The organism is Alloyangia mangrovi, assembly GCF_002300555.2.
GTDB classification, from domain to species: Bacteria; Pseudomonadota; Alphaproteobacteria; order Rhodobacterales; family Rhodobacteraceae; genus Salipiger; species Salipiger mangrovi.
Genome location: NZ_NTHN02000052.1, coordinates 1 through 40529 on the forward strand (window position 1 = coordinate 1; position 40529 = coordinate 40529).

The 40529-nt window shown below is 67.1% G+C and carries 34 protein-coding genes and 2 pseudogenes; 28 read left to right on the top strand and 8 right to left on the bottom strand.

Annotated elements, in window-relative coordinates:
• The 3 genes from CLG85_RS21395 to CLG85_RS21405 form a co-directional block, all read left to right on the top strand.
• Positions 1-523: FadR/GntR family transcriptional regulator (locus CLG85_RS21395; protein ID WP_260349975.1), on the top strand; the 523-nt coding region annotated here is incomplete at its 5' end.
• A gap of 262 nt (positions 524-785) precedes the next feature.
• The gene (locus tag CLG85_RS21400; protein ID WP_095882273.1) at positions 786-977 is read left to right on the top strand and encodes a hypothetical protein; all 192 of its coding nucleotides are present in this window, start codon (positions 786-788) and stop codon (positions 975-977) included.
• Positions 978-1786: 809 nt separating this feature from the next.
• The gene (locus CLG85_RS21405; RefSeq protein WP_260349976.1) at positions 1787-5308 is read left to right on the top strand and encodes a hypothetical protein; all 3522 of its coding nucleotides are present in this window, start codon (positions 1787-1789) and stop codon (positions 5306-5308) included.
• Between the two features lie 323 nt (positions 5309-5631).
• Here the strand turns inward: CLG85_RS21405 and CLG85_RS21410 are convergent, their stop codons facing one another.
• From CLG85_RS21410 to CLG85_RS21420, 3 genes are read right to left on the bottom strand one after another with little or no spacing between them, the layout of a single operon-like run.
• Positions 5632-6099 (bottom strand): universal stress protein, encoded by a 468-nt coding sequence (locus CLG85_RS21410; RefSeq protein WP_176476589.1) that lies wholly within the window; start codon positions 6097-6099, stop codon positions 5632-5634.
• Positions 6099-7148: a permease gene (locus CLG85_RS21415; protein WP_095882270.1), complete on the bottom strand. Its 1050-nt coding sequence runs from the start codon at positions 7146-7148 to the stop codon at positions 6099-6101. The genes CLG85_RS21410 and CLG85_RS21415 overlap by 1 nt, the downstream gene beginning before the upstream one ends.
• 52 nt (positions 7149-7200) lie before the next feature.
• Positions 7201-7443 (bottom strand): ArsR/SmtB family transcription factor, encoded by a 243-nt coding sequence (locus CLG85_RS21420; protein ID WP_311735025.1) that lies wholly within the window; start codon positions 7441-7443, stop codon positions 7201-7203.
• Here CLG85_RS21420 and CLG85_RS27510 point away from each other — a divergent pair.
• Positions 7360-7755, top strand: a complete 396-nt coding sequence (locus CLG85_RS27510) for a hypothetical protein (protein WP_311735026.1) — start codon at positions 7360-7362, stop codon at positions 7753-7755. The two genes, CLG85_RS21420 and CLG85_RS27510, sit on opposite strands and share 84 nt — an antisense overlap.
• 202 nt (positions 7756-7957) lie before the next feature.
• Here CLG85_RS27510 and CLG85_RS21425 read toward each other — a convergent pair whose 3' ends face one another.
• The gene (locus CLG85_RS21425) at positions 7958-9982 is read right to left on the bottom strand and encodes an NADH:flavin oxidoreductase (protein ID WP_235865391.1); all 2025 of its coding nucleotides are present in this window, start codon (positions 9980-9982) and stop codon (positions 7958-7960) included.
• A 102-nt stretch (positions 9983-10084) separates the two neighbouring features.
• On the opposite strand from CLG85_RS21425, the gene CLG85_RS21430 reads away from it, so the two are divergent.
• On the top strand, positions 10085-11053 hold the full coding sequence (locus CLG85_RS21430) for a LysR substrate-binding domain-containing protein (RefSeq protein WP_260349977.1): 969 nt from the start codon (positions 10085-10087) through the stop codon (positions 11051-11053).
• Positions 11054-11630: 577 nt separating this feature from the next.
• On the top strand, positions 11631-12617 hold the full coding sequence (locus tag CLG85_RS21435) for a GNAT family N-acetyltransferase (protein ID WP_095882266.1): 987 nt from the start codon (positions 11631-11633) through the stop codon (positions 12615-12617).
• 46 nt (positions 12618-12663) lie between these two features.
• Here CLG85_RS21435 and CLG85_RS21440 read toward each other — a convergent pair whose 3' ends face one another.
• The gene (locus tag CLG85_RS21440) at positions 12664-13953 is read right to left on the bottom strand and encodes an NAD(P)/FAD-dependent oxidoreductase (protein ID WP_095882265.1); all 1290 of its coding nucleotides are present in this window, start codon (positions 13951-13953) and stop codon (positions 12664-12666) included.
• A gap of 25 nt (positions 13954-13978) precedes the next feature.
• Entirely contained in the window at positions 13979-14644 is a 666-nt protein-coding gene (locus CLG85_RS21445) for a haloacid dehalogenase type II (protein WP_095882264.1), read from the bottom strand.
• A 207-nt stretch (positions 14645-14851) separates the two neighbouring features.
• Between CLG85_RS21445 and CLG85_RS21450 the strand changes: the two genes are divergently transcribed.
• The 11 genes from CLG85_RS21450 (at position 14852) to CLG85_RS21500 (ending at position 25875) form a co-directional block, all read left to right on the top strand.
• A complete protein-coding gene (locus CLG85_RS21450) occupies positions 14852-15220 on the top strand; it encodes a cupin domain-containing protein (protein WP_260349978.1) in 369 nt (122 codons plus the stop codon).
• Positions 15220-16317, top strand: coding sequence for an acetylornithine deacetylase (gene argE / locus CLG85_RS21455; RefSeq protein WP_260349979.1), 1098 nt, complete (start codon positions 15220-15222; stop codon positions 16315-16317). Before CLG85_RS21450 ends, argE begins: the two co-directional genes overlap by 1 nt.
• Positions 16318-16580: 263 nt before the next feature.
• On the top strand, positions 16581-17285 hold the full coding sequence (locus CLG85_RS21460; protein ID WP_375796944.1) for a GNAT family N-acetyltransferase: 705 nt from the start codon (positions 16581-16583) through the stop codon (positions 17283-17285).
• Between the two features lie 16 nt (positions 17286-17301).
• A complete protein-coding gene (locus CLG85_RS21465; protein WP_095881720.1) occupies positions 17302-18672 on the top strand; it encodes an aspartate aminotransferase family protein in 1371 nt (456 codons plus the stop codon).
• Positions 18672-19583 carry a 2-hydroxyacid dehydrogenase gene (locus tag CLG85_RS21470; protein ID WP_095881721.1) on the top strand — a complete coding sequence of 304 codons (912 nt, stop codon included), beginning with the start codon at positions 18672-18674 and terminating at the stop codon, positions 19581-19583. The genes CLG85_RS21465 and CLG85_RS21470 overlap by 1 nt, the downstream gene beginning before the upstream one ends.
• A 303-nt stretch (positions 19584-19886) precedes the next feature.
• Positions 19887-20618 carry an HAD-IA family hydrolase gene (locus tag CLG85_RS21475; protein ID WP_260349981.1) on the top strand — a complete coding sequence of 244 codons (732 nt, stop codon included), beginning with the start codon at positions 19887-19889 and terminating at the stop codon, positions 20616-20618.
• Between the two features lie 76 nt (positions 20619-20694).
• Positions 20695-21912 carry an ABC transporter substrate-binding protein gene (locus tag CLG85_RS21480; RefSeq protein ID WP_260349982.1) on the top strand — a complete coding sequence of 406 codons (1218 nt, stop codon included), beginning with the start codon at positions 20695-20697 and terminating at the stop codon, positions 21910-21912.
• The gene (locus CLG85_RS21485) at positions 21909-22304 is read left to right on the top strand and encodes a periplasmic substrate-binding domain-containing protein (RefSeq protein ID WP_260349983.1); all 396 of its coding nucleotides are present in this window, start codon (positions 21909-21911) and stop codon (positions 22302-22304) included. The genes CLG85_RS21480 and CLG85_RS21485 overlap by 4 nt, the downstream gene beginning before the upstream one ends.
• Positions 22305-22379: 75 nt before the next feature.
• On the top strand, positions 22380-23348 hold the full coding sequence (locus CLG85_RS21490) for an ABC transporter permease (RefSeq protein ID WP_260349984.1): 969 nt from the start codon (positions 22380-22382) through the stop codon (positions 23346-23348).
• Positions 23345-24211 carry an ABC transporter permease gene (locus tag CLG85_RS21495; RefSeq protein WP_217989764.1) on the top strand — a complete coding sequence of 289 codons (867 nt, stop codon included), beginning with the start codon at positions 23345-23347 and terminating at the stop codon, positions 24209-24211. The genes CLG85_RS21490 and CLG85_RS21495 overlap by 4 nt, the downstream gene beginning before the upstream one ends.
• Positions 24211-25875: an ABC transporter ATP-binding protein gene (locus CLG85_RS21500; protein WP_095882642.1), complete on the top strand. Its 1665-nt coding sequence runs from the start codon at positions 24211-24213 to the stop codon at positions 25873-25875. The genes CLG85_RS21495 and CLG85_RS21500 overlap by 1 nt, the downstream gene beginning before the upstream one ends.
• Before the next feature lie 63 nt (positions 25876-25938).
• Here CLG85_RS21500 and CLG85_RS21505 read toward each other — a convergent pair whose 3' ends face one another.
• Positions 25939-26433 carry an Lrp/AsnC family transcriptional regulator gene (locus CLG85_RS21505; protein WP_095882641.1) on the bottom strand — a complete coding sequence of 165 codons (495 nt, stop codon included), beginning with the start codon at positions 26431-26433 and terminating at the stop codon, positions 25939-25941.
• Between the two features lie 162 nt (positions 26434-26595).
• Here CLG85_RS21505 and CLG85_RS21510 point away from each other — a divergent pair, with 162 nt between their 5' ends.
• Positions 26596-27921, top strand: coding sequence for an NAD(P)/FAD-dependent oxidoreductase (locus CLG85_RS21510; RefSeq protein ID WP_095882640.1), 1326 nt, complete (start codon positions 26596-26598; stop codon positions 27919-27921).
• A 2-nt stretch (positions 27922-27923) separates the two neighbouring features.
• Here the strand turns inward: CLG85_RS21510 and CLG85_RS21515 are convergent, their stop codons facing one another.
• Positions 27924-29027 carry an NAD(P)/FAD-dependent oxidoreductase gene (locus CLG85_RS21515; protein ID WP_095882639.1) on the bottom strand — a complete coding sequence of 368 codons (1104 nt, stop codon included), beginning with the start codon at positions 29025-29027 and terminating at the stop codon, positions 27924-27926.
• A gap of 169 nt (positions 29028-29196) precedes the next feature.
• Here CLG85_RS21515 and CLG85_RS27875 point away from each other — a divergent pair.
• The 10 genes and pseudogenes from CLG85_RS27875 to CLG85_RS21560 all read left to right on the top strand — a co-directional run.
• Positions 29197-29694 (top strand): annotated as a pseudogene (locus CLG85_RS27875) (LysR family transcriptional regulator); the annotation flags it as partial.
• Positions 29695-29815: 121 nt separating this feature from the next.
• Positions 29816-30019: a hypothetical protein gene (locus tag CLG85_RS28105; RefSeq protein ID WP_512699383.1), complete on the top strand. Its 204-nt coding sequence runs from the start codon at positions 29816-29818 to the stop codon at positions 30017-30019.
• Between the two features lie 90 nt (positions 30020-30109).
• Complete coding sequence (locus CLG85_RS21530; protein ID WP_260349987.1) at positions 30110-32152, top strand: hydantoinase/oxoprolinase family protein; 2043 nt, start codon at positions 30110-30112, stop codon at positions 32150-32152.
• Positions 32153-32155: 3 nt separating this feature from the next.
• Positions 32156-34144 (top strand): hydantoinase B/oxoprolinase family protein, encoded by a 1989-nt coding sequence (locus CLG85_RS21535; RefSeq protein ID WP_260349988.1) that lies wholly within the window; start codon positions 32156-32158, stop codon positions 34142-34144.
• Positions 34141-34464, top strand: a complete 324-nt coding sequence (locus tag CLG85_RS21540; RefSeq protein ID WP_260349989.1) for a (2Fe-2S)-binding protein — start codon at positions 34141-34143, stop codon at positions 34462-34464. The genes CLG85_RS21535 and CLG85_RS21540 overlap by 4 nt, the downstream gene beginning before the upstream one ends.
• Positions 34461-34529, top strand: a pseudogene (locus CLG85_RS28110) (hypothetical protein); the annotation flags it as partial. The gene CLG85_RS21540 and the pseudogene CLG85_RS28110, both read left to right, overlap by 4 nt.
• 193 nt (positions 34530-34722) lie before the next feature.
• Positions 34723-35832, top strand: coding sequence for an FAD-dependent oxidoreductase (locus tag CLG85_RS21545; protein ID WP_512699382.1), 1110 nt, complete (start codon positions 34723-34725; stop codon positions 35830-35832).
• Positions 35833-35940: 108 nt separating this feature from the next.
• Positions 35941-37392 (top strand): aldehyde dehydrogenase family protein, encoded by a 1452-nt coding sequence (locus tag CLG85_RS21550; RefSeq protein WP_260349991.1) that lies wholly within the window; start codon positions 35941-35943, stop codon positions 37390-37392.
• Between the two features lie 15 nt (positions 37393-37407).
• Positions 37408-38451, top strand: a complete 1044-nt coding sequence (locus CLG85_RS21555; RefSeq protein ID WP_260349992.1) for a tartrate dehydrogenase — start codon at positions 37408-37410, stop codon at positions 38449-38451.
• A gap of 3 nt (positions 38452-38454) precedes the next feature.
• Positions 38455-39927 carry an NAD-dependent succinate-semialdehyde dehydrogenase gene (locus CLG85_RS21560; RefSeq protein WP_311735024.1) on the top strand — a complete coding sequence of 491 codons (1473 nt, stop codon included), beginning with the start codon at positions 38455-38457 and terminating at the stop codon, positions 39925-39927.
• Positions 39928-40529 lie beyond the last annotated feature (602 nt).

The window sequence follows — 40529 nt, forward strand, 5'->3', positions numbered from 1 at the left end:
CAGGGCTACCTTCTGCGGCCCGCGGCCGCTCGGCCATCCGATCCGCGAGCAGATCCTCGTGCAGGGCGCCGCGCCGATGCAGCTTATGCAGGCGCGCCTGACCATCGAGCCCTCGGTGGCCGCCGAGGCGGCGCGGCTCGCCACCGCGGAGCAGGCGGCCTACCTTGCGGCGCTGGCGCGGCACGGCCGCAGGGCGCGTACGCGGCCCGAGAGCGAGCAGCTCGACGCCGCCTTTCACCGCGGTATCGCCGAGGTGACGGGCAACCCGATCCTGCTGGGACTGCTGGATTATCTTGCGGGGGTGCGGCGCCACGCGGCCTGGCAGCGCGAGTGGGAGCTAACCTATCGCCGGCTCGGCGTCAGCGCGTTCACCGAGCGCCACAGCGCCCAGCACGAGGCCATTGCGGCGGCGATCTCGGAGCGTGACCCGGACCGCGCAGCAGCGGCGATGCGGGCGCATCTCGAGACCATCTCGGAGGCGATGCGTGGGGCCGGGCTGCCGGGCCTCGGAGCGCAAGTCTAGGCGCAGCGCGCATGACCGGCAAGGCGGCGCCGGTCCGCAGAAACGATCAGACACGAGTTCACCAGCCCCTTGAGCCGTGTCGCCCCGTGCCGCAGGGTGGCCGCGATTGCCATGAGAGGAGGACACCTTGATGGTCGATTTCGCGGAGTGTCGTGCTGCTCGCCGCGCTTGCCCGCGTCGCCGCCTGTGCCGAGGGCCCGCAGATTCAACCGCTGACCAAGGGCTTCGTCGAGGGCCGTTTTTTTTTGCCGGCGATGCGGCCGTGGCGGCATGCCGGGCCAAGCTGGCGGCGGAAACCTCGGGCAGGCTGAAGGTCGTCGGACCGCAGGCCTCGGGCGCGAGAAGCTCGCTCTACATGCGGATCGGTCCGCGCGGCGCTCCCTGGCGCTGCAAGGTGGGTTCCGATGGCAGCAACCCGACCGTTGGCTTCATGGGCTATGGCGGGATGGGTTGAATTCGAAGGCAAACCTCAATCGAGTGGCGCTTATGCGGCTTCGAGGCAGGGTAGGGCGACATTCAGTCGGTGGTGGCGCCTGACCTTACGTCTGCTCAGCGCAGTAACCGGACTTTGCCCCGCTCGGTACGCGCCCCGAAAGCTGCCGTTCAGACGAAGCGCAGCGATCGGCCTCCTTGTTGATTGCCACCCAGAACTGACCCAGGTCTTCCATCGAGAAATGACCCACCTTGGAATATGTTGAGCGGGTCATGTTTGGGTGGAAATCAACAACAGTGTTGGCAAAAACGTGCTGGTCTTGGGGTGCCACAAATTGACGGTTCCGCAGAATCTTTTCCGGTGAGCAATATCACATACTGATTGTTGAATTTATTGATGCGGTTCAGACTCATCAATTTCATTGGAAGGCCGGGCACCATGGCGACAACTCCCCCAGTAGTCTCGCGTTTCGTTCCGCCGAGCTTAGTTTTTTTTTTCGGAAATCCTGCCAGGGAGGACCGAGATCGAATGGCTCGGAGGTTTGCAGGGCTTCGACTATACCACCAATCCGCACGCCTCCGGGGGCGCCTACGCCCAAGCGTCGTATGACGTTTCTTCCGCTGGCGGTGTCTTCGAGGGGCCAGCAGGGCTCTATGACCTGACACTTGGTTATATGGATGAGACCGACGGGGTTTCCTACATGGAAGTCCTCGTCAACGGCAGAGTGGTCACTGCCTTTGACTGGGACAAGCCGGAGGGCACCGCGATCGTGACGGCCGCGACCAGGGCGGAACATCTGGTGGCCGGTATTGTGCTGGCCCGGGGGGGACGTGATCGAGGTGCGTGGCGCACAGGACGGCGGCGAGCCGCTGCGAACCGACTATCTCGACATCGCTGCCAGCGCGAGCCCGGCACAGGGCGAGAGCTTCGTGATCGAGGCCGAGGCCCTGGAAATTCTCTCAGGCTTCAGCGTGGTGGGCAACGGCGCGGCATCTGCTGACCAGGTGCTGCAGCACACGGAGGGCCTCGAGGCGCGGGCGGTCTACGAGGTGCAGCAGCGCGGCAGATTCGATTTGACCCTCGGCTATTTCGACGAGACCGACGGTGTGTCCTTCTTGCAAGTGCTTCTGAACGGCGAGCAGATCGCCGCCTTCGACTGGGACACGGATCAGGGCGCCGCGATTGCCAGCACCGCGAGCCGCACTGAGAGGCTTCTGGCGGGGCTCGATCTCGAGGTGGGGGATCGTCTCGAGTTTGTCGGTCATGGTGATAGAGGCGAGCCGCTGCGCCTCGACACGTTGACCTTCACGCGTGCTCTGGAGACGGTGGATTACGACCCGTTCCTGTCGGAACTGCCGAACGTCGAGATGGTGGTACGGCGGGGCGATCACGTGGCGCTGTTGACGCCGCTCGAGGACGAGAGCCGCTATGACGACGAGGTGCTCTATCGCATCGTCGACGCGACCGACAGGGGATGGGAGTTCTACGCGCTGTTGACTGCGCAGGAGCCGGGGCTGCACCCGATCTATTCCATCGATGGGCTAGGCACCTTTGCGGTGGTCGAGCGGACGATCGGTGCGGGCGGGGGATACTTGGGGCAGACCGGCATCGAGATGTGGGCCGACCCCTATTTCGATGTTTACATGCATGATCGGCTGCGGGACACGGGTCTCTATGACCATGTGCCCTTCTATGAGCTGGGCCGCAATTTCTGGTTCTACGGGGCCGGGCTCGGGGCAATACCGGTCGACGTGGCGACCAGCTACGCGGTGACGATGCAGTATTACGCCATGGACTTTGCGGGTGTGGAGGGGGCGCCGTTCGGCACGCTCACCTGGCCGGAGATCCGGGCGGAAATCCTCGACGACCTAAGTCAATACTACCTGCAGGACCCGACGCTGGACTGGGGCAATACCATCGAGATCAACGCGGCACCGGACTGGCCCGAGGCCTATGCCGACTGGAAGGGCAGCGATCTTCTTGCTTCGCTGTTCGCTCGGATGATGGAAGATTTCGGTATCGAGGCCTACGCCCGGATGTGGCAGCTCATCGGGCAGGCGTCCTACACCTTCAATGCTGATGTGGCGGCCGAGAACTTCTTCAGCGCCGCGATGGAGGCGACGGGTATCGACTACCACTTCCTGCGCAAGCAGGGCGGAGAAGACTTTGTCATCGGAAATGACGGGCAGAACGCTCTTCAGGGCCCGGAAGCGCCGAGTGCCCCGCTCGTGATGCACGGCTTTGCAGGCGATGACCACCTCGAGAGCCGCACGGCGTGGAACAGCCCCGGCGCATTGCTTTTCGGTGGCGGTGGAAACGATAGTCTTGTCGCGGGCCTTGCTGGCGATACCCTCGTCGGAGGTATGGGGAACGATGTTCTGGAGGGCCTCGATCGCAGGGCCTTCCTCTACGGCGGTGATGGTGATGATTGGCTGTCGTCGGCTGGGCATCTCTACGGGGGCGCCGGCGCCGACACCTTTGCGTTGGACGGCCTTGTCAACGGGGTTGCCAGTAGCAACACGTATATCCACGATTACCAGCCTTGGCTGGATGTGGTCGATCTCGGAGGGCACCCGATCGAATACGCCACCGAGACGGAAGGCGGTGTGCTGCTCCGCATCGATCTCGATGCATTGGACGGCGACAACGTCTACGTGATGGGCGTTGATGATCTCGAGGAGATCGCCTTCGCCAACCTGTCTGGCGGTCCGATCCCTCTGCGCTATGAGACGGAGGACATGGAGATCGTCTCGGGCTTCGAGGTGGTCCGCAACAGCGTCGCGTCCGGAGAATATTACCTGGAGCATAGGTCCTTGGGAGAGGCGCATGCGCGCCTGCAGGTGGCGCAGAACGGGGCCTTCGACATCACCGTCGGTTATTTCGACGAGAGCGATGGCCTGTCGTCGCTGGCGATCTTGCTGAACGGAGAAGAGATCGCGGCCTTTGACTGGGATGACGACACGGGCAGCACGCTCGCGAGCCGCGCGAGCAAGACGGAATTCACCTTGGAAGGGTTGGTCCTCTCGGGTGATGACGTCTTCGAGTTGGTCGGCCATGGCGACGGTGATGAGCCGCTGAGGGTAGACTATCTCGAGTTGACCCCGACGAGCCTGCCGGGTGCGACTGATATCTGGTTTGAGGAGGTCAGCCCAGACGGTGTCGGAAATCGTGTGATGATCGGGCGCAACGACGGGACCGGCGCCTTCACGGAGATCGATCCCGGGGTCCGTTCGGATGGTCGATCGGTGCTGGCTGCCGATGTGGATGGAGATGGTGACGACGATTTCGTCGAATTGGGCGGCCCGCAGTCGCTCGACGGCATCGTCGAGATCCCTCCTCGGGACGTCGACGCAGTTCCTGTCGAACTCGACTTCTCCTTCACGATCCACGAAAACATCGGCGGCGGGCAGTTCGTCATCTCCGAAAGCTACGACCTGCGGATCGAGTTGCCGCTCCAGAGGTTCATCCTTGAAAACGGCTTCCTTACCCTCCCGGAGGAACTGTTAGATATTCAGGACGCGGCGGATGCGGATGGGGATGGGGACATCGATCTGCTCGCGACGAGCTACATCTCCGAGTCGCTCCTCATTTTCGAGAACGACGGCGCGGGGCATTTTCAGGTCATGGCGCGCAGTGACGCCACTCCTCTTGGCGCGGACGGCAATGAGGCCTTGTTCATCGAATTCACCGGGGACGAGGCGCTGGACGCGATCGTGGCAACCGATGGCAACGACTCTCCCGGTCTGTGGCTCTGGATCAACGATGGCAGCGGGCATCTCGTCTATGGCGGCGTCTTCGGAGGAGCAGAAGATTCCGCGGGTGACCCGCAGGTCGTCGACCTCGACAGTGACGGCGATCTGGACGCGATTTTCATCGGTGGAGGAGAGGGGCACGGCATCAACACGATGCTCAACGACAGCCCCCTCTCATCGCCTTCCATAGTGATGGGCGACTTCGCATCTGTCGGCTCGGCGCGCGCAGCCGATTTCGACGGGGACGGTAAGGCTGAGATGGTCGCTGCAGGCCTCTCGCAAGGAGACGAGATACCACCGGGGCTGCGTCTCTTCGAAGTCGTCATCTCGGAGGACAGCGTTGACTTCGTTGAGGCCAGCTACGACCCGCGCTCTAGCGGCGACGTGAAAGCGCCGGCCGACTACGACCTCGATGGCGATATCGATCTTCTTCTCACCCGAGGCGGCCCGGATGGTTTTCTTGTCACCTTGTTGCTGAACGACGGATCCGGGCACTTCGAGGATGGTGGGGAGATCGTCGCGCCCTTTTCTCCGGCCGAATACTCCTGGGGGCCGCAGATCCACCAGGGCCATTTCGAAAGTCAGGACTCGTTGCTCTGAGGCTGAAGGAACTGGTGTTCCAGGTGGTGACGTCCGAAAGGTGTGGAACTCGCATATGCGCCAGCATCCAGCTGGCCCGCCGTGACGACGGCCTTCGGCTTCGTGTTCCCTTTGCCGGTGGTGCGCTATGCTTGGCTTGGTCGTCCGATGATCTCATGCTGAAGGTCCGCTTCACCGGCCTCGGCAACCCAAGGCGAACGGCGAGTCTGGGCTGGCACCGGTAATGTAGAGCGCCTCGCCCGACCGGCGGCAAGGCGGACTTTGCTGCCGTTCGACAACTGAAGCTGAAGTTCCGCTTTTGCCCCGAGTTTTAGATGGGCATATCAAGGGATCAGCAGTAGCGGCGTGTCAGCAACCTCCCCCACTGTTTTGGCAACTGACCCCATAACGAGAGTTCGCACGGCCCCACGGGGGCTGCTCCCAAGGACGATGCAGTCGACTCCGTGCGTACGCGAGACAAGCGCGATCGTCTGTGCAACCTCTCCGGTCTGAATGACGCGTTCCGTCGCCGTCAGGCCCAACTCACGCGCCGATATCACCGCCGCAGCGAGACAGAATTCGGCTTCCTTTCGCAGCAGCGGCAGGCAGGGCGCATCGATACCCTCCAGCTTTGCGTAGTCTTCGATCTCCTTGGAGGCCCGGACCTCCCGCGCAACGGCAAGAAAGGTCAGCTTCGCATTGAGCGCCAGTGCAAGCCTCGCCGCCGCAACCGCCGCTCGGCAGGCCGGTCCGGACCCATCCACGCCGACGAGGATGTGCTCGAACGACCCTGTGGGGGACGCAGCCTCCATCACGCGAGCCAAAGCTGAAACAGTAGTCCAGCCGTCATGGACCCTGTGAGCGCGAAGGCGATGTAGAGCGCGAAGACCGCGCGGCGGGCCAACGCCCATACGGCGATGGCAGCCGGAAGCGATGTTACGCCCCCTGCGACGAGGAACGCCAGTCCTGCACCGGGAGCCATGCCTTGATCGACCAGGCCGGAGACGAGAGGCAATGCAGCGTAGCCATTAAGATAGGCTGGAACACCGACCAGCGTGGCGATCAGGATCGAGACGAAGTCTTCGCCGCCAACGGCCTGAGCGACCCATTCGGCGGGAACGAAGGCGATCATCAGGCTTTCGAGGACGAAAGCGAGGGAGAGCCACTTTAACAGGAACAGCAAGGTCTTCATTGCTTCGCGTCCAAACTTGGTGCGTCGGGCTTCGTCCTGCCAGAATGCCCAAACAGGCGGTTTGGGATTGCGGATACCCGACGCTCCGCAGCCGCCGTTACCCACACCCTCGCGCAGCGGATTGGCGAAAGCGCCCGACCGGGTGAAGATGAGCGTAACATAGCCACCGAACAGCCCCAGCCCGATAGCCGCCAGTGTCTTGGCGATGGCAAACTCCAGCCCGAGGACCCCTGCGGTCAGCGCAAACATCGACGGGTCGATGACTGGCGAGGCCAGCCAGAACGCCATGACAGCAGAGAGTGGCACACCCATGGCGAGAAGTGCTGCGATCAGCGGGATCACCCCGCAGGAGCAGAAGGGCGACAGACCGCCAAAAGCGGCGGCGACGAGGATCATAACGACTGGCGCGCCGGTGAAGGCGCGCGCGATGAGATTGTCGGCACCCGTCGCACCTGCGTAGGCGGCGAGGCCAATGGAGAGCAACAGGTAGGGCGCCGTCTGGAGGAGGTTCGCGGCGACGAAGGACAGGCTTTCTTGGCCTTGGGCTGGGTCGACGACCCAGACGAGAGCCAGGATCGCGACGGTGGCGAGCCAGACACGTTGGCCCGACCAAACGCGACGGGCAATTACGACCCCTTGTTCTGTGTGGCGGATAGCAGTTTCAATCATGTTATATATCCGGTTATGTGGTTATTTTTTGCACAAGAAAGCCGGGTGCATCTCACGCGGTGTCCTCCCTCACAAGAGCCACGCCTTGGCAGCACTCGTCGGTCAGGAAGGCAAGCGCCGCGTTCATGACGCCAAAGTCTGCTCGGTTCACGACCTCGCGCCCACGTCGCTCCTGTAGGACGAGACGGGCTCCGACGAGAGTTCGCAAGTGATGGGCGAGCGTCGAGAGCGGCAACTTCGTATGGCCCGCGATGTCCCCGACGACCAGACCCTCCTCACCCGCACGGACGAGCAGGCGATAGACATCGAGCCGAGCTTCGTGGCCAAGGGCGGCGAGGGCGCGGGCGGTGGTGGCGGATTGGGATGCATTATTCATATGGAGAAACAAAACCACACAACTAGTTATGTCAAGATAAAATCAGTTAAGCTGAAGAGAGCTATCGTGAAATGCCTGACAGGCAAACCTATGACCAATTGGAACTCCGAGGCGCGGAAGCAGCTTTGGGTCAAAGACGCCATTCGTGCGGAGCGCAGCATCGGTATAAGAGGGGCTCGGAGCGGGCTTGCGGCGGCGCGGCGTGCTGGTCGCCCAGGTGAGTGGGGCTGACCGGCAGAGACGGCCCATTTCGGGCAATCGCCCGACTGACTGATGCCGCGACGCAGCTTCGCCGGTTCGCAGCGGCTGCGAAAAATGCGTCCTGCCATATGCGTTAGCGACCAAGCTGCCCCGCTCACTGCGGGAAGCTCAGGCCGGGCGATGAGGCACGACAGCCAGCGCGATGACCATTGCTGTCCTCCACTTTGAGCGATCAGTTCAGGCGCGCGAGCCGGTAGGCATCGAGAATGGCCGAATGCAGATCGCGCGAGGCCACCGCGTCGCCGATGCGGTGCAGGGCGAACCCCTGCCGTGCTGCGAGTGGGGCGGAGCCATCGGCGCGCTGTGCCAAGGCGTCAATATTGGTGACGCCATGATTGGCCGAGGCATCGCGAAGCTCTTCATAGACATCATCCAGCGGCGTCGTGCCATGTTCGACCACCACCGAGGCGGCACCGTGGACGAATTCCGCTCCGGAGTATGTGTTGCGAAAGACCGCCTCGACCCTGCCGCCCGTCCTGCGCACAGCAACGAGCCGTGCATCGGTCACCTGGGTGATGCCGAGCTCTGCAAAGCGTTTCCGGAAGCCGCTGCGGTCCTGGTAGGGCATCTCGATTGCCACCGCATCGTCGGGCGTCGCGAAGATGACCTGTTTTCCCTCGCGGCTCAATGCGAGGGCGCAGGAAGCGGCGGCCTGGCGTCCGCTCCCGTCATAGACGATCGTCGTGCGACCGGAGGGCATCTGGCCGCTGAGGACATCCCAGACCGAGAGGCAATGCTCCGCCCCCTCCAGCCAGTCGAGGTCGGGGATGCCCCCGGTCGCGACGATGACGGTGTCGGGGCTCTCGGCGAGGATGTCGGAGGCATCCGCGTAGGTGTTCAGGCGGATATCGACACCGAGACGCTTCAGCGCGCTTTCGCGCCAGTCGAGGATGCCCACGAGATCGGCGCGCTCCTTGACCCTCGTCGCGATCCGTAGCTGCCCGCCAAGCTGGGCCGCCGCCTCGAACAGCGTGACGCTGTGTCCGCGCAGGGCGGAGACGCGGGCGGCTTCCATCCCGGCGGGGCCGCCGCCGATCACAACGACGCGTCCGGGGGTCGCGACCTTGGGGATGTCGTGACCGAGAGTCAGTTCGCGCGTCGTTGCCGGGTTGTGGATGCAGTGTGCCTTGCGGAACAGGCAATAGGAGGCACCGACACAGGGTCGGATCTCTTCCTCAAGCCCCGCCTCAAGCTTGCGGACGATCTGAGGATCGGCGAGATGGGCGCGGGTCATGCCGACGAGATCCACGAGATTCTCGCGGATGGCATGGCGCGCCGTGGCGACGTCCCGGATCCCGCCGGCGTGCAGCAGTGGAAGCCGGACCTCCTTGCGGAAACCCGCGACCGAGGCGAGGTAGGGTGCGCTTTTCTGGAACATCCCCGGCATGTTGTCCTCGGAAAGGGTCAGGTCACTGTCCATCAGGCCATAGATGCAGTTGAAGAAATCCACGGTGCCTTCGCGCTCGAAGATCTGCGCGATGGTGATCGCATCCTCGAGCGTGAGACCGCCCTCGACACCCTCGTCGACGACCAGCCTGATGCCGACGGGAAGCGCGTCGCCCACCGCCCTGCGGATGGTCTCATGGGTCATCAGGGCAAAGCGGATGCGGTTCTGGAGACTGCCTCCGAAGCCGTCCGTGCGGTGGTTCGTCAGCGGTGAGAGAAACTGGCCGATCAGATGTCCGCCCGTCAGGGTTTCGAGCCCGTCGAGGCCGGCCTCGGCAGCGCGCCGCGCTGCCTGTCCATATTCGGCAACAACCCTGTCGATATCGTCCCGGCTCATCTCGCGCGGGAAGGAGCGGTTGCGCGGCTCCCGCACGCGCGACGGCGCGAGTACCGGAAGCCAGTCGCCGGTCGCGAACTGCGCCCGGCGGCCAAGATGCGAGATCTGGGTCATGACCGCTGCCCCGGCCTCGTGCACCTCCTCAGTGAGCTTCTGCAGGTCCGGGATCACCGCATCCGTTGAGAGGTTCAGCTGACCACCGCCCCAACTTGAGTCGCGCGAGACCATCGCGCTGCCGCCGATCATGGTCATCGCAATGCCGCCACGCGCTTTCTCGACGTGGTAGGCGCGATACTTTTCGGCGGGCATGCCCTTGTCGTCGAGCGCGGAGGCATGCGAGGTGCTGATCACGCGATTGCGCAGTGTCAGCCCTTTCAGCAGGAAAGGTTCGAGCAGCGGGTCCTTCGTGGTCATCGCGACAGCAGTGTCCGGCATTCGTTTGTTACTCTCGAGCGGGGGAGGTCGCCAAACAGGCGGTATTCGTTCTCCTCGATGATGCGGGGGCGAAAGCTCATCGTGAAGGTTGAAAAAAAAGCCGTCACGCTATACGATGAGCGTATGGAAGAATTCAGCCAGAGGTTCTCCTCCCTCAAGCCATTCCTGGTCTTCGAATGCGCGGCTCGAAGCGGCAGTTTCTCGGCCGCCGCCAAGGCGTTCAACATCTCGCAGCCCTCCGTCAGCCGCAACGTTGCGCAGCTCGAACGGGAGATTGGCGTGGCGCTGTTTGAGCGGCGGTCGACAGGCGCGGAACTCACGGACGCGGGCCGCGAGCTCTTTCACGCGATCACCCAGGGAATGAGCACCATCCTGCGCACGATCAAGCAGATCGAACGCCGACGGCACGAGGAAGCCGGGGTCGTCAGCCTTTCGGTGTCAGGCTCCTTCGTGGCGCATTGGATGGCACCCCGCCTCGCCGCCTTCACCCAGGCCTTTCCCGATGTGCGCCTGCGCTTTCACCTGATTTCCGGCATGGTGCGGGGCTTGCCGGACGATGTCAATCTCGCGGTGCGCACCATGGACGCCTCGGACCAGGACGTCCGGAGCTGGGATTTCGTGCCGGAAATCGTTCTTCCGGTCTGCAGCCCCGGATATGCAGCGGCCCGCAAAAGCACGGGAAATGAAACGTTCCTGCACTTTTCCGACCATGCGCACGACATCTGGAATGACATGTCCGACCTTGGCTTGCCGGGGCACCTGAAGGGCGACGTCTGCCACGAATTCGATGATTACTCGGTGCTCTTGCAGGCCGCGCTGGACGGGAGCGGGGTGGCGCTCGGCTGGCTCAGCGTGACGTCGAAACTGTTGCTTGACCGAAGGCTGGTCCCTGTCGGAGGCCGAGCGCATCGCACCGGGCGTGTCCATCGCCTTATAGACTGCGGCGCGGGCCCTTCGCGTGACATCGTGGCCGATATCGCGCAGTGGCTCGTGGAGCGGATGAAGGAGGATCTTGCGGCATTGGAGCCGATCCTGCCCTCAACAACTTGATCGTGAGCGCGGGGCGGCGAGCTCCGCTTGCGGGTGATGCTGTGGCGGGCATATCGACCCCCGGTCGTGCGGCTTGGATGTCCTACGGATTTGGCTATTGCCGGGCGCGGTCGGGTCTGCCGCTTGCGATGCGGTGAGCGTATTGCCCTTGGCAGGGAGAGGCTGCGCAGTCCCGCTGCGGGGTCAGGCCTGCCGAGGTCGACATTCAAGTGTGCGGATGTGTGGTATTGGACGGTTTCCCGATCATCGCCGCTGCGGGTCCGGGACCGGCTCGCGCATTGGCGTCATGTCTCGCGCCGCGCGACGGCCCCCGGGCGAGTGCCAGATGCCGATGACCGTGCGTGACATGCCTCGGCGACGCCGGAAATCCGGGGGCAGGGGTGCCGGGGCGTGTATTCCACTGATATCGAGTTCGCTCGCGAAGGGGTTGCCGCCGAGCATCGAGAACGGCAGAAACTTCGGGCAGCGGGCGCGATACGGCAGATCTTTTCACGCGATCCGTTAGATAAACAGAATTAAGCGATCCGTCTGGGAGACACCCTGTCGGGCTGCCGGCCAGCAACGGAAAGAAGTGAGCATGAGCGTCCAAGACCAGTCCGACCTCGCGCTGCCACCGGGCAGCGCCGAACTGATGCCGCCGGAGGCTCTTGCCCGCCACCGCGCCTTCATGCGCCGAGAGGCGCCGAAGGTGGAAAGCGACTGGATGCAGGTCGACACCTACAAGGCGCGTATCGAGCCGGTGGATGCCTCGATGATCGACCGGCTGCACGAGCTGACGGTCAGCGTCTTCTGGCCGCATCGCGCCTCGGACATCGAGCTGGTCCTGTCGCTCGGCACCGGCTATCTCGCGCTGGACGAGATCGGGCGGCCGCTGAGCTCGGTCATGGGCTTTCCAAGCGACGATGACTTCACGATGCTGGGGATGATGGTCACCACGCCGCGGTTGCAGTCGCAGGGCACCGGCGGGCGGCTGCTGCGCCGGGTGATGACCGAACAGGCCGGCCGCGACCTGCGGCTTTCGGCGACACGTCAGGGCTACCGGCTCTACGAGAGCGCGGGCTTCACGCCGGTGCGGCTGGTCTATCAGCATCAGGGCATGGCGCGGGCGATCCGCCCGCCCGAGCCGGTGCAGGGCGTGTCGGTGCGGCCGATGCAGCCCGGCGACATGGAGGCGATCCGCGCGCTCGACGCCCATGCCTTCGGTGCGACGCGGACCGCGATCCTCGATGCGCTGCTAGGTGTCTCCGACGTCGTCGTGGCCGAGCGCGGCGGCGTGGTCGAGGGCTACGCGATGATGCGGAACTTCGGCAAGGGTCGGGTCATCGGCCCACTGGTGGCCGAGCAGGACGGCATCGCCATGCAACTGGCAGCGGAGTTCATCATGGCGCATGAGGGCGAGTTCCTGCGCCTCGACACGATCATCGAGAGCGAGCGCTTCGAGGCCTTCGTCTCGGCCGCTGGGCTCGGTGTCTACGACACGGTCACCGACATGCGTTACGGTCGCCTGCGCCGCGCGCAGAGCGGGCCGATGACCTACGGTCTGGCGATGCAGTCGCTGGGCTGAGCATCCAAGCAGACGAAAAAGGGGGCCCGGGGCCCCCTTCGCGTTTTCAGGAAATACGGTCCTTTAGGCCGAAGTACATGCCGACCAGCGGCAGGAACCACGGCTTTCCGGAATGCAGCGGCACCTTCGGCCAGTCGAGTCCCTGCAGCGGGTTGGTGTCGGTCCGGCCCATCGCCATGTCGGCAAGGACCTGCCCCATCAGCGTCGAGAGCTGCGCGCCGTGGCCGGAGTAGCCCATGCCGTAGATCATGCCGTCGGCCTCTCCCGCCCGCGGGAAGCGGTCCTTGGTCATGCCGACCATGCCGCCCCAGCAATAGTCCAGCTCGACCTTGGCCATCTGCGGGAACATCTGCGCCAGTGCGGCGCGCAATACCTTGCCCGACTTGGCGTCCGAGCTCTGGTCCGAGGTCGCCGAAAAGCGCGCCCGCCCGCCGAAGATCATCCGCTTGTCCGGCGACAGGCGGAAGTAGTTGCCGATGTTCATCGAGGTGACATAGGTGCGGTTGCCCGGCAGCGTCGCGGCGATCTCTGCATCGCTGAGCGGGCGGGTCGCCACGATGAAGGAGCCGACGGAGATGATCCGCTTCTTGAAGAACCCCAGAGGGGCCGTCTCGACGCTGTTCGAATAGGCGTTGGTCGCAGCGATCACCCGCTCGGCGCGGATCGTGCCCTTGGGTGTCTCGATCAGCCAGCCGGTGCCCTCGCGTCTGCGTCCGGTGACCGGGGCGTCTTCCCAGATCTTCGCGCCGTGGCGGTGGGCGGCCTCGGCCAGTCCGGTGACGTAGCGGCCCATGTGCATCATCGCCGACTTGCCGTAGAGCATCCCGCCGTGGAACTGGTCCGAGCCGATCTCGCCCTCCAGCTCGTGCCTTTCAAGGAACCGCGTGTCGGAATCCACCTCGCGGTGGATCGTCTCGAAATTGGCACGCAGCCCCGCGACGTGGCTGGCCTTCGAGGCGAGCTTGAGCTTGCCCGAGCGGCGGAAGTCGCAGGCGATGCCTTCCTCGGCGATGACCTCCTCGATCATGTCGATCGACCGGTCGTAGGCCTGCCAGAGTGTCTTGGCCCGCTCCGCGCCGAGATGCGCCTTGGCCTCGCCGTAGCCATGGGCCATGCCGTTGTTGAGATGGCCGCCGTTGCGGCCCGAACCGCCGAAGCCGACGTGACGAGCCTCGAGCACCGCGACGCTCACACCCTCGCGGGCCAGCTTGCGGGCGGCGTTGAGGCCGGTGAACCCGGCCCCGATGACGACCACGTCGACCTTGCCCTCGACCGGTCCCGGATGGGCCGAGGCAAAGGGGGTCGACGTGGCGTGCCAGTAGGACTGATATTGCATCGCGGTGCTTTCGATTCAGCGGTGATTACAGGCCGACGACGCCGGGAAGCCCGGAGATGTCCTTGATCTCGGTATAGCCGTAGAAGGGGTTCGCTGGCTCGTGGCCGCGGTTGACCCAGACCTTGTTTTTGATCCCCAGATCATGCGCGGTCATCAGGTCGTAGCGGAAGGAGGAGGAGACGTGCAGCACGTCTTCCGGCCCGCAGCCCAGCTCGTCGAACATGTACTCGAAGGCGCGCATCTGCGGCTTGTAGGCCTGCGCGCTCTCGGCGGTGAACACATGCGCGATCGGCGCGCCGAGCTTGGCGATATTGTGCGGGATCTGGCTGTTCATCGAGTTGGTGAGCGCCACCAGCGGGATGTGCGGGGCGATCTTGGCAAGGCCGGCGGGGACGTCGGGGTTGGGACCCCAGGTCGGCACGCGGTCATAGATCTTCGCCGCGATCTCGGGGTCGAAGGCCACGCCGTTGCGCTTGCAGGTGCGCTCCAGAGCGTTGTGCAACACCTCGGCATAGGGTTTCCATGCGCCCAGCACCTCGTCGAGCCGGTAGGCCGAGAAGTCACGGATGAAGACCTCGATCTTGTCTGCCCCAAGCTGCTCGCCGTAGAAGTCGCGCGCGGCGCCTGCCATGTCGAAGTAGATCATCGTGCCGTGACAGTCGAAGGTGATGAATTTGGGGCGGAAGGTCATGTCAGTCTCCGGGGTGCGTGATACCGGCATCTTGACCCGGCCGCCGCGACAGCGCCTGCCGCGTTTCGCGCTCTCAGCGCAGGAAATTGCGTTTGTCGCGCGGGTCGCGGCACGGTCTGCCGCGCCGCGCGCGCTTTTGGTGACCGGCGCGCGGCGCGGCGGGGCATGCTGCGACCAATGTTCTCGAGACCAATACCGGAGACTCCCATGGCCCTGCTCGTACCCGTTGAAACCGCACCCACTTTTGCCCCCAAGGAGGGCACCGCCGCGCCCGACCGCCTGATCGAGGGCGCGCCCGCCTACAAGACATGGGAGCTCGACACCGCGCTGGCCGAAGCCGCCAACTGGGGCAAGATCCGCACCGGCGTCTGGGAGGCGACCGAAGGCAAGACCATCTCGATCAAGGGCGAGACCTTCGAGTTCTGCCAAATCCTCTCGGGACGCTGCGAGATCGCCGAGGACGGCGGCGAGAGCCATGTCTTCGGCCCCGGCGACAGCTTCGTGATGAAGCCCGGCTTCACCGGCACCTGGAACACGCTCGAGACGGTGCGCAAGATCTTCGTGATCGCCTCCTGATGCGGGCGGCGGAGATCCTCGAAAGGCTCGTCGCCTTCCCCAGCGTTGTGGGCACCTCGAACACGGCGCTGATGGATTACGTCGCGCACTACCTTTCGGAGCACGGCGCGCGGGTCACCCGCGTGATCGGCCCCGAGGGCGACCGCGAGAACCTCTTCGCCACGATCGGGGATCCCTCGCTGCCGGGCTACGTCCTGTCGGGCCACGTCGATGTGGTCCCGGCGCAGGAGCCAGGCTGGCTCGGGGATCCTTTCGTGCTGCGGCGGGACGGCGCGCGGCTGATCGGCCGCGGGGCCTGCGAAATGAAAGGCTTCGATGCCGCCGTGCTCGCCGCCGTTCCTGAACTGGCGGCAATGCCGCTGCGGGCGCCGGTCCACATCGCGCTCTCCTACGACGAGGAGGCGGGCTGCCGCGGCGTGCGGCACCTGCTGGCGAAACTGCCGGAGCTTTGTGCCGCGCCGCTTGGCTGCATCGTCGGCGAACCCTCGGGGCTGGTGCCCGTGCTCGCGCACAAGGGCAAGGCGGCGCTGCGGCTGGTGGCGACGGGCGTCTCGGGCCATTCATCGCGTCCCGACCTGGGGCAGAATGCGATCCATGCACTTGCGCCGGCGCTTTCTGCCGCCGTCGCGCTGGCCGAGAGCCTGAAATCCGCGCCGCGGGACGCGCGCTTCACACCGGCCCATTCGACGGTGCAGATCGGCACCGTCGCGGGGGGACAGGCGCTCAACATCATCCCGGACCGCGCCGAGGCCTGCATCGAGGCGCGCGCCATCTGCGGTGTCGATCCTCGGCAGATTCTCGCGCCGCTGGCCGGGATCGGCGGCCTCGATGCCGAATGGCTGTCTGACTACCCGGCGCTGGCGCTCGACGCGGACCATCCGCTTGCGGCCCTCGCCACCGAGATCTCGGGCCATGCGTCGCTTCAGGCCGTGTCCTACGGCACCGAGGCCGGGCTCTTCCAGCAGGCGGGCGTGCCCGCGATCGTCTGCGGCCCGGGCGACATCGCCCGGGCGCACAAGCCCGAGGAATACCTCACGGAGCCAGAACTGGCCGGCGCGACCGAGATGATCCTGTCGCTCGGCCGGCGGCTCTGCTGAGCGCGGCATATCCTGCGGCGGCCCGTGGTCGCCGCAGGGAAAACTGCCGTGCGCGCAGCGGATCAGAGCGAACCTGCCGTCTGCCGTGCGCTAGCCTGACCCCGACAAGACAAGACACATGAGACCCACGATGACCGCTGCCTCCCCCCCTCGCGGCCGATGCGCCCGAGATCATCCTCGCCCCGTTTTCGCCCGCCCACCTGACCGGTGCCCTGCGCCTCTCGCGCGAGGCAGGCTGGCCGCACCGTGCCGCCGACTGGGAGCTGACGCTCTCGGTCTCGCAGGGTGTCGTGGCCTTGCAGGGGGACGAGGTTGTGGGCACCGCGCTCTGCTCGCTCTTCGGCGAGGTGGCGACGATCAACATGATCATCGTCGATGCGCGGATGCGGGGCAGGGGGCTTGGCCGCAGGCTCATGCAGGCGGTGCTCGAGATCGGCGGCACCCGCGAATTGCGCCTTACCGCCACCGCCGACGGGCTGCCGCTTTACGAGAAGCTGGGGTTCGAGGCCACGGGCGAGGTCTTCCAGCATCAGGGCATCGCCAAGGCCGCCGCGCCCGAGTTGCCGGTTCAGCTGGTTGCCGGGGCGGACGCATCGGACCTTGCTGCGATGGACCGCGCCGCCAGCGGCATGGACCGCACTGCCCTGATCGCGGCGATCACGGAGCGCGGCGAGCTACTTCGCGCCGAGCGCGGTTTCGCCATTCTGCGCGAGTTCGGACGCGGCAGGGTGCTGGGGCCGGTCGTGGCGCAGGACGCCGAGACCGCCCGCGCGCTGATCGCCGCCGGGGCCACGCGCTGCGCCGGGCAGTTCCTGCGCATCGACCTGACCGATGCCGCGCTGGCGCCCCATGCCGAAGCTCTCGGCCTTGCCCATGCGGGCGGCGGCACCGCGATGAAGAAGGCGGCCCGCGCCGCCGCCGAGACCGATTTTACAACCTACGCCCTTGCCTCGCAGGCCCTGGGCTGACCTTCCGGAGAGCGTCATGCTGACCAATTCCCTCATCGAGCTGGACCGCCAGCACCTTGTCCACCCGGTCTCGTCCTTCCGTGGCCACGAGGCGCGCGGCGTGCGCGTGCTGCGCTCGGCCAAGGGCGCGACCGTCACCGATGCAGAGGGCCGCGAGCTGATCGACGGTTTCGCCGGCCTGTGGTGCGTCAACGCCGGTTACGGCCATGAGAGTGTCGTCGAGGCCGCCGCCGAGCAGATGCGCAGGCTGCCCTATGCCACCGGCTATTTCGACCTCGGGGCCGAGGCACCGATCCGGCTTGCCGCCGAGCTGGCCGAGCGCAGCCCCGGCGATCTCAACCACATCTACTTCAGCCTCGGCGGGTCTGACGCGGTGGACAGCACGATCCGCTTCATCCGCTACTACTGGCACGCCAAGGGCCAGCCGCAGCGCGACCAGTTCATCTCGGTCGAGCAGGGCTACCACGGCTCCACCACCATGGGCGCCGGGCTGACCGCGCTGCCCGGCTTCCACGATGGCTTCGGCGTGCCCTACCGGTGGCAGCACAAGATCTCGTCGCACTACATCTACCGGAACCCGCTCAAGACCGAGCAGGAGATCGTCGATGCCTCGGTCGCCGAGCTGAAGGCCAAAGTCGCGGCCATCGGCGAGGACAAGGTCGCCGCCTTCTACGTCGAGCCGATCCAGGGATCGGGCGGTGTGCTTGTGCCGCCGAAGGGCTGGATCAAGGCGATGCGCGACGCCTGCGCCGAGATGGACATCCTGTTTGTCGCCGACGAGGTCATCACCGGCTTCGGCCGCACCGGCCCGCTCTTTGCCTGCGAGGAAGAGGGCATCGTGCCCGACCTCATGACCACCGCCAAGGGGCTCACCTCGGGCTACGTGCCGATGGGCGCGGTCTTCATGCGTGACCATGTCTACGAGACCATCGCCGAGGGCGCGGGCGCCAAGGCCGTGGGCCACGGTTTCACCTACTCGGCACATCCCGTGTCCGCCGCCGTGGCGCTGGAGGTGCTGCGTCTCTACGAAGGCGGACTGCTGGAGAATGGCCGCAAGGCGGGGGCGCGGCTGATGGCCGGGCTCGAGACGCTGCGCGATCACCCGCTGGTCGGCGACGTGCGTGGCCGGGGGATGCTGGCCGCCGTCGAGTTGGTCACCGACAAGGAGAAGAAGACGCCGCTGCCCGCCGCCGTGCAGCCCGCCACCCGGCTCTTCGATCGGGCCTGGGAGCAGGGGCTCATCGTGCGCAGCTTTGCGCAGGGCATCTTCGGTTACGCGCCGCCGCTCTGCTGCGCCGAGGCCGAGATCGACGCCATCGTCGAGCGCACCCGCACCGTGCTCGACCTGACGCTGGAAGACCCGGAAATCCGCGCGGCCCTCGCCTGATGGCGCTGCTCTACCTCTCCACGGCGGATCGCGCCGAGGTCTGGAAGCCGCTCTTCGCGGCGGCGGGCGAGGAGATGATCGTGGGCGAGGCGGCGGTGACCGACCCAGCCGCGATCACCCATCTCGTCTGCTGGGTGCCGCCGCGGGATCTGCGGCGCTACCCGAACCTGCGGGTGGTGATCTCGACCGGAGCGGGCGTCGACCAGATGCCCGCCATGCCCGAGGGCGTGAGCCTCGTGCGCACGCTGGCCCCGGGCATCGAGGAGATGGTGCGCGACTGGGTGGTGATGGCCACGCTGATGCTGCACCGCGAGATGCCCGTCTACCTCGGCCAGCAGCGCGCGGCGGAGTGGAAGACCCGCCCGGTCCCGCTCACCCGCGGCACGCGGGTCGGCATCATGGGCCTGGGGCGGATCGGCCTTCTGGCCGCGGACACCCTGCGCGGCATGGGCTTCGACGTGGCCGGCTGGTCGCGCTCGGGCCGTCCTGCGGAGGGGATCGAGGTCCATGGCGCCGGGGCGATGGAGGCCTTTCTCGCGCGGAGCGACATCCTGATCTGCCTGCTGCCGCTCACCGCGGAAACGCGCGGACTGATGGATGCCGCCTTTTTCGCGAAGCTGCCAAGGGGCGCGATGCTGGTCCATGCGGGCCGTGGCGCGCAGCTCGACATGGCGGCGCTGAAGGGCGCGCTCGACGCCGGGCAGCTGGCCTCGGCCATGCTTGACGTCACCGACCCCGAGCCGCTGCCCGCGGATCACTGGGTCTGGGTCGATCCGCGGGTGATCCTCACCCCGCATGTGGCGGCCAATACCGACGCCCGCGAGGGCGCGCGCCACGTGCTCGACGTGCTGCGTGCCAGCCGGGCCGGCGCGCCGCTTCCGGGGCTCGTCGACCAGGAACGAGGGTATTGAAACGCCCCTCCGGGGCGCGGAGCGAAAATGCCGCGTGCCGGGGGAATACAGAAGAATATGCCGCCCCTCTGGCCGCTTTCGGAGTTTCCGCAGCGCCATTTCGGGGGAAGCTCAATGCAACAGGGACGTGACGCCCGGACGGGACTACGCAGGATTTCCCCCGAAATCAGGGGAAAGTCGACGAAAACCAACCGGGATCGGCGAGACCCGCAGGCCAGGCAGAAAATTCTGCGAAAGGCCCGCGTCCCGGCACGGATCAAGGCGCACCTCCCGCGCCGGCGCATCGCAGAAAGGACTGCCGAGATGGCAACGACGACCGCCGTGAAACCGCTGACCGCCTTCAGCTACGTCACCTTCGACGTGGTCGGCACGCTCATCGACTTCGAAGGAGCGATCAAGGAAGGCCTCGCCACCATCGCCGCAAAGGAAGGCGTAGACATCGACGGGGAGGCAGCGCTGTCGGTCTACCGCGACGCCCGCTACGAGCCCGGCGCGGGCCTCTTCCCCGACGACCTGGGCCGCTGCTATTCGCGTATCGCCGCAGCCTTCGGCCTGCCCGATACCGAGGAGTACCGCCAGCTGATGATCGACACCGTGGGTGAGGCGAAGCCGTTCCACGACAGTGCCGAGGCGATGGCGAAGCTCAAGGCGCGCTACAAGCTGATCGCCATGACCAATGCCCGTCGCTGGGCCTTCGAGAAATATGCCGAGAAGCTGGGGCAGCCGTTCTGGGCGGGCTTCACCACCGATGACACCGGCTGCGAGAAGCCGAACCCCGACTACTTCCACCAGGTCTTTGCCTATGTGGAGACGGACGGCGGCTCGAAGGACGACATCCTGCACACCGCGCAGAGCCAGTACCACGACATCGGCATCTCGCGCGAGCTCGGCATGACCAACGCCTGGATCCAGCGCCGCCACGCGCAGAAGGGTTACGGCGGGACCATCGAACCGAAGGAATTCACCGAGCCCGACTACCACTTCCACGCGCTGATCGAACTGGCCCTCGCGGCTGACGAGGCCTTCGGCGCGTAACCCCGCGAAGCATCTGGTCCGAGGCGGCACGAAGACCGTCCGGGCCCGTACAACCACCACAACAGGGAAGACTGACATGACCAAGACCCCTACCAACTGGACCGGCCGCGATGACGCGATGGTCGAGCATATGATCCGCCGCGGTGCCTCGCGCCGGGATCTGCTGAAGATGCTTATGTCGTCGGGCGTCGCTGCCGCCGCGGGCGGCTCGCTGCTGCTGCGCGCCTCGGCCGCCGTCGCCGCGACCCCGGTCTCGGGTGGCTCGCTCAAGGCCGCCGGTTGGTCGTCCTCGACCGCCGACACGCTCGACCCGGCCAAGGCGTCGCTCTCCACCGACTACGTGCGCTGCTGCGCCTTCTACAACCGCCTGACCTTCCTCGACGAGGCCGGGCAGGTGCAGATGGAACTGGCCGACGCGGTCTCCTCGGATGATGCGCAGAGCTGGGAAGTGAAGCTGAAGTCGGGCGTCACCTTCCACGATGGCAAGGCGCTCTCGGCCGATGACGTGGTCTACTCGCTCAAGCGCCACCTCGACGAGGCCGTCGGCTCCAAGGTGAACTCGATCGCCAAGCAGATGACCGAGATCTCCAAGGTCGACGACCTGACCGTGAAGATCGTGCTCTCGGCGCCCAACGCCGACCTGCCGACCATCCTCGCGCTGCACCACTTCATGATCATTGCCGACGGCACCACGGATTTCTCCAAGGCCAACGGCACCGGCGCCTTCATCTGCGAAGCCTTCGAGCCCGGCGTGCGCTCTGTCGCGGTGAAGAACCCCAACTACTTCAAGGCCGAGGGCCCGTATCTCGACAGCTTCGAGTTCTTCGCGATCCCCGACAACAACGCCCGCGTCAACGCACTGCTGTCGGGTGACATCCAGCTCGCCGCCTCGGTGAACCCGCGCTCGATGCGGATGCTCGAGGGGCAGGATTCGGTGATGACCTCGGTGACCACCGCGGGCAACTACACCAACCTCAACATTCGTCTCGATCTCGAGCCCGGCGCCAAGGCCGATTTCGTCGAGGGCATGAAGTATCTTGTCAACCGTGAGATGATCCAGAAGTCGGTGCTGCGCGGCTTTGCCGAGATCGGCAACGACCAACCCGTGTCGGCGGCCAACCGCTACCACAACCCGAACCTCGCGCCGCGCGCCTTCGATCCGGAAAAGGCTAAGTATCACTTCGAGAAGGCCGGCTTGCTGGGCACCGAGATCCCGATGGTCGCCTCGGATGCCGCATCGTCGTCGGTCGACATGGCGACGTGGTGCAACAAGCGGGCAGCGAGATCGGCATGAACCTCAAGGTCGACCGCGTGCCCTCGGATGGCTACTGGTCGAACTACTGGCTGAAGGCCCCGGTTCACTTCGGCAACATCAACCCGCGACCGACGCCGGACATCCTCTTCTCGCTGCTGTATTCTTCGGACGCGCCGTGGAACGAGAGCCAGTACAAATCCGAGAAGTTCGACAGCATGATGGTCGAGGCGCGCGGTGCGCTCGACGAGGAGAAGCGGACCGCGATGTACTGGGAGATGCAGGAGATGATCGCCAACGAGGCCGGCACCATCATCCCCGCCTACATCTCCAACGTCGACGCTGTCTCGAACAAGCTGGGCGGCCTCAAGGCCAACCCGCTGGGCGGCATGATGGGCTACGCCTTCGCCGAATACGTCTGGCTCAACGCCTGATCTTCGCGCACACTCCGGGCCCGCGCCAGACGCGGGCTCGGTCTTCGATTTTTCAGACACCCCCGGCCGAAAGAGGTGCCCCACTTGCCCCAATCGCTCACGCCATGGTTCCTGGTGATACAGCGGCTCGGCATCGCCCTGCTGACGCTGGTCATCGTCTCCTTCGCCGTCTTTTTCGCCACCGAGCTGCTGCCCGGTGACGTTGCCGAGATCCTTCTGGGTCAGGCCGCCACCCCCGAGGCGGTCGCCGGTCTGCGCGAGGCGATGGGCCTGAACGAGCCCGCGCTCAGCCGGTTTGTCGGCTGGCTCTTCGGACTGGCGGGCGGCGATCTGGGCACCTCCTACGTGAACAAGATGGAAGTGGTGGAGCTGATCTCGGGCCGACTGGGCAACTCGCTGAAGCTCGCCGGCGTGACGACGCTGGTCTCGGTGCCGGTCGCGCTGGCGCTGGGGATCGGCGCGGCCATGTGGCGCGGTTCGCTCTTCGACCGGATCGTCTCGGTGCTGACCATCTCGGTGATCTCGGTGCCCGAGTTCATGGTGGCGACGCTCGCCGTGCTGATCTTCGCGGTCTGGCTCGGCTGGCTGCCGGCGCTGAGCTACGGCGCCGACGTGAGCTCGCTCTCGGCCATGCTCAAGGCCTACGCGATGCCTGTGATCACCCTCGCGTTCGTGGTCTCGGCGCAGATGATCCGCATGACACGTGCCGCGGTAATCGAGACCATCAACACCCCCTATGTCGAGATGGCTCTGCTCAAGGGCGCCTCGCGCAAGCGCATGGTGCTGGGCCACGCGCTGCCCAACGCGCTGGGGCCGATCGCCAACGCCGTGGCGCTGTCGCTGAGCTACCTCGTCGGTGGGGTGATCATCGTCGAGACGATCTTCAACTACCCCGGCGTCGCCAAGCTGATGGTCGATGCGGTCAGCACCCGCGACCTGCCGCTGATCCAGTCCTGCGCGATGATCTTCTGCGTCAGCTACCTGTCGCTGATCACCCTGGCGGACATGATTGCAATCCTTTCCAACCCGAGGCTGCGTCGATGATGGCTGAAGCTACCACCACCACCGCCAAGGGCACGCCGAAGCGCAAGGGGCCGGGCTATCGCTTCAACTGGGTCGGCAGGATCGGCCTCGCGATCATCCTCTTCTGGGCCATCGTCGCCGTCGTCGGGCCGTGGCTGGCGCCGCATCCGCCCGGAGAGATCGTCGACTGGGATTACTTCGGCCCGGTGACCAAGGATTTCTGGATGGGCACCGACTATCTTGGGCGCGACATCTTCTCGCGCATCCTGATGGGCGCGCGCTACACCGTCGGCATCGCCCTCGCCGCGGTGACGCTGGCCTGCACGCTGGGGGTGATCCTCGGCATGGTGGCCGCGGTCGCGGGCGGCTGGTTCGACATGATCCTGTCGCGGCTGCTGGATGCCTTCAACGGCATCCCCTCGCTGCTCTTCGGCCTCGTCGTCGTGGCCGCCGTCGGCTCGTCGATCCCGGTGCTGATCCTCACCCTGACGGCGATCTACATGCCGGGCTCCTACCGCTTCGCCCGGGCGCTGGCGGTCAACGTCAACACGATGGATTTCGTCACCGTCGCCCGCGCCCGCGGCGAGAGCACGCCCTACCTGATCCTGCGCGAAATCTTCCCCAACATCCTCGGCCCGGTGCTGGCCGACCTCGGCCTGCGCTTCGTGTTCATCGTGCTGGTACTCTCGGGCCTGTCGTTCCTCGGTCTCGGCGTGCAGCCGCCCAACGCCGACTGGGGCGCGCTGGTGCGCGAGAACATCGAGGGGCTGAGCATTGGCGCGCCGGCGGTGATCTTCCCCTCGATCGCCATCGCCTCGCTGACCATCTCGGTGAACATGTTCATCGACAACCTGCCCACCAAGATCCGCGACAGGAGCGAATGATGACCAACCCCCTCGTTTCCGTCCGCGACCTGCGCATCGGCGCGACCACCGACGCCGGCCGCAAGGTCGAGATTATCAAGGGCGTCAGCTTCGACATCGCGCCCGGAGAGATCGTCGCGCTGATCGGCGAGAGCGGCTCGGGCAAGACCACCATCGCGCTCTCGCTTATGGGCCACACCCGCACCGGCTGCCGCATCGACGGCGGCAGGATCCGGCTCGGCACCTCAGAGATCACCGCCATGTCCGAGCGCGCCCGCGCGCGGGTGCGCGGCACCGAGGTGTCCTACGTGCCGCAATCGGCCGCCGCGGCCTTCAACCCCTCCAAGCGGATCATGGACCAGGTGATCGAGATCGCCGCCATCCACGAGCTGATGCCGCGCGCCGAGGCCGAGAAGAAGGCGGTCGAGCTCTTCCGCGCCCTCGCCCTGCCGGAGGCCGAGACCATCGGCCAGCGCTACCCGCACCAGGTCTCGGGCGGGCAGCTGCAGCGGCTCTCGGCGGCGATGGCGCTGATCGGCGATCCCAAGCTGGTGATCTTCGACGAGCCCACCACGGCGCTCGACGTGACCACCCAGATCGAGGTGCTGCGCGCGTTCAAGTCGGTGATGCAGAGGGGCGGGATGGCCGGCGTCTACGTCAGCCATGACCTCGCCGTCGTGGCGCAGATCGCCGACCGGATCATCGTGCTGAAGGGCGGCGAGATTCAGGAGGTCGGCGGCGCCGAGCAGATCCTGCACGCTCCGCAGCATCCCTACACAAAGCAGCTTCTGGCGGCCTTCGAGCCGGTGCCGCATCAACCCATTGCCCAGCCCGAACAGGCCGCCAAACCCAAGCCGGTTCTCGAGGTCTTCGACCTCTGCGCCGGATACGGGCCGCTGCGTGACGGCGTGCCCTTTGCCAAGATCCTCAAGAACGTGAATTTCAAGCTCGAGCGCGGCCGCAACCTCGGGGTGATCGGCGAGTCCGGCTCGGGCAAGTCGACGCTGGCGCGGGCGATCGCAGGGATCCTGTCGGCCTATCGCGGGGCGGTGATGGTCGACGGCAAAGAGCTGAAACCCGACCTGCAGAACCGGTCCAAGGACGACCTGCGGCGCATGCAGATGGTCTTCCAGCTGGCCGACACCGCGCTCAACCCGGCGCATTCCATCGGCGCCATCCTCGCCCGGCCGCTGACCTTCTACGAGGGGCTGCGCGGCAAGGCGCGCGAGGCGCGGGTGATCGAGCTGCTCGACATGGTGCACCTGCCCGCCGCCCTGCGGCATCGGTTGCCCGGCGAGCTCTCGGGCGGGCAGAAGCAGCGGGTGAACCTTGCCCGCGCGCTCGCCGCCAGCCCCGAGCTGATCCTCTGCGACGAGATCACCTCGGCGCTCGATACGGTAGTGGCGGCGGCGATCCTCGAATTGCTGAAGGAACTGCAGCGCGAGCTGGGGCTGAGCTACATGTTCATCAGCCATGATCTGTCGACGGTCGAGGCGATCTGCGACGACGTGCTGGTCATGTACAAGGGCGAGGTGGTCGAGGCGCTGCCCGCCGCGCGGATGTCCACCGAGGCGACGCATCCCTATTCGCGGCTGCTCATCTCCTCGGTGCCGCAGCTCGACACCGGCTGGCTGGCCGGGCTCGAGCAGGACCCAGAGCTGGTGGCGCAATTCGCCAATCGCTGAGGACAGCGTGGCGCGGGTGCCGAGGCTCCCGCGCCGTATCCCCATGACCCTGCACCGCGCCCTTCAGACCTTGTCGGCGAAAAGGTGGGTCAGCGGCATCTGCGTCTTGGAGAACGGCGTCTTCATCACCACGAAGCTGAAGTACTTGTCGATCCCGACATTGCGGTCGATCAGCCCCTCGATGATCGTCTGGTAGTCCGAGATCGAGGCGGTGACGAATTTCGCGAGGTAGTCGTAGCCGCCCGACACAAGGTGACATTCGACGCAGCATTCGACCTTTTCCAGCGCTTCCTGGAAACGGGCGAAGTCGATCTGGCGGTGGTTGCTCAGCGTGAACTCGGTGAAGACGGTCAGCGTCTCGCCGAGCTTGGCCATGTCGATCTGCGCCGCGTATCCGGTGATGTAGCCGGCTTTCTGCAGCTTCTTGACCCGCATCAGGCAGGGCGAGGGCGACAGGTGCACGAGGTCGGCCAGCTCGACGTTGGTGATCCGCCCGTTCCGCTGCAACTCGGCGAGAATCTTCAGGTCGATCCGGTCGAGCTTGTAGCGGGGGGTCATGGTCTTTTTTCCTCGGAGTCTGCGCGCCGTACGCTCCTTGTGAAGGGCAGAGCGGCCCCCAAGTCAACCGCATTCGACAGGAAATGCCGTGACGGGCCCGTGATCCGGCACATGCGTCTGGGGGCACCATCGTAGAAGATCCCGGGACTACAGGAGAAGAACATGACCGCGCCCTTGCTGCACATCGAGACCCGGAACGACCTGCCCGAAACCGCCGATTGCGTGGTGATCGGCGCGGGCATCGTCGGCACCAGCGCCGCCTACTGGCTGGCGCGGGCGGGGATGAAGGTGGTGCTGCTGGAAAAGGGCCGCGTCGGCGCCGAGCAATCGAGCCGCAACTGGGGCTGGTGCCGCCAGCAGAACCGCGATGCGCGCGAGCTGCCGCTTTCCACGAAGAGCCTTTCGCTCTGGGAGGAGATGGCCGCGGACATCGGCGAGGACCTCGGCTTCCGGCGCTGCGGGCTGCTCTACCTCTCGGACGATCAGGCCGAGCTCGACGGCTGGGCGCGCTGGGGCACCTTTGCCCGCGGCGAGGGCGTGGACACGCGGATGCTTAGCGAAGCCGAGGCGACGGAGCGCGGTGCTGCCACCGGCAAGGCGTGGAAGGGCGGCGTCTGGTCGCCGACCGATGGCACCGCCGATCCCTCGCGCGCTGCCCCGCTGATCGCCAGGGGCGTCCTCAAACACGGCGGCGCGGTGATCCAGAATTGCGCGGCACGCGGCATCGAGACGTCCGGCGGCGCGGTCTCGGCGGTGATCACCGAGAAGGGCACGATCCGCACCAAACAAGTGGTGCTCTCGGGCGGAGCCTGGGCGGCGAGCTTCCTGCACCAGTCGGGCATCTTCTTCCCGCAGGCCTCGGTGCGCAGCTCGATCCTGTCGGTGGCCCCCGGCACCGAGGGCCTGCCGCCCGCGCTGCACACCGCCGCCGTCTCGATCACCCGGCGCGGCGACGGGGCGCACACTCTGGCGATTTCGGGGCGCAGCAACATCGATCCGACGCCGGGCACCATCCGCGGTGCGAAACACTTCCTGCCGATGTTCGCCAAGCGCTGGCGTGCACTGTCCCCGGGTGGGCTGCAGGCGTGGAAGGCGGGCTTCGAGACCCGCGATATCTGGGCGCTCGACCATGAGACCCCGATGGAGCGGGTACGCATTCTCGACCCCAAACCTTCGGAGATCCTCATCAACGAAACCCTCGCCCGCGCCCGCAAGCTGCTTCCCGCGCTCGGGAAGGTGCCGGTGCAGGCCAAGTGGGCGGGCTATATCGACAGCACCCCCGACGGCGTTCCGGTGATCGACACGGACATTGGCATCGCGGGGCTGACGCTGGCGGCGGGCCTCTCGGGCCACGGCTTCGGCATCGGGCCGGGGGTCGGGCATCTGGTGGCGGACATGCTGACCGGGCGCGCGCCGATCACCGAGCCGGCGCAATATAGGCTCAGCCGTTTCGAGACCTCGCAATGGGGCAAGGTGGCGAAATTCTGACCTCACGCCGCGAACCTCGCGATCGACATCGCCGCGATTGGTGTCGCGCTTGTGCCGGTGGCGATCAGCTCGGCCATTGTGTCGCCGACGCCGGGCCCGAGCTGGAAGCCGTGGCCGCAGAAGCCAAAGGCATGGAAAAGCCCCGGCGTGCTGCCCGAGGCGCCCATGACAGGCAGCATGTCCGACAGGTACCCCTCGCAGCCCGACCATTGCCGGATGATCGTCACGTCGGCGAGGGCGGGGCAGAGCTGCACCACCTTGGCGAGCTGCACCGCCAGCCCGGCGGGATCGTATTGCGCAAAGCCCGTCCCTGCCACCGGTACCCGCGGCACGCCGCCGCCGAAGACCACGTTGCCGCGCTCGACCTGCCGCAGGTAGGCGCCGCTGTCCTGCGACCAGATGCCGACCACCGGCAGGATGCGGTGGGGCAGGGGCTCGGTCACCCCCATCTGCGGCCCGTGTGCGGTCAGCGGCACCGGCTCGCCGAAGTGGCGGGCGATCTCGGCGCCCCAGGCCCCGGCGCAATTGACCAGCACGTCGGCGCCGAAGGAGCCCTGCGTAGTACGGACCTTGAAGCCGGCCTCCGTCTTCTCGATCCGGGGCTCGCCGGCATGGGCGATGATCTCCGCCCCGGCGCGGGAGGCGGCATCGGCGAAGGCGGGCACGACCAGCCTCGGGTTGGCGCTGCCGTCGCGGGGCGAGAAGCTGGCGCCGATCGCCGAGGGGCCAAGGCCGGGAAAGCGGCGCCGGATCTCCGCCGGCTCCAGCTGGTCGAGCTCCAACCCCCAGGGCCGGGCGGCCTCGGCAAAGCGCAGCATGTCGGCGCGAGAGGCCTCGTCGAAGATCAGCCGCAGGTGACCTGTGGCGCGGAATTCGACGTCTCGGCCGAGCAGCTCCTCGGCGCGGCTCCACAGGTCGAGCGAGCGCTTCGCCAGCGGCAGCTGCTCGAGCACCCGGCCGGTGCGGCGGATGTTGCCGAAAGAGGCGACGGTGGCCCCGGCACCGACATGGCCGCGCTCGATCAGCCGCACGCGGATGCCGCGCCGCGCCAAGAAGAAGGCCGTCGCGCTGCCCATCAATCCGCCGCCGAGTACGATCACCTGCATGACAAATCCTTTCCGTCTCGCGGCAGGAAAGCCCTTCGCGGGCCTTGCGGTCAAAGACGGGATATGACGAGTGTCATAAGTCAGACCTATGGAGCGGCCCATGCGCGCACGTCAGCTTGAAGTCTTCACCGCGGTGATGCGGGCGGGCACGGTGACCGAGGCGGCGCGGATGCTGAACATCTCGCAGCCCGCGCTCAGCCAGGTGTTGCGCCACACCGAGGACGATCTGGGCTTCGCGCTCTTCGACCGCGAGAAGGGGCGGCTGAGGCCCACGCCCGAGGCGCTCGAGCTTTACCCTGAGGCCGAGCGGCTGTTCGGCGAATTGGAAGGGCTGCGCCGGATGACTGCGGATTTGCGACAGGGTCGGGCCGGGCTGGTGCGGATCGGCTGCTCGACCCCGCCGGCCATGTCGCTGCTGCCGAGGGTCATGGCGGCCTTCCGGGCCCGGCACCCCGATATCGCGCTGCGCTGCAACGTGGCGCCGGTGCAATCGCTGCGCACCATGCTGCGCGAGGGCGACACGGCGCTTGCGCTGGCGCTCACCGACCAGATGCCCGAGGACATCGAGGTCGAGGTGCTGGGCCGCACCGGGTTCTGCTGCCTGCTGCCGAAGGGCCATTCGCTCGCCGCGCGGGCAGCCATCGCGCTCGGGGATCTTGGCGAGGAATTCGTCATCTCCTACCGCTCCGCCACGCGCCCCTTCGACGAGCTGGACAGGCGGCGCGCGCCTGGGGCATCGCTTCGAGCCGCGGCTGGAAATCGACACTTCGATCTCGGCAGTCGGATTCGTGCAGGCGGGTCTGGGGATCGCGGTGGTCGATTCCCTGCTGCCCTGGGAGCAGTTCGACGGGATCGAGATCCGCCCGCTGGACGGAGCGCCCGCGCTTCCGCTGTCGCTGCTGACCCTGCGCGGCAAGTCCCTGTCGCGCGCCGAGGGCCTCATGCGCGCGCAGATCCGCTCGCTTCTGCCCGAGGGCCTCTCTCGCCCATAGGCTCGACTTATGGCTCTTGGCCGCATCCGACTTGGACCGCCGCTCCGTCCTCTGCTCGACTGGGGCAAACGGAACGAAAGGCGATGACCCATGGACGGCCAACTCCCGGCGGAAGACTGGAAAATCGGTGTCGATATCGGCGGCACCTTCATGGACTTCTGTGCGCTCGAGGCCCGCTCGGGGCGCATCGCCTCGCTCAAGGTGCTGACCACGCCCGACGATCCCGGCGCCGAGCTGCGCACCGGGCTTGATCTGCTGGCCGAGAGAGAGGGGCTGGATGCGTCGGCGGTCAGCCGCTTCGTGCATGGCACCACGGTGGGCATCAACACGATCATCCAGCGCAAGGGCGCGAAGCTCGCGATGTTCACCAACGCGGGTTTCGAGGACGTGATCGAGCTGGCCCGACTGCGGATGCCGGACATGTACTCGCTGTTCTGCCAGCGCCCCGATCCGCTGGTGACGCGCGACATGATCTTCGGCCTGCCGGTGCGGATGCGCGCCGACGGACGGCGCAGCGACGCGCCCGAGGGAGCCGTGACCGAGGCCGTTGCCCGGGCGAAGGCAGCGGGCGCGGAGGGGATCATCGTGGCGTTGCTACACTCCTGGCGCGACAGCGCGCAGGAGGCCGAGATCCGGCAGCAAATCGTGGCCCTCGCGCCGGAGCTCTTCGTCTTTGCCTCCTCCGAGGTCTGGCCTGTGATCCGCGAGTACGAACGCACATCGACGGCGATCCTCAACGGCTACGTCCACCCGCGCGTCTCGGGCTATCTCGAGGCGCTGGAGGCGCGGCTTTCCACGCAAGGCGTGCCTGCCCGCGCCATGCTGACCAAGTCGAACGGCGGCGTGATGACCGCCGGAGAGGGGCGCCGCGATTGCGTGTCGATGCTGCTCTCGGGCACCGCCTCGGGGGTGATCGGCGCGGCCTGGCTGGCGCGGCAGGCGGGCGAGAGCCGCATCCTGACGCTCGACATCGGCGGCACCTCGGCCGATTTCGCGCTGATCATCGACGGCGAGGTGCAATTCGGCTCGGACGAACTTGTGGGTGAATTCCCGCTGCACATCCCCTCGGTCTCGGTCAGCTCTATCGGGATCGGCGGCGGGTCGATCGCCTCGGTCGACGCGCATGGCGTGCTGCGCGTGGGGCCGGAGAGCGCGGGCTCGGTGCCCGGCCCGGCCTGCTACGGGCGCGGCGGCATCCGCGCCACGGTGACCGACGCCATGGCGGTCTGCGGTTGGCTGGGGCATTCGGAAATGGCCTATGGCCAGCTCGACATGCAGGTCGAGCTGGCGCGCGAGGTCGTCGGCGCTCTGGCCGCGCAACTGGGTCGCGGGGTCGAGGAGACGGCGCAGGCGATCCTCGACATCGCGGTGTCGGAAATGTTCGTCGAGGTCGAGAAACTGTCGTCCCGCGCCGGGGTCGACCTGCGGGATTTCGCGCTGATGCCCTTCGGCGGCGGCGGTCCCATGCTGGGCGCCTTTCTCGCCCGCGAGCTGGGAATGCCGCGCGTCATGGCGCCGCGTCGCCCGGGCGTGGTCTCGGCGCTTGGCGGGCTGGTGGCGGACTTGAAGGGCGACTTCATCCGCACCGTCTTTGCCGATCTCGACTCGGCGCGGCTTCCGCTGCTTCAGGAGCAGTTCCGCGCGCTTTCCGAAGAGGGCCGCGCCTGGCTCGAGGCGCAGGGCCATGACGGGGCAATCGAGCTGAAGCTCTCGGCGGACATGCGCTACGCCGGGCAGAGCTACGAGATCGAGGTGGCGCTGGCGCCCGATTGGCTCTCGGACCTCGACCGGATCACCGGGGCCTTCCACGCCACCCACCGCCGCATCTACGACTTTGACGACCCCGAGGGTCGGATCGAGATGGTCAACCTGCGGCTCTCGGCCATCGGCGCCGGGCCCAAGCCCGATCTTGCCGAGCTGGCGCAGGTCGAGGCGGGGGAGAGCCGCGAGGTGCAGGTGCATATCGGCGGCTGGCGCCCGGTGCCGCTGCACAGCCGTGCCGCGCTGGCCCCGGGCGCCACCTTCGACGGCCCTGCCATCGTCGCACAGGAAGACACGACCTTTGCCATTCCGGCGGGCGCAAGGGCGCGTGTCGACGGCCATCTCAACATTCACCTGCAGTTCGAGGACTGACCCATGTTCGACAAGATGACCCTCCAGGTGCTCGCCAACCATGCCCGCGCCGCGGCCGAGAACATGGCCCACACGCTGCACCGCACCGCGCATTCCGCCTTCGTCAAGGAGACGCAGGACTTCACCGTCATGCTGATGGACCGCGCGGGCGATACCTTTGCCGTGCCGATGGATCTGGGCGCGACCTGGTATCCGGGGCTGACCTACGGCCGCGCCATCGACATGGTGGAGGAAGAGTATCGCCCCGGCGACGTCGCCTTCACCAACGATCCCTATTCCGGCCACGTGGCGACCCACGCCCCCGACACGCATCTGTGGAAGCCGGTCTTCGCCGACGGCGAGATCGTCGCCTGGACCGGCGGGCACATCCACAACACCGACATGGGCGGCGCGGTGCCTGCCTCGCTGTCGCGCTCGCTGACCGAGGTCCACCAGGAAGGCCTGCGCTTCCCGCCGATGAAACTGGTGCGCGAGGGGGTCTTCGATGAGCAGATCATGAAGATCATGTCGACCAACGTGCGCAAGCCCGCGCTCAACATCGGCGACATAAAGGCGCTGGTCGGTGCGCTCGGCACCGGCGAGCGCAAGGTGCATGCGATGATCGAGCGTTTCGGCAAACAGGGCTTCGTGCAGGGCGTCGCGGCGCTGATGGATCAGGCCGAGGCGCAGGCGCGCTCGGTGCTGGCTGAAATCCCGGACGGCCAGTACGTCTTTGCCGACTACGCCGACGAGGACAGCGACGAGGCCAACCCCTGCCGTCTCACGCTGACGCTGACCATCCGCGGCGAGGAGGCGATCCTCGATTTCACCGGCTCGGACCCGCAACTGGCCTCGTCGCTCAACGTGCCCTCGGGCGGCGACCCGCGCCATACGATGCTGCTCGTCGGGGTCTACTACGTGCTTTACACGCTGAACCCGCGCATCCTGCTGAACACCGGGCTCACGCGCCCCTTCACCTGCATCACCCCCGAGGGCACGGTGCTCAACCCGGTGTCGCCTGCGGCGGTGGGGATGCGCTCGCTGACCTGCGCGCGGCTGCGCTCGGTGATCTTCGGGGCCTTCGCTCAGGCGATCCCGAAGCGGATGCCCGCCGCACCCGCCGGCAACAACTGCATCGTCAACGTGATGACCCGCGACGAGCGCAGCCAGAAGACGGTGATCGCGGCGGTGAACCCGGTGGTCGGCGGCGGCGGCGGCATGCCGCATCGCGATGGCACCAACGGCTCGGGTGCGGATGCGGCCTATCTGAAGAACACGCCGATCGAGATCACCGAGACCGAGGTGCCGGTCGAATTCGTCAAATACGGGCTGGCGCGCGACACCGGCGGCGCCGGGCGCTGGCGCGGCGGGCTGGCGACCGAGATGGCCTTCCGGGTCTTCACCCCCGACAGCCGCATCACCGCGCGCAACCGCGACCGCTCGTTCTTCCGTCCGTGGGGCACGGGCGGGGGCAAGGCGGCGGGGCTCGCCGACATGGTGGTCAATCCCGGCACCCCCGACGAGCGGCGCATGGGCTCTAAGGACACCGCGATCCTGCAGCCGGGCGATGTGCTCGAGGTCCGCTCGGCGGGTGGCGGTGGGCGCGGCAACCCGGCGGAGCGAGAGCCGTGGCGCGTCGCCCGCGACGTGGCGCGGGGCTATGTCTCGGCCGAAGCCGCCGCGCGCGACTACGGCGTGGTGCTGAAGGATGGCGCGGTGGACGAGGCGGCGACCGAGGCCGCGCGCGCCGTGATGCCGTCCCCTTCGGAGGCCTTTTTCCACTACGGTCCCGAACGCGAGGGATACGAGGCGCGCTGGACCGCCGAGGCCTACGACCGGCTGACCGGAATCCTCGCGGCGCTGCCGATCCACTGGCGCTTCTTCACCAAGACCGAGATCTTCCGCCGGATCGAGGGCAGTGGCGCGGAGGCCGTGGAGGCGGCCTTCGAAGCCACCTGCGCGCGGTTCCCCGAATTGCCGCGCCCGGCGGCCTGCGCCGAGGCGGCGGAATGAGCGGCGGGCGGCTCGTCCGCCTGGCCGAGACCGCTCGCGCGACGGTCGGCTTCGACTTCGACGGCGAGGCGCTGACCGGGCTCGAGGGCGACACGGTGCTGACCGCGATCCTGCTGTCGCGCCGCGCGCTCCGCCAGGCCGAGTTCGGCCCCGAGGCGCGGGCGGGCTTCTGCCTGATGGGGGCCTGCCAGGATTGCTGGATATGGCAGGAGGAAGGGCCGCGCCTGCGCGCCTGCTCGACCCCGTTGCGCGAGGGGATGCGGCTGCGCAGCGCTCCGGGCGCGGCGCAGTGGCCGGGCGGAACAGGGGGCACCGCATGACATGCGTGCTGATCGTCGGTGCCGGACCTGCTGGGGTCCGCGCGGCCGAGGCCCTCGTGGAGGCGGGGCTGCATCCGGTGGTGGTGGACGAGGCCGCCCGCGCCGGGGGGGCAGGTCTACCGCCGCCCGCCCGAAGGCTTCACGCGCCCGCCGGAAAAGCTCTACGGCCCCGAGGCCGCGAAGGCGGTCGCGCTGCATGCCACCTTCGACCGGCTGGTGGCCGGGGGCAAGGTGACCCACCTGCCGCAACGCTCGGTGATGGCGCTTCTCGCTGGCGTGGCGCATGTGCTGGGCGAGGCGCGGCAGGAGGTTCCCTACGACCGGCTGATCCTCGCCACCGGCGCCACCGACCGGCTCGCCCCGGTGCCGGGCTGGCAGGCGGGCGGCGTCTACTCTCTGGGCGCGGCGCAGATCGCGCTCAAGGCGCAGGGCGTCGCGCTTGGCCGGAGCATCGTGCTGGCCGGCTCGGGGCCACTGCTGACCCTGCTCGCGGCGCAGCTTCTGGAAGCCGGGGCGGAAGTGGCGGCGGTGCTCGACACCGCGCCGATGCGAGCGCAGCTGCAGGGCGGGTTGCGCATGGCGATGGCCCGCCCTCTGGTCACGCTGCGCGGCCTGCGGCTGCGCGCAGCGCTTGGCCGGCGTTACCATGCCGGCGTCTCTCTCACCCGGATCGAGACCGGCGAGGCCGGTCCGACGGCGGTGCACTGGCAGGATGCGCGCGGCAGCGCGCGCGAGACGTCCTGCGACATGGTGGGCCTTGGCTGGCACTTGCGCGCCGATGGTACGCTCGCGGATCTCGCCGGGGCCGCTTTCGACTGGAATTCCGCGTTCGCGCAATGGCTGCCCCGGGCCGATCCGCTGGGCCGCGCTGGCGCGGGGCTCTATCTTGCCGGTGACGGGGTGCGCATCCTCGGGGCGGATGGGGCCGAGCTCGCCGGCCGCGCCGCCGCCATCGCCTGCCTTCAGGACCTCGGTCTGCCGCACCCCGACCCCGCCTCGATCCTGCGCCGACTGAAGCGGATGCAGCGGTTTGCCGATGGGGTGGCGCAGGCCTTTCCCTGGCCCGCCGAGATGATCCGAAACCTGCCAGACACCACCACCGTCTGCCGTTGCGAGGGAATCTCGGCCGGCGACCTGCGCGCCACGCTCCCGCTTTCGGGGCCCGAGGCGAACCGGGCGAAGTCGCTCGCGCGGGTCGGCATGGGGCGTTGCCAGGGCCGCTATTGCCAGTTGTCGGGGGCAGAGATCATCGCAGCGGCGGCGGGCTTGGCGCCGCGGGATGTGGGCCGCCTGCGCGCCCAACCCCCGGCCCGGCCCGCATCGATCGGTGCATGGCTCAAGGCAGAAGGGACGCGCGAGGCAGAATAATCTGCCAGCGGGACGCATCCCGCAGAGAATTCTGCCGCAGCCCTGCTTTCGGCAGCTTCCGCCGGGCGCGGGCGCGCAGATTGCGGGCAAGGAACGACAGGAAACGCCATGCCCGGCTTCGACATCCCGCTGCCCTGCGGACATTTCATTGCGGGTCGCTACGTGCCCGGTGACGCTGCCATCGAGGTGATCTCTCCCTCGACCGGCCAGCGCATCGGGGGGATCCCGTGCGCCGATGCCGCGCTGGTGGGCGAGGCGGTCGAGGCCGCGCGCGCGGCCCGCGCCGCGTCGAACTGGGGCGGCATCGCACCGCGCGTACGGCTGGAAGCGCTGCATGCCTGGGCGGACCTGATCGAAGCGGAGGCCGACACGCTGGCCTATCTCGAGGCGGTCTGTTCCTCACGACCGCTGGCACAGGCACGGGTCGGCGACGTCCTGGTCACCGCCGAGCAGATCCGCTTCTTCGCCGAATTCGCCGACAAGGAAGGCGGCGCGCTTGTGCCGACCTCGGACAGCGCCTTCGGCTTCATCGCCGACGAGCCCTACGGCGTTGTCGGTGCGATCACCCCGTGGAACTTCCCGATCTCCATGGCGGGCTGGAAGCTCGGTCCGGCGCTGGCGGCGGGCAATGCGGTGGTGCTGAAACCCTCAGAGATGACCCCCTACAGCGCTCTCTACCTAGCCGAGCTCTCGGTGCGGGCCGGTATCCCGGCCGGGCTGATCAACGTGGTGCTGGGCGACGGGCCGGTCACCGGCACCGCGATCACCGGCCATCCCGGCATCGACAAGGTGTCCTTCACCGGCTCGACCCGCGCCGGCGCGGCGATCATGGAGAACATCGCCCGCACCGGGATAAAGCCGATGACGCTGGAGCTGGGCGGCAAGAGCCCCATGGTGGTCTTCGCCGATGCCGATCTCGATCTGGCGGCGGACTGCCTTGAGCGGGGCATCCTGCCCAACGCCGGACAGTTCTGCGTCGCGGGCTCGCGCATCCTTGTCGAGCAGGGCATCGCCGGGGCGCTGGCCGAGCGGCTGAAGGAGCGCTTCGCCCGCCATCTGCCCGCCGACACGCTGGCCCCCGAAGCCGGCTTCTCGCCGATCATCTCGGCCGGGCAGGTGGCGCGGATCGACGGCATCGTGCAGGCGGCGGCGGGGCAGGGGGGCGAGGTCCTCTGTGGCGGCGCGCCTTTCGCGCGCGAGGGCAGCTACTACCAGCCGACGCTGATCGCCGGGGTCACGCAGGACAACCCGGCGGTGACCGAGGAAATCTTCGGACCCGTCGCCACCTTCCAGACCTTCGACGGCGAGGAAGAGGCCATGGCGCTGGCCGCCCATCCGACTTACGGGCTGGCCGCCGGCCTCTTCACCCGCGACGTCAGCCGGGCGCTGCGCCTGTCGCGGCAGCTCGAGGCCGGGACCGTCTGGATCAACCGCTATGGCCGCTCGCGCGACCACATCCTGCCGACCGGCGGCTGGAAGGCCTCGGGCCTCGGCAAGGATCTCGGCCGCGAGGCCTACCTTGCAAACCGGCGCAGCAAGTCCGTACTTATCGACCTATGAATGGGGGAGCTTTCCATGAAGACCTATAACCTTGCCCTGATCCCCGGTGACGGGATCGGCGTTGACGTGACCGATGCCGCGATGAAAGTGCTGGGCGCCGTCGCAAAGGGGCGTTTCGCCTTCGAGACCACCTCCTTCCCATGGTCCTGCGAGTATTACCTCAAACACGGCCGGATGATGCCCGAGGACGGCATCGAGACGCTGCGCGGCTTCGACGCGATCTACCTCGGCGCCGTGGGCTGGCCTGCGACGGTGCCGGACTCGGTGTCGCTGCACGGGCTGCTGCTGCCGATCCGCAAGGCTTTCAACCAGTACGCCAACATCCGCCCGCACCGGCTGCTCGCCGGGGTCGAGGGGCCGCTGAAGGCCGAGGGCTTCGATATCCTCTGCATCCGGGAGAACACCGAGGGCGAATACTCCGGCGCCGGTGGCCGCGTGCACGAGGGCAAGGACAACGAGGTGGCGGTCGAGACCTCGGTCTTCACCCGCGCCGGGGTCGAGCGCATCCTGCGCTTCGGTTTCGAGCAAGCGCGCAGCCGCCGGGGACATCTGACCTCGGTGACGAAATCCAACGCGCAGAAATACTCGATGGTGTTCTGGGACGAGGTGACGCGCGAGCTGGCCGCCGAGTATACCGATGTCACCGTCAGCCACATGCACATCGACGCCATGGTCGCCAAGATGGTGATGGCGCCGCAGGATCTGGACGTGGTGGTCGCCTCGAACCTCTTCGGCGACATCCTCACCGACCTCGGCGCGGCGATCCAGGGCGGGCTCGGCTTCGCGGCTTCGGCGAACATCAACCCCGACCGCTCGGCGCCCTCGATGTTCGAGCCGGTGCACGGCTCGGCACCCGATATCGCCGGCAAGAACATCGCCAACCCGGTCGCCGCGATCTGGTCCGTGGCGCAGATGCTCGACCACCTCGGCGAGGCCGAGGCCTCGGCCGCCGTGCTTTCCGCCATCGAGGCGGCGACCGCCAACGGCATCGGCATTCGCCCCGGCCTGAACACCACCGACGAGATCACCGCGGCCGTCATCGCCGCTCTGGAGGCCTGAGCCATGACCGTTCACACCGCCTTTGCCGCCGACATCCGGACAAGCCTTTCCGATCCCGACCTCTTCCGCGAGGCTGCGCTGATCGACGGGCAGTGGATCGCCCGTGCCGACATGGAGGTCTCCAACCCTGCCACCGGCGACATCCTGGGCCACATGCCGGACTGCACCGCCGATGAGACCACGCAAGCGATCCTTGCCGCAGAGCAGGCAATGAAGGCCTGGAAGAAGAAGACCCACGCCGAGCGTGCCGACCTCCTGATGGCCTGGCACAACCTGATGCTCGAGCACGCCGACGATCTGGCGCTCATCCTCACCGCCGAGCAGGGCAAGCCGCTGGCGGAAGCCAAGGGCGAGATCCTCTACGGTGCCTCCTTCGTGCGCTGGTTCGCCGAAGAGGCGCGGCGGATCAACGGCCACATCATCCCCAGCCCGGTGCCGGGCAAGAAGATCTTCGCGATGAAGGAACCGGTGGGCGTCTGCGCGATCATCACGCCGTGGAACTTCCCCAACGCGATGATCACCCGCAAGGTGGCACCCGGCCTCGCGGCGGGCTGCACCATGGTGATCAAACCCTCGGACTTCACGCCCTATTCGGCGCTGGCGCTCTGCGTTTTGGCCGAGCGGGCGGGCATTCCGGTGGGCGTGCTCAACGTGCTGACCGGCCGCCCCGAGGAGATCGGCGCGACGCTCACCGCCTCGCCGGTGGTGCGCAAGCTCAGCTTCACAGGCTCGACCCGGGTGGGGGCGCTGCTTGCCGAGCAATGCGCGCCGACGCTGAAGAAGATGTCGCTGGAACTCGGGGGCAACGCGCCCTTCATCGTATTCGACGACGCCGATCTCGCGGCGGCGGTCGAGGGCGCCATGGCCAGCAAGTTCCGCAACGGCGGGCAGACCTGCGTCTGCGCCAACCGCATCCTCGTGCAGTCCGGCATTCACGATCGTTTCGTCGCCGCGCTGGCGGCGAAGGTCGATGCGCTGAAGGTTGGTGCAGGCACCGAGGAAGGCGCCCACATCGGCCCGATGATCAACGCCGCCGCGATCACCAAGATCACCGCCCATGTCGAAGACGCGCTGGCCAGGGGTGCAACCCGCGCCACGGCGACCCGCGATCTGCCCGCGCAATTCGCCGACCCGGTGGTGCTGACCGGCGCGACGCAGGAGATGCGGCTCGCCTCTGAGGAGACCTTCGGCCCGGTCGCGCCGATCTTTCGCTTCGAGACCGAGGAGGAGGCACTGGAGATCGCCAATGGCACGCCCTTCGGCCTTGCGGCCTATTTCTACACCACCGACATGGCCCGCGCTTTCCGCTTCGGCGAGGCGCTGGAGGCGGGGCTGGTAGGGCTGAACACCGGCGCGGTGAGCCACGCCGAGGCGCCCTTCGGCGGGGTGAAGGCCTCGGGCCTCGGCCGCGAGGGTGCGCAGGAAGGGATCGAAGAATATCTCGAGACTAAGGCCTTCCACTTCGGTGGGCTGTAACACCCTGGGAACACCTCGCGCACGGGCCCGCGCCATTTCGGCGGGCCCGTTTTCGACACAGACCGTTTCCATGATCACGCGAGTGAATGACCCGGCGCGAGCCTGCGTTCAACTGATCTGACTTCCTCACGGACGAGTACCGAGCGGTACAAAGCGAACGCGGCACCGGCACGCCAGATCCGTTTGGAACGGCGCGATTGAGCAGCTTCTCGCGCCTCCGCTGTACCTGACAAGCGCGGGGGCTCTGGGCTCGGAACCATTATGCGGCGGCGCCGAGAGCAGAAGCTCAGTTAGAGGCTGACCCCTCGCCGCTCCCAGCCCTGAACCGACATTCGCCAGGCTCGCCATTGCTGCGCTGCAGCTTCCTCAAACCTGACATCCAAACGCACATGCAGCCTTCTCATTTATCTCAGTTCGCAATGGCGTCATGGCAACCATGGGCAGTGGCGGCACGGATGTGCCGTTAAGCTTCTTGCTCGCTGTGCGCAGGCTGCGGCGGAAATGCGGCGCCTGACAAGGAATTCAAATCAGGTCGAGATGGGAGAATGGCGTTGTTGGACAAATCAGCTGGTGACCGCAGTCCCCCTTTCCCCAGACACACC

Coding starts and splice junctions, on each gene's coding strand:
- CLG85_RS21410 (WP_176476589.1), bottom strand. CDS start 6,099: ATGGAGGCTGCGTCCCCCACAGGGTCGTTCGAGCACATCCTCGTCGGC.
- CLG85_RS21415 (WP_095882270.1), bottom strand. CDS start 7,148: ATGATTGAAACTGCTATCCGCCACACAGAACAAGGGGTCGTAATTGCC.
- CLG85_RS27510 (WP_311735026.1), top strand. CDS start 7,360: ATGGGCGAGCGTCGAGAGCGGCAACTTCGTATGGCCCGCGATGTCCCC.
- CLG85_RS21425 (WP_235865391.1), bottom strand. CDS start 9,982: ATGACCACGAAGGACCCGCTGCTCGAACCTTTCCTGCTGAAAGGGCTG.
- CLG85_RS21435 (WP_095882266.1), top strand. CDS start 11,631: ATGAGCGTCCAAGACCAGTCCGACCTCGCGCTGCCACCGGGCAGCGCC.
- CLG85_RS21440 (WP_095882265.1), bottom strand. CDS start 13,953: ATGCAATATCAGTCCTACTGGCACGCCACGTCGACCCCCTTTGCCTCG.
- CLG85_RS21445 (WP_095882264.1), bottom strand. CDS start 14,644: ATGACCTTCCGCCCCAAATTCATCACCTTCGACTGTCACGGCACGATG.
- CLG85_RS21450 (WP_260349978.1), top strand. CDS start 14,852: ATGGCCCTGCTCGTACCCGTTGAAACCGCACCCACTTTTGCCCCCAAG.
- argE (WP_260349979.1), top strand. CDS start 15,220: ATGCGGGCGGCGGAGATCCTCGAAAGGCTCGTCGCCTTCCCCAGCGTT.
- CLG85_RS21465 (WP_095881720.1), top strand. CDS start 17,302: ATGCTGACCAATTCCCTCATCGAGCTGGACCGCCAGCACCTTGTCCAC.
- CLG85_RS21470 (WP_095881721.1), top strand. CDS start 18,672: ATGGCGCTGCTCTACCTCTCCACGGCGGATCGCGCCGAGGTCTGGAAG.
- CLG85_RS21475 (WP_260349981.1), top strand. CDS start 19,887: ATGGCAACGACGACCGCCGTGAAACCGCTGACCGCCTTCAGCTACGTC.
- CLG85_RS21480 (WP_260349982.1), top strand. CDS start 20,695: ATGACCAAGACCCCTACCAACTGGACCGGCCGCGATGACGCGATGGTC.
- CLG85_RS21485 (WP_260349983.1), top strand. CDS start 21,909: ATGAACCTCAAGGTCGACCGCGTGCCCTCGGATGGCTACTGGTCGAAC.
- CLG85_RS21495 (WP_217989764.1), top strand. CDS start 23,345: ATGATGGCTGAAGCTACCACCACCACCGCCAAGGGCACGCCGAAGCGC.
- CLG85_RS21500 (WP_095882642.1), top strand. CDS start 24,211: ATGACCAACCCCCTCGTTTCCGTCCGCGACCTGCGCATCGGCGCGACC.
- CLG85_RS21505 (WP_095882641.1), bottom strand. CDS start 26,433: ATGACCCCCCGCTACAAGCTCGACCGGATCGACCTGAAGATTCTCGCC.
- CLG85_RS21510 (WP_095882640.1), top strand. CDS start 26,596: ATGACCGCGCCCTTGCTGCACATCGAGACCCGGAACGACCTGCCCGAA.
- CLG85_RS21515 (WP_095882639.1), bottom strand. CDS start 29,027: ATGCAGGTGATCGTACTCGGCGGCGGATTGATGGGCAGCGCGACGGCC.
- CLG85_RS21530 (WP_260349987.1), top strand. CDS start 30,110: ATGGACGGCCAACTCCCGGCGGAAGACTGGAAAATCGGTGTCGATATC.
- CLG85_RS21535 (WP_260349988.1), top strand. CDS start 32,156: ATGTTCGACAAGATGACCCTCCAGGTGCTCGCCAACCATGCCCGCGCC.
- CLG85_RS21540 (WP_260349989.1), top strand. CDS start 34,141: ATGAGCGGCGGGCGGCTCGTCCGCCTGGCCGAGACCGCTCGCGCGACG.
- CLG85_RS21545 (WP_512699382.1), top strand. CDS start 34,723: ATGGCGCTTCTCGCTGGCGTGGCGCATGTGCTGGGCGAGGCGCGGCAG.
- CLG85_RS21550 (WP_260349991.1), top strand. CDS start 35,941: ATGCCCGGCTTCGACATCCCGCTGCCCTGCGGACATTTCATTGCGGGT.
- CLG85_RS21555 (WP_260349992.1), top strand. CDS start 37,408: ATGAAGACCTATAACCTTGCCCTGATCCCCGGTGACGGGATCGGCGTT.
- CLG85_RS21560 (WP_311735024.1), top strand. CDS start 38,455: ATGACCGTTCACACCGCCTTTGCCGCCGACATCCGGACAAGCCTTTCC.